The organism is Stenotrophomonas sp. YJH_SMC_6 (genome assembly GCF_059371335.1).
Window position 1 is genome coordinate 226,567 of the sequence record NZ_JCAFUM010000002.1, and the last position, 55,760, is coordinate 282,326.

A 55,760-nucleotide genomic window follows, 5' to 3' on the forward strand; every position below is an offset into this window, starting at 1 on the left:
GGCGTTGACCGAAAGTGGTTTCTCGATGACCTTGGACGCACGGCCGTCGCTTGCCGACTGCGATCCGGCACGCATCCGCCAGGCGGTGCTGGCACTGCTGGAGAATGCGCGGCGCCATGCCATCCCCTGCCCACTGCGGGTCCGTGTCACGCTGGCCGAAGGCCATTGCACCGTGACCGTTGAGGATGGTGGCCCCGGTGTGCCGGACGACCTTCGCGACAGCATTTTCGAAGCCTTCCAGCGCACCGATGTGTCGCGCTCGCGACAAAGTGGTGGTTCCGGGCTTGGCCTGGCGGTGGTGCGCGCGATTGCCGTGGCCCATCACGGAACGGCGCGATGCAGGGCGACCGAACGCGGTGGTAGCGCGTTCGAGATCCGCTGGCCGGTGCACGCGCGTCGTTGAGGGCCATTGTTGCCCTGGAATGCCCGAAATGCCGGAACTGCCTGGGTAGAGTCGACTGTCAGGCGACTTGCGCGCGCAAGCGCGGGTTCTTCCAGCAGTTCGCAAAGAGCAGTCGACCAACAGTCGACTCTACCCCCGACCCACCCAGGCATTCCATGAAACACCCCCACGATCCAGCGGCCGCCGCCGGCAGCATCGGCCAGCAGAATGCGGCCGCCACCCTGAAGGCCATCCTGCGCACCTACCCCTGGCAGCTCACCGGCACGTTCTCGCTGGTGGCACTGGAAAACGCGCTGCTGCTGGCCTATCCGCTGTTCGCCGGCTTCGCGGTGGATGCCATCATCCGCGGCAACATCGGCCATGCCATCTCCTACGCCGGCGTAGTGCTGCTGTTCTGGTTGGTCGGTGCCGCCCGCCGTGCGGTCGATACCCGGACGTTTACCCGCATCTATGCCGATCTGGCAGTGAACGTGGTGCAGGCGCAGCGCCGTTTGGGCCAGGCCACCTCCACTTCGGCGGCCCGCGTCGTTCTGGCCCGCGAGTTCGTCGACTTCTTCGAAAAGCACGTGCCGATCATCGCCACCGCACTGGTATCCATGTTTGGCGCTGCGGTCATGCTGCTCGCAATTGAACCGCTGGTCGGTGGAGCCGCTCTCCTCGCGCTGTTCGGTGCTCTCCTGCTGCTGCCGTCGTTCGCGCGTCGCAACGAGCAGTTGCATGGGCGCCTCAACAACCGCCTGGAACAGGAAATCCGACTGGTGGACCGGGTCAGTCCCTCGGTTTTGCGCCGTCACTACACCACGCTGTCACGCCTGCGCATCCTGCTCTCCGATCGCGAAGCCGGCGCCGTGCTGGCCGTCGGCGCGACGGCAGCGGCCCTGTTCGCACTGACCATCGGCCGCCTTGCCACCACCGATGGCGTTACCCCCGGTCACGTCTATGCGGTGATGACCTATCTGTGGACTTTCGCCGGCAGCCTGGACGATGCACCGTCGATGGTGGATCAGCTCGCGCGGCTGAAGGACATCGGCCGGCGAGTCAGCCCCGGCATGGACGATGCGGACCACAAGGACGCCGCTTGACCGGTAGATGCCCACCTTGGTGGGCACCGATGGAAGCCAGCGCCAACCAAGGTTGGCGACTACCGGGCGCGATGGCTACCCATGCGCCGCTCGGCGCTACAGGAACTCCGCCATGCGCTGCAGCTCGTCGTCCAGCGCGCCACGAAATACCTTGTCGCGGGCCAGCGACTTGCCGGCATAGCCCACGTTCGACACCAACTCACCTTCGCGCATGCTCAGGTTGGCCCAGCCCACCACCTGGTCGTGCCACAGTACCGGCAGTGCGTAGTAGCCGTATTGACGCTTCGGTGCGGGCGTGTAGGCCTCGAACTTGTACACCCAATCCCACAGCAGCTCGAAGCGACGGCGGTCCCACACCACCGGGTCGAACGGCGCCAGCAGGCGCACCTGTTCGTCCGGTGAATGGCGGCGCGAACGCGGATTCTCGTCCGCCGGCCAGTACCAGGTGGTGCCGTCCAGCGTGCAGCTGGCCAGGTGCTGCTTGGCCAACGCCAATGCCTTGCGGGTCTGCTCGGCCAGATGTGGGGCGCCATAGCCCAGCAGGCGCACGAGATAGGTCAGGCTGGCGGAAGGCAGCGGTGCGTACTTGCGCACCACCAGATCGATCAGGGCGGCAGCATGTTCGATCTGCGCCTGTTCGCTGGAATCGGGCTCGGCATGATCGGCCACCGCGTAGATGCGCGTACCGCTATCGCGCCGTTGCACGCGCAGCAGGCCGCGGTAGTGCATGCCGTCCAGCAGATGGGTACTGGCATTGCTGGTGCCGCCCCAGTAGTTGGTCACCCGCCCATGCGCGAACGCCTGGTCGACCTCGCGTGGGTGCACGCTGCCGCGCTCGCGCACGAAGGCCAGCACGTCGGCCGCACGGCGATGGGTCTCGGCATCCCACTCGCGTTTGGAGACCCGCGGGTGCATCAGTGCCAGATGCTCGCGCGGCAGGAACCCGTAGTTCACCAGGCAATCCTCTTCCACCGGCAGACGCGTGTAGCGCCGCTCAAGGTCGCCTGCGCGGTAATCCTTCACCCGGTGGCGCAGGGTCAGGTCCTGCGCGCGCGCCGGTGCGCGGATCGGGTCGGCCTGCACGAAGCCCAACCGCCGGATCGCGGCCAGCAGCGTGGTCGGCTTGAACAGGGTGCGCGCCACCGCGTAGCGGCGAAGATCATCGAGAGTGGGCGTGGCAGGCATGGCCGCATTGTAGATCCACGCCATCCGTAGATGGGGCCGTGGCGAACCGTGCAACGGCACCCACGCATGGCGTGGATCTACCGAAGCCGCGATACCTCCAGCGAACCGATCACCAACGCCCGCATGCCCTGCTTGAACTCGGTGATCACCTGCCCCTCCTCGTCGTCCGCAATCGCATAGATCGTGTCGGCGCCGGCGATGCAGTAGAACGCGATCGTGGCCAGCAGCCAGCGCGCCTTGTCCACCGGCAGGCCGAACACCTCGGCCACGTGCGCCTGGTGCGATGCGATCTTTTCCAGCATCGGCGCGGTCGCCACCGTTCGCCGAAGCAGGTAGGGCGGTAGCCCGGGATGCGCCTTCACCACTTCGCACAGCGACTCCACGAACCCCATCAGATAGGCCTCCAGCCCACCCGGTGCGTCGACCGACGCGCGCGGAATCTGCCAGCGCTGGAACACCGCCTCCGCCACCAGGCGCTTCAACGCCTCCAGGTTGGCCACGCGCTTGTACAGCGCCGCCTGGGTCACCGCCAGTTCGGCGGCCACGTTGGCCATGGTCAGGTTGGGCAGGCCCAGACGGATGCCGATGTCGGCCAGGCGCTCCGGGGTGATGGTGGGCGGGCGGCCACGGCTCGGCGCCGTTGGATCGGGGTGCGTGCTCATACGGTGCCTGCTCTTACGGTGCGCGTCCATACCCTGCTGAGGGTGCCAGTAAAGGGACCCTCTTGTCCGCTTCGATTGATTTAGTTTAACTTACTCAACTAATTCGGAAGGCGTCCAGCACGCTGCCCGTGATCGAGCCCATGGCTCACCTCCCGCCAGGTCCCCACCCAGCCAACAACCCTGCGCTGCGCCCTCTCCCCGTGCTTGCCGTCGGCAGCGCGCCAGGCGCGCTCGCGCCTGCGATTCACAGGACTCTGGCATGACCGTTTACAACTTCACTTCTGCACAGCATCGTGCTGCCGCATTCTCAGGCCTGATGCATCCGCCGGGCATGCACCTGCGTTATCGGGTGTCCGCCTTGGCGTTAGGGCTGCTGGCCTCGTTTGCCGCCCTGGCCGACACTGCACCGTCCACCCTGCCCTCGGTGCAGGTGCAGGAACAGCGCCGGGTCACTGCAGACTATGCGGGCGGGCAAGTGGCTGCCGGCAGCCGCGTCGGCCTGCTCGGCGACAAGGACTTCATGGACACGCCGTTCAGTACGGTCAGCTACACCGAGTCCTTCATCCGTGATCGCCAGGCCAAGGACCTGACCGACGTCATCGCCGCCACCGACCCTACGGTGTTCAGCAACGGCGTCACCGGTGCGTGGAGCGAGAACTACGCGATCCGAGGCTTTGCCTCCAACACCAGCGACACCACGTTCAATGGCCTCAGCGGCATGGCGCCCTACTACCGCACCTCGCCGGAAATGTTCGAGCGCATCGAGGTGCTGAAGGGACCGTCTGCGCTGCTCAACGGCATGCCGCCGGGCGGCTCGGTCGGTGGCAGCGTCAACCTGGTGCCCAAGCGCGCAAGCGAGCAACCGCTGCTGCGGGTCAGTGCCAACTTCGCCTCCGACGCGCAGTTCGGCACCCACGTGGATATGGGCCGTCGTCTGGGCGCCGACAAGCAGTTCGGCATCCGCTTCAACGGTGCCTACCGTGATGGTGACGGCGTAGTCGGCAAGCAGAGCAAGAAGGTACAGCTCGGTTCGCTGGCACTGGACTGGCGCGGCGAACGTGCGCGGGTGTCGGCGGATCTGTACAGCGCCGACGATCGCGTGGACGGCCCGGCACGTGGCGTCGGCCTCGCACCGGGCGTGGCCATTCCGCGGCCACCGCGTGGCGATACGCTGATCAACCCGGACTGGGCCTACGTGGACAGCCAGGACAAGGGCGCGATGCTGCGCGGCGAGCTGGATATCAACGATAGCCTGATGGCCTACCTCGCCTACGGCACCAGCAAGACCGACTACCGCTACAACGGTTCGATCAGCGCGCAGATCCTCAATCCGGCTGGCGACTTCACCACGGTGATCGGCCAGCTCGCCTTCGACATCAAGAAGCAGTCCGGAGATGCCGGCCTGCGCGGTTCCTTCCACACCGGCAGCGTCGGCCACCAGTGGGCCGCCAATGTGACCCATTACCAGCACACCCAGAACGACTACGGCCGGCGCAGCGTGCCCGGCTGGGACTGGACCACCAATCTGTACAACCCGGTGTGGGGCCCGGCCGCGCCGTTCATGGCACCGCACATCTCGCATACCGAGCTGACGCTGGACAGCCTCGGCTTCGCCAACACCCTGTCCTTCTCCGATGACCGCGTGCAGTTGACGCTGGGTGTGCGTCGCCAGCAGGTGGTCAGCGAGACCTTCAGCGTCGCTACCGGTGCGCGCACCTCGCGCTACGACAAGAGCGCGACCACCCCTGCGGCTGCATTGCTGGTGAAAGCCACCGACACGCTCTCCCTCTACACCAACTACATCGAAGGCCTCAGCCAGGGTGCTACCGCGCCGATGACCGCAGCCAACGCCGGCGATGTGTTCGCACCGTTCCGCACCAGGCAGAAGGAGCTGGGCCTGAAGCTGGACCTGGGCAGCTTCGCGCACACCTTCAGCGTGTACGAGATCAAGCGACCGAGCAGCTACACCGATCCGGTCACGAATATCTTCTCGCTTGGTGGCGAACAACGTAACCGCGGCGTGGAATGGGGCCTCTTCGGCGCACCGATGGGCGGCGTGCGCCTGCTCGGTGGCGTGGCCTATGTGCAGCCGAAGCTGACCCGCACGGCCGGCGGCGTGAATGAAGGACGCATCGCCACCGCCGTGGCGCAGCGGCAGGCCAAGCTGGGCGTGGAATGGGATGTGCCGACCTTGCAGGGCCTCACCCTGACCGGCAATGCCACGGCGATGTCGAAGCAGTACATCAGTGCCGACAATAGCCTGTCGGTGCCGGGGCGTACGTTGTTCGACGTGGGCGCGCGCTACAGCACCACCGTGGCGGGTCGACCGCTTGCGCTGCGGGCCAGCGTGAACAACGTGACCAACAAGGCGTACTGGGGCATGCCGTTGCTTTCAAGCCTGGCGCTGGGTGCGCCGAGGACGGTGTTGCTCTCTGCGACGATGGATTTCTGAGCCGGGCGACAAACTGTCAACGGGATCCACGCATGGCGTGGATCTGCCGGAAACTGTAGAGCCAGGCCATGCCTGGCTGCTTCCATGGTGATCCGCCAAACGCATCCACGCCTGGCGTGGATCTACCGACACAAGGCACGACCACGCACGCACTGATCACGAAAGCACGCGCGCCACCACCGCCAGCACCGCCAGATGCCCCACGTAGTACCCATAGAACACCCAGCGCCAGCGCGGCAGTCGCCACGGCACCCGCGTCGCCAGCACGACCACCGGAACAGCCAGCAGTGCCCAGCCGTTGTGGTTGACCCCGCACACCGCTGCAAGCCCAACCAGCAACAGCCACCACGCCCGATGCCGGAACGCGACCCAGGCCAGCAGCACGGCGCCAACACCGGCCCACTGGTAGTCCACGAACATCGGCAGCACGCCGGCAGCCAGCAACAGCAGCACAGGCCGATTGTTCGCAAACGCATGCACGGCCACCACTGCCAAGGTGAAGGTGAGCAGGATGTTGAGCGGCAGCCAGGAACCGAACGCCAATGCGTGCAATGGCTGCGCAATCAGCCCCCATAGTGCCAGCCGGCGGATCGATTTGCGCAGGTCGGCGCCCGGCTGGGCCAGGTTGCAGGCCATCACCAGCGCGAACAGCGGGAAGGCGATACGCCCCAGTTCGCTGACCACCGGCACGTAGCCCCCGAAGACCACCTTGGCCACGTGGTCGCCGGTCATGGCCAGCAGCGCGATCCACTTCAGCAGCTCGCGCGCGCCGCTGCCGAGGGTGAGGTTGAACGTGGACGTCCCGGTCGTGGTCGCTTGCATCGCGGAAGCTTATGCGCATCGGCCAGCGCATTTCCAGCGCCGCGCAGGAGGCCACCGCTGCAAGCCGCAGGTGGCGGCGCTATGCTGGCCACCCTGCTTGTGAGATGCCCGCCATGCGCACCCTGTACCCCGCCATCGAACCCTACCGCGAGTTCACCCTGAAGGTGAGCGATCTGCACACGCTACATGTAGAAGAGTGCGGCACGCCCGAGGGCATTCCGGTGGTGTACCTGCACGGCGGCCCGGGCGCCGGTATCTCGCCGACCCATCGCCGCTTTTTCGACCCGACGCGCTACCGCATCGTATTGATCGACCAGCGCGGCAGCGGCCGTTCCACGCCGTTCGGCGAGCTGCGCGACAACACTACGCAGGACCTGGTGGCCGATATCGAGAAGGTGCGTGAGCATCTGGGCATCGAACGCTGGCTGGTCTATGGCGGCTCCTGGGGTTCGACCCTGTCACTGGCCTACGCGCAGGCGCATCCCGAGCGCGCCACCGGCCTGATCGTGCGTGGCGTGTTCCTCGGCCGCGAAATGGAGAACCGCTGGTTCGCCGAGGCCGATGGGGGTGCGCGCTGGATCTTCCCGGAGCGCTGGGACCGCTATCAGGCCTATATTCCGCACGCCGAACGTGGCGACATGATTGCGGCCTACTGGACGCGCATGGATGGCCCCGACGAGGCAACCCGCATCGAAGCCGCGCAGGCCTGGCTGGGCTGGGAAGACAACGCCGCCACCCTGCAGCACGACGTGGATGCGCAATCCACCGATGATCCGCTGGACACGCTGGCCAAGGCCCGCATCGAAGCGCACTACTTCCGCAACGGCATCTTCCTGGAACCGGACCAGCTGCTGCGCAACATTGATCGCATCCGCCACCTGCCCGGCGTGATCGTGCAGGGACGCTACGACATCATCTGTCCGCCGCGCAGCGCGTGGGACCTGGCCAAGGCGTGGCCGGAAGCGCGCCTGGAGATGGTGACCTCCGGCCACAGCGCCAACGAGCCGGCCACGGTCGATGCGCTCGTGCGCGCGACAGATGCCTTTGCCGACCGCTTCTGAACAGGTGGGTAGTGTCGGCCGCTGGCCGGCATCCCACCGTGCGAGGGTAGTAGCGTCGACTGTGAGTCGACTGCAGTTGGCGACACTGCTTCGAGGCCCGCGCTGCGCGCGATAGTCGATTCACAGTCGACTCTACGGGGCCGGGTATCAGGTGCCAGTCACACCACCCGGCTATACCAAGGTATAGCCCAGCTAACCCACGAGCCTCTAGGCCAGCCCCATTCAGGGGCGGACAATAGCGGCACTGGCCAGGGCAATCCTGGCCGGCACCCTCCCCTCATGGAGACGCAGATGGACCCCGACCCTGCCGGGCGCACCGCGCCCCGGATGCCCGCAATCCGCCTGTTCCTGGCGCCTGCCCGCCGGTCCCTGCCTGCCTGAGTGACGGGGGACCGCCAGGTGCCGCCTGCCTGGAGATCACCCCCATGTCCTACAAGATCCTCTACATCACCCTGCGCCGCCTGATCGGCGAGCGCGATGTTGCCGCCCTGCGCAGCCAGCTGCTGCAACACAGCCCGGTCATGTTCGCCCGTTCGCTGTCGCTCGGTTCGCCGCGCGTGGTGGCCGATGCGCTGTCGCTGCTGCCAATCAGCGAGCGGATCACCGTGCTGCGCCATCTGCCCTACCCGCTGCGCGATGCCATGAAGCCGCTGTGCATCGGCGGCAGCCAGCGCCTGCACATGCAGCCGTGGTCGCCGGCGGTGCTGGCGATGCGCCACGCCTGACCTGTTCCAACCGTTCCGTTCGTGTTCCGGCCGCGGCCGGCTCTGACATTCGAGGAGAGTCCCATGAGCCTGCTCAACGCCTGGTTCAATGCCTTCCTGCGCAGCCGTCGCGCAGGCAACCTGTTCCGCCGCCGCGCGATGCCCGAATCCGGCTTCGGCCCGGGCAGCGCCGAGGCCGCGCCGTTCGCGCTCACCACCGGCCTGGTTACCCTCGCCCAGCAGGAGGAAGCCGAACTGCTGACCACACTGGAGTCGCATGCCGATGGCCTCAGCCCGCATGAGGCCGAGGAACGACTGGCCACGCTCGGCCCCAACGAGGTGGATCACGAAAAGCCGCTGCCGTGGTGGCGGCACCTGTGGCAGTGCTACCGCAATCCGTTCAACCTGCTGCTGACCGTGCTGGCGGCGGTGTCCTGGCTGACCGAGGACATCAAGGCCACCGTGGTGATCGGTGCGATGGTATTGCTGTCCACGCTGATCCGCTTCGTGCAGGAGGGGCGTTCGAACCGTGCGGCTGAGCGGCTGAAGGCACTGGTCGGCAACACCGCGCGCGTGCTGCGCCGCAATCCGGGCACCGAGGCCGCCGATGTGGCCGACCAGTACTTCGGCGCTCACCTGCAAAGCCGTCGCCCGGCTCGCCTGCTGGACCTGCCGATCCGTGAGCTGGTGCCCGGTGACCACATCGTGCTGTCGGCCGGTGACATGATTCCGGCCGATTGCCGCGTGCTGACCGCCAAGGACCTGTTCGTCGCCCAGGCCGCGATGACCGGCGAATCGCTGCCGGTAGAGAAGTTCGCGCACCCGGGCGACGGCCTGGCCGGCCTGCTGGAGCAGCACAACCTGCTGTTCATGGGCACCAATGTGGTGTCCGGCACGGCCACGGCTGTTGTGCTGGCCACCGGCAACCGCAGCTACTTCGGCACGCTGGCGCAGCGCAGCACCGCCACCGACCGTGCGCCGACCGCGTTCCAGGCCGGCGTCAACAGTGTCAGCTGGCTGCTGATCCGCTTCGCGCTGGTGATGGTCCCGTTCGTGCTGCTGATCAACGGCTGGACCAAGGGCGACTGGACCGAGGCGTTCCTGTTCGCATTGTCGGTGGCGGTGGGCCTGACCCCGGAGATGCTGCCGATGATCGTCACCTCCACCCTGGCCAAGGGCGCGGTGCTGCTGTCGCGGCGCAAGGTGATCGTCAAGCGCCTCGATGCGATCCAGAACTTCGGCGCCATGGAAGTGCTGTGCACCGACAAGACCGGCACCCTCACCCAGGATAGGATCGCACTGGAGCGTCACACCGATGTGTTCGGCCACGATTCGGAAGACGTGCTGAAGTTCGCTTACCTCAACAGCCACTTCCAGACCGGGCTGATCAACCTCCTGGATCGCGCGGTGCTGGAGCACGTGGAGCTGCAGAGTTCGCTGCGGCTGTCGCAGGACTACCACAAGGTGGATGAGATCCCGTTCGATTTCGAGCGCCGCCGCATGTCGGTGGTGGTGTCCGAGCGCGAGGACCACCATGAGCTGATCTGCAAGGGCGCGGTGGAAGAGATGCTGGCGGTGTGCAGCACCGTTCGCGAGAACGGCCAGGACATGCCACTGGACGAGCACCGCCTGGCCCGCGTGCGGCAGACCACCGAGGAACTGAACGAGCAGGGCCTGCGCGTGGTGGCGGTGGCGATGAAGGAGACCGCGGCCAGTCAGAGCGCCTACTCGCAAGCGGACGAGTGCGGGCTGACCCTGGTCGGCTACGTGGCCTTCCTGGACCCGCCGAAGGAGTCCGCTGCGCAGGCGCTGCAGGCGCTGACCGCACACGGTGTCGAGGTCAAGGTCTTCACTGGCGACAACGAACTGGTGACCGCCCGTGTCTGCGCACAGGTGGGGCTGGACGCGGACACCATCCTGACCGGCCCGCAGATCGAGCGCATGGACGACGGCGCGCTGTCGCGGGCGCTGCAGCACCATCGCGTGTTTGCCCGGCTGACGCCGCTGCACAAGGAGCGACTGGTGCGCGAGCTGCGCGCGCAGGGCAAGGTGGTCGGCTTCCTCGGTGACGGCATCAACGATGCGCCGGCGCTGCGCGCAGCCGATATCGGCATCAGCGTGGACAGTGCGGTGGACATCGCCAAGGAGGCCGCCGACATCATCCTGCTGGAAAAGAACCTGATGGTGCTGGAGGAAGGTGTCATCCAGGGCCGGCGCACGTTCAACAACATGCTGAAGTACATCCGCATGACCGCCAGCTCCAACTTCGGCAATGTGTTCTCGGTGCTGGTGGCCTCGGCCTTCCTGCCGTTCCTGCCGATGCTGCCGCTGCAGCTGCTGGTGCAGAATCTGCTGTACGACATCTCGCAGATCGCCATCCCGTTCGACAACGTAGACGAGGAGCTGGTGCGCAAGCCACTGAAATGGAACCCGGCCGACATCGGCCGCTTCATGGTGTTCTTCGGGCCGATCAGCTCGATCTTCGACCTGACCTGTTTCGCGCTGATGTGGTACGTGTTCGATGCACGCACGCCGGCCGACCAAGGCCTGTTCCAGTCCGGCTGGTTCGTGGTCGGACTGCTGACCCAGACCCTGATTGTGCACATGATCCGTACGCCGAAGGTGCCGTTCCTGCAGAGCATCGCCGCGCCGCCACTGCTGCTGATGACCGGCCTGATCATGGCCATCGGCGTGGCCCTGCCGATGAGCCCGCTGGCCGGCTACTTCAAGCTGCAGGCGCTGCCGGCCGGCTACTGGCCGTTCCTGGTGGCGATCCTGTTCGGCTATGCGGTGCTGACCACCGCGCTGAAGCGGTTCTACATCCGTCGTTACGGCTGGCAGTAAGCGCCCGCCGCTTTGTCCAGGAAGAAACACAATGGACATCAATCCGAACCTGCCGGCGTTCAACGCCGGCGCAACCCTGAGTTCGTTGATCAGCCTGTCGGTGGCGTTCGTGCTGGGTACGGCCATCGGCCTGGAACGGCAGCTGCGCCAACGCACCGCCGGCCTGCGCACCAACACGCTGGTGGCGGTGGGAGCGGCGGTGTTCGTCGATCTGGCGGTGCGCTTCCATGACCTGTACGGCGGCCCGCCGTCACCGCTGCATGTGGTTGCGTATGTGATCTCCGGCGTCGGCTTTCTCGGTGCTGGCGCGATCATGAAGGACGGCGCCCAGGTGTCCGGCCTGAACACCGCCGCCACCCTGTGGGGATCGGCGGCGGTGGGCGCCTGTGCCGGCATCAAGCTGCTGCCGGAGGCGGTGTTGGCAGCGGTGTTCGTGCTGGCCGCCAATACCCTGCTGCGGCCGGTGGTGAACCGCATCCAGCGGCAGCCGCTGCCGGAAGCGTTCAGCGAGGCGACCTATACGATCAACGTGGTCTGCCAGCGCGAGCAGCAGGCCGAGGTGCTGGACCAGCTGTTGCTGCTGCTTGAGCAGGCGCATTACCCGGTGCGCGCGGTGGACCAGCGCCCGTTCGGCGAGCGCGACGTGGAGATCGAAGCGGTGCTGTATGCCACCACCGTGGATGCCGGTGAGCTCGATGCCGTGCTGGCCACCCTGGCGACCACGCCCGGTGTGCTGCAGGGCTTCTGGAACGCCAGCCTGGAGGAGTAGTTCCGGCCGCTGGCCGGCAACCTGATGATCCCCGGACGCACCGTGCATCGCTTTGGTGGGTGCCGACCGTTGGTCGGCACAGAACCTTCAGAGACCGTGTCCATCCCTGCGGTAGTGCCGGCCGCTGGCCGGCAACCTCGTGATCTCCGAAGCACCGTGCAGTTGCCGGCCAGCGGCCGGCACTACCAGGCATCGTTCTGGTTTGTGCCGACCAACGGTCGGCACCCACCGCACGGGAGCACGCCGACCAAGGTCGGCATCCACCAATGCCGGCTTTGCTATCCTTTCCGCCCACGCCCGGGAGCTTCCCCGATGCCATCGCTGTCGCCCCGCCGCCCGCTGGTGCTGCTGGCCCTGATCGTCGTGATGGCGGCGATCTTCCTGATCGACACCGTCACCGATTACGCGGTTGCCGCTGCCTGCTTCTACGCAGCGGTCATCCTCGCGGCGTCGCGCGTGCTGAGCGCGCGCGGGCTCATCACCCTGGCCATCGCCTGCATCGCGCTGACCGGGTTGAGCTTCTTCCTGACCCGCTTCGGCACCTACCGCATCGGCCTGGTCAACTCGGTGATCGGCATGCTGGTGATCGGCATCACCACCTATCTCGCCCTGAACATGGAAGCGGCCAAGGCCGCCGTGCAGGAAGCACAGGGCCGCCTGTTGCGGGTGGCGCGCGCTTCCACCGTGGGCGAGCTCACCACTTCCATCGCGCATGAAGTGAATCAGCCGCTGGCGGCCATCGCCAGCAGCGCCGAAGCCTGCCAGCGCTGGCTGGCGCAGGACCCGCCGAACGTGGACAAGGCCCGGCAGACCGTGGCTCGCATCCTGGCCGACGCGCACCGCGCCGGTGACGTGATCGCCCGCATCCGCGGCCTGACCCAGGGCGCGGCACCGGAACGACGCGCCTTCGACCTGAACCAGGCGGTGGAGGAAATGCTGGCGCTGTCGCGCAGCGAGCTGGACCAGCACGGCGTGGCCGTGGCGCTACTGCTGGACGCCGACCTGCCGCCGGTATACGCCGACCGCGTGCAGGTGCAGCAGGTGATCGGCAACCTGATCCTCAATGCGGTGGACGCGATGGAGCCAGTCCCTGCCGCAGACCGGCGACTGTCCCTGCTGACCCGGCGTGACGGCCAGCAGGTCAGTCTCAGCGTGCGCGACCGGGGCGTGGGCCTGCCCACCGATCATCCCGAGCGCGTCTTCGATGCATTCTGGACCACCAAGTCACACGGGCTGGGACTGGGCCTCAGCCTGAGCCGTTCGATGATCGAAGCCAATGACGGCCAGATCCGCGCCGAACGACCGGCAGGCGGCGGTGCCTGCTTCGTGTTCGACCTGCCCATCGCCTCGGACGTTCAACATGCGTAAGCCCGCTGCCCCAGCCATCGACCCAGCGCCCATCGTCTACGTGGTCGACGACGACCCGTCGGTGCGCGCCGCACTGGAAGACCTGCTGGCCTCGATGGGCCTGCAGGTGCGGGCCTTCACCTCCACCCAGGCCTTCCTCGAACACGACCTGGAAGACGCGCCAGCGTGCCTGGTGCTGGACGTGCGCATGCCCGGCCAGAGTGGGCTGGAGTTCCATCGCACGATGGGCAGCCTCGGCCTGCAGCTGCCGGTGGTATTCATCACCGGCCACGGCGACATCGCGATGGGCGTCAACGCGATCAAGGACGGTGCCATCGAGTTCCTGACCAAGCCCTTCCGTGACCAGGAGCTGCTCGATGCCATCCACAAGGGCATCGAGATCGACCGCCAGCGCCGCCGCGACGGCGAGGCACTCGGCGCGCTGCAGCTGCGCTGGGACACCCTCAACGCCGGCGAGCGCGAGGTGGTTGATGGCGTGGTACGCGGCCGGCTCAACAAGCAGATCGCCGGCGACCTCGGCGTCAGCGAGATCACGGTGAAGGTGCGCCGCGCGCAGGTGATGCGCAAGATGGGCGCGCGCACCCTGGTCGATCTGGTGCGGATGTATGACCGCCTGCAGACGGGCACGGCATGAACGCGTACGTCGCGTTGCTGCGCGCGGTCAACGTCGGCGGCACCGGCAAGCTGCCGATGCGCGAACTGGTGGCAATGTGCAAGGACGCCGGCTTTTCCGACACCCGCACCTACATCGCCAGTGGCAACGCGGTATTCCGCAGCGGGCTTGATGAGGCCGCCGTGCGGGGGGCCCTCGCCCGACGGCTGCAGGCCTACGCCGGCAAGCCGGTAGGCGTGCTGGTGCGATCGGCCAGCGAGATCGCCGACGTGGTGGCGCGCAATCCGTTTCCGCAGGCCGCCGGTAACCGTGTGGTGGCATTGTTCCTCGATGCCAGCCTCCCCGCCGATCCGTTGGACGGCGTGACCGGCCGGCGTGATGAACAGCTTGCACTCGGCACGCGGGAGATCTTCGTTCATTACGGTGCTGGCATGGCCGACTCGCGCCTGCGGATGTCCTATGCCCAGCAAGGCACTGCCCGCAACATGAACACGGTGGGCAAGCTTGCAGCGATGGCCGCCGCGCTGGCCTAGCCTGCCAGCATTTCTTGTGCAGCGGTGCTGAAGTCGAGTGTCAATCGACTGCTCAGCGCTTGCGTTCGATGGCGGCTGGAGCGCTTTGCCGACGCAACGGATCACGCCCGCTGCAGGCGACGCTTCAACCGCGTATCCATCAACCCCACGGCCAGCAGCACCGCACTGGTCAGCCAGCCAGCGGCCAACAGATGGGTGTGCGGCAAGACCACGCCCAACACGACCAGCGCCACGGCACCGAACAGATGCGAATACGGGGCGCGCCGGTACACAACGCGCTTGTAGAGGGCGCTGCCAAGCAGGTAGATCAACGGCCCGGCGACCAGCACCGTTGCATATACCGGCGTCACCGCCGCTTCCGGGCGATCCATCACCAGGTCGTTGCCCACCGCGGTGGCGATGATGCCGGCGATCAGCAGCGCATGCACGTAGTGGAAATTGGCGCCCATCCGCCCGGGGTCCTCGGAATGGGTGATCGCCGCGGTGGCGTCGCGACTGGAGATGCCGAAGTACAGCCACCACATGGCGATCGTGCCGGCGAAGGTGGCAAGCACCGCCGACACCACCGCCCCGCTCCACTGCTCGACTTCACTGAGCACGCCACCGGTCGCCAGCAGCGTCTCGCCCAGTGCGACGATGACGAACAGCTGGCAGCGCTCGGCCAGGTGCCCGCCCTCGATGGTCCACTCGCGGGTGTGCGAACGGCCCAGCCCCGGGAACGCGAAGCCGAACATCGGTGAGACGTATTCGCACGCCACGGCCACCGCCCACAGCGCCAACCGCGTATTGCCCTCGGCTGCCGCACCTGCCAGCCAGAAGCAGGCCGACACGCTCACCCAGGCCAGCATGCGACGGAAGTTCGGTGCCAGTGGGTGCGTGCGACCGACCTCCAGCAACACGAAGGCGGTGCGCCCGACCTGCATGGTGGCGTAGGCCCCGGCAAACACCCAGGCGCGTTCAGCGAAGGCCTCGGGAATGGACGAGGACATCAACAGCGCCAGCAACATGGTGACGAACAGCAGGCTGCGGATGCGTGGCGCCTCGGGATCGAACCAGTTGCTGACCCAGCAGGCGTACTGCCAGCCCAGCCAGACCGCGAACCACAGCACCAGCGTCTGCATCACCCCGACCAGGTCCAGGTGATGCAGCAGATGGTGGCTGAGCTGGGTAACCGCAAAGACGTAGACCAGATCAAAGAACAGCTCTTCGTAGGTCACGCGGGCGTGGTGGCCATCGCGCTGGCGCAGGGCAGGCAGTCTCAGTCGTGTGCTCATGGCCGTCCTTCAGCGCGCCAGGCGCCAGTACAGCAGACCAGCCAGCAACGCCGGCACGGCAAACACCAGCAGCAGGATCGGCAGCTCCTCCCGCACGGCGTAACCGGCCTTGCTTACGCCCACCCACATGTTGGCCACCGTCACCAGCAGCTAGGTGGCGATGAACGCGATCAGGGCCGTGGGCAGCTGTGACTGGCCTACGCTCCACAGCCGCCCGAACAGCAGGAAAACGCCCAGCAGCACCACCCCACCCACCATCACCAGAAGCACGTGCATGGTCCATCTCCTTGAGCCTGCTGGCAGGCTAGCCGCGGCCGATTCTGCGCTCCAGACGATGATCGTGGTTTCACTTTCCAGTTCCGACGAACAATCCCCGACCCGCGCCCCACATGGCAAACGCGAACGGTTCCCATTAGTATTGCGTCATCGCGCAGGGATGCCCTTCCCCGCGCGCGCCCCTTGCCCTTGCTTCCGGTCCGGATGTCCCAGCTGCCTTCCCTACCCCCTCCCGCGCTGCCGCTGGTCTCCTCGCTGGTGCGCCATTACGAGGAACTGGTGGAGTATCTGCGCCGCCGTTTCCGCTCGCCAGGGTTGGCTCGTGAGGTGGTGCACGATGTCTGCGTGCGCCTGCTGGAACGCCCGGCCGCCTACGATGCACGGCAACCCATCGCGCTGCTGCGGCGGATCGCGCACGACACTGCGGTGGATCGCTGCCGCGCCGAGGATCTGCGCCGGCACTGGGTGGAGGCGCGTGCCGAGCTGCCCGATGACGCCTGCCCGCGCCCCGGGCCTGAGCAGCAGGCGCAGGGACAGCAGGCACTGCAACGACTGGGCGCCACCATCGAACGCATGCCCTGCCGCCGCCAGCAGGTCTTCATCCTGCACAAGATCCACGAACTGCCACAGGCTGAGGTTGCCCGCCGCATGGGTATCGGCCAGAAGGCGGTGGAGCGCCACCTGCGCCTGGGCATGGCCGATTGCCAACGGTCGGCTGGCCTGCGATGAGCCCACAACCGCCGCCGTCCACACCGCAACCGCCGGTCCAACCCGCAACCACCGACCAGGTGCTGGACCAGCATCGCGATGCTCTGAAGGAACGCTTCCCCATGCCCAGCGCGGATGCGCTGCAGCGTCGTCGCGGTGGACGTGCGGCGAAGATCGTCCTGCCGCTGCTGCTGATCACGGCCACGGGCGTGTTCATTGCCGACCCGGCATGGCAGGTGCACGACTATCGGAGCGCGGTGGGCGAACGCCGCGGCATCCGCCTGCCCGATGGCAGCCATCTGCTGCTCGACGCCGGTACCCATCTGCAGGTTCGCAGGCACATTCGCTCGCGGCAGGTGGTGCTGGTGCAGGGCCAGGCCCGTTTCCAGGTGCAGCACTCGACCTGGCGCCCGTTCGAGGTCGAGGCCGGGGCGGTGCATGTGCGCAACTATGGCACGGTGTTCGACGTTGACCGGCAGGGTAGCCTCAGCGAGGTAACCCTGTGGCGCGGCGAGGTGGGCGTGCGTGTGGATGGCGGGGGCGCAGAGCAGCGCCTGAAGCCGGGGCAGCGTGTGCTGGCCCAGCCAGGATCGTTGTCTCCGCCGGAAGCGGTGGACCCGGATCGAGCCGACTGGACCCGTGGGCGGTTGCAGTTCGACCGCATGCCGTTGGCCGAGGTGCTGCGCATCCTGCAGCGCTATCACGACCGTCCCATCGTGCTGGACGACCCGGTACTGGGGCCGCTGCAGGTGTCAGGCGTCTTCGATGCCGACCGCGCCGAAACCGTACTCGCGCTGCTGCCCGAGATCCTGCCGGTACAGGTGCACACCGCTTCCGATGGCAGCCTGCATCTGCGCGCCCGCGATTGAATGCCACACCGAGGGTGGGTTGCGCGTCGTCCCATCCGGCAAGTGCTTGAACCCTTCCGAAGGACCCCCGCATGACCCGCCCTGTTCCGCCTGCCGCCCTGCGCCGGCTGGCCCCTACCCTGCTCGCTGCCTGCCTGTGTGCGGCCCTGCCCGCCACGGCGCAGACCGCTGCATCCGCGCCCGTCGAGCTGCACCTGCCGGCCGGCCCGTTGCAGGCCTCGCTCACTGCGCTGGCGCGGCAGAGTGGCATCCAGCTGCTGTTCGCCGCCGACAGCGTGAGCGGCCGCAGCGCCCCGGCTGTTGATGGCCGCTACACCCCGCGTGAGGCCCTGCAGCGGCTGCTGGCAGGCCAAGGCCTGGCGATGCAGGAACGTTCGCCAGGGGTGTTCGTGGTGAGTGCCGCGCCAGCGCCGGCGAAGCCGCGCATCCCGGCCCGGGCCGCATCATCGGCGCCGTCATCCGCCTCGACGACGTCGCTGGCCCGCGTCACGGTCTCGGCCTCGACCGCGCGCATGCCGCAGGGCGAGACCGCCATGCCCAATACCATCACGGTGCTGACCCGCGAGGACATCACCCAGCAGCTGGCATTGGGCTCGGATGTGTCGCGGGTGCTGTCGTCGCAGATCCCGGCGTTTGCCCCGGCGCGCGAGAAGATGTCCAACTACGGCGAAACCATGCGCGGCCGCGGCATCCTGTACATGGTCGACGGCGTGCCGCAGTCCACGCCGCTGCGCGATGGCTCGCGTGATTCGCACACCATCGACCCGGCGATGATCGAACGCATCGAGGTCATCCACGGCGCCAACGCGCTGCAGGGCATCGGCGGTACCGGCGGCATCGTCAACATCATCACCCGCAGTGCGCCCAGTGAGCCGGGCGCGTTCCTGCTCGACACCAACGTCAGCTACAGCGCTGCCCTGCCCAGCCGACACGACGACAATGGCCAGCGCGGCTCGGCCCTGGTGGGCGTGCGCGGCGAGCAGTTCGACCTGGTCGCCGGCCTGGCCTATGAGAAGCAGGGCCTGTACCACGACGGCGAGGGCCGATCGATCGGCACCAACGCGCAGGGCGAGCTGATGGACTCGACCTCATCGAACGTATTCGCCAAGCTGGGCTGGAACATTGCCGACGGCCACCGCCTGCAGGTCATGGCCAACCGCTACGAACTGCGCGGGCTGGACAACTACCTGGCCATCAACGGTGACTACCGGACCGGTCGCCCGACCATTTCGGTCCCCGGCGATACGCCGCTCGATCCGCCGATGAACCGCTCGCGTTCGCTGACGGTGGACTACAGCGCCGCCGACCTGCTCGGCGGCCGTTTCCAGGCGCAGGCCTTCGCGGTCGATTTCGAAGGCCGCTACGGTGCCAGCCAATGGGATCCTTGGGGCAACACCGGCGCCAATGCCGCCTGGGACCAGACCCAGAACGAATCGGACAAGCGCGGCTTCAAGCTGACCCAGAGCTGGAGCCGCATCGCCGACACCACGCTGGACGTGACCCTGGGCCTGGACGGCCTGCGCGACCGCACCCACCAGGTGCTGCTGGCCAGTGGCATGAACTGGGTGCCGCAGACCACGTACCAGAGCCTGTCACCGCTGCTGCAGCTGCACTGGTGGCCGACCGATCACCTGATGCTGTCCGGCGGCCTGCGCTACGAAAAGGGCGAGCTGGAAGTAGGCGACTACACCACCCTGCCCCGTTACGGCGCACGCAAGGTGGCCGGTGGCAAGCCGACCATGAGCGAGACCCTGCCCAACTTCGGCGCGGTCTGGTACATCAACGATCGCCTCAACGCCTATGCCTCGTACTCGGAAGGCTACACCGTGGCCGACGTCGGCCGCGTGCTGCGCGCGATCAACCGCGACGGCCAGCGCGTGGACAGCCTCATCGACCTGTCACCGGTGGTGTCGGACAACCGCGAGATCGGACTGGAGTACGACGATGGCCGCTTCAGCGGTGACATTGCCTACTACACCTCCGAATCCAGGCTCGGCTCGGTACTGATCTACGATCCGGGCATCGATGCCTATGCGGTACAGCGCCAGGCCACCCGTGTGGAAGGCTTTGAAAGCAATCTGCGCCTGCGGCTGGGCGACAGCCGCCTCGGCCTTGGCTACGCACGCGCCAACGGCCGCTACGACGCCGACGTTGACGGTCGCCTCGACAGCGACCTGGCCGGCGTCAACGTCGCACCGAACCGGCTGACCGCGTTCTGGGAACAGAGCTGGACGCCGCAGCTGAGCACCCGACTGCAGGCCAGCCATGCCTTCGACCGCGACTTCGACCTGCATGGCGCGCGGGTGGCCGAGTTCAAGGGTTACACCACCGTGGATCTGGTCGCGCGCTATACGCTGGACAAGCACGCCTTCACGCTGGGCGTGCAGAACCTGGCGGACAGGCAGTACATCAGCTACTACTCGCAGACCACGCCGTCGAACCCGAGCTATTTCTCCGGCCGCGGCCGGGTGCTGACGCTGGGATGGCAGTACCGGTACTGATCCGTGGCGTCCTTATGGGAGCCATGAAAACTATGCGAGACGCGATGAAGGAGGCCCATGCTAGTTTCTGGGCCTCCTTCAAGCGGACGTGAATCATGCGTTTTACCCTGCTCGCCTTCGCCCTGGCCGTCGCGCTTCCGGCCGCCCACGCCAGCGCCGCCGAGGCACCGCTGCCACAACTGCGGGCCTATACCGTGGATGCGTCCTGGCTGCAGCCGATGGCGCCGCTGCAGGTTGCCGACCACACCTGGCAGATCGGCACCGAGGACCTGACCGCGCTGCTGGTGCAGACCGCCGAGGGCGCAGTACTGCTGGATGGCGGCATGCCACAGATGGCCGGTCACCTGCTGGACAACATGAAACTGCGCGGCGTGGCCCCGCAGGACCTGCGATTGATCCTGCTCAGCCATGCGCATGCCGACCACGCCGGCCCGGTCGCCGAGCTCAAGCGTCGCACCGGCGCGCATGTGGCGGCCAATGCAGAAACGGCGGTGCTGCTGGCGCGCGGCGGCAGCAACGACCTGCACTTTGGCGACGGCATCACCTATCCGCCGGCCAGCGCCGACCGCATCATCATGGATGGCGAAGTGGTCACGGTGGGCGGCATCGCATTCACCGCGCACTTCATGCCGGGGCACACCCCGGGCAGCACCGCCTGGACCTGGACCGACACCCGCGATGGGAAGCCGGTGCGCATCGCCTACGCCGACAGCCTGAGTGCACCGGGTTACCAGCTGAAGGGCAATCCCCGTTATCCGCGCCTGATCGAGGACTACAAGCGCAGCTTCGCAACGGTACGGGCGCTGCCCTGCGATCTGCTGCTCACCCCGCATCCGGGCGCCAGCAACTGGAACTATGCCGCCGGCAGCAAGGCCAGCGCCGAGGCACTGACCTGCAATGCCTACGCGGATGCGGCCGAGAAGAAGTTCGACGCGCAGTTGGCCAGGGAAACGGCCGGGACCCGCTGATTCCGTAGCGTCGAGCTTGCTCGACGGAGCCGCAGAGCAGTCGAGCACGGCTCGACTCTGCAAAGAGCAAGTCGGCCGCGAGGAAAGGTGCCGGTCAGACCGACCGGCACCACCACTGGCTGTCAGCCACCTTGCCCGTGCTGGGCAAACGGCTCGGTGCTGCCGTCGGTGCGCACCAGCTCGACGGTGTACGGCTGCACGTAGCCGTCCGGCATTTCCATGCCCGGCGAACCGGCCGGCATGCCGGGCAGCACCAGCCCACGCGCGGCCGGGCGTTCGGCCAGCAGGCGCTTGATGTCCTCGGCCGGGATGTGACCCTCGATCACGTAACCGCCGATCTCGGCGGTATGGCAGGACGCCTTGCCGACCGGCACGCCCAGGCGGACCTTGATCGGGTTCATGTCATCGGTGTCGCGCACATCGACCTGGAAGCCGGCGGCCTTCAGGTGGTCGACCCAGATGCCGCAGCAACCGCAGCTGGCGGTCTTGTGCACGATGGCGACCGGCAAGGCTGGATCGATCTTGGCCGGGCTGGCTTGGGCCGGTGCCGGTGCCTCGCTGGCGACGGGTGCCGCGGAGGATTCTTCAGCGGCACGAGCGCAGGCGGTCGTGGCCAGCACGGTGCCCAGCAGCAGGCCGAGGGAGAGAGTACGGTTCATTGAGTGATTCCTTTGCAGAGGCGGGCAACGTAGCCCGCCGCCCGCGCATCGAAGGCGCGGGCAGAGTCGAGAAAAAGTCGAGCAGCTACGGCAGGCGCGTGAGGCCTGCAGAAAATCACGCGATGGGGGGCCGCAACGGGTCGAGTCTCGGCGGCGGTGCGCGTTGCTGGGTATTGGCCGGAACAGGCGCCTCGCGCCAGGGCGAGGCCGGTGTTCCGTTCAATGTCGCCAGCATGCCAAGACAGGCCGGCGGGCATTCGCACTCACCGCTCTGGCAGGCCGCCGGGGCCGCATCATCGCAGCAGCCGGCCGCAGCCATCGCGGCTGAGTGCGGTGCAGCGCAATGCTCCTGGCTGGACGGGCCGCTGTACGGAGACGCAGCGAGCGCCAGCGCCGATGCATTCAGCACCAGGGCGACAAGCAACATCCATCGCAGCAGCAGGCCAGGCAGGTTCACCGGCCGATGATAGCCGATGCAGGCGCCCTGAACGTGGGGTGGCAACGACCCTGACAGCTTGACAACCACGCGGCCGACTTGCGCGATGCCCATTGCTATGGCGTGATGGCAATCGTGGCACCCTGCATTGCCACGCCCCTGCCCCTGTCCCCGACACGGAGTTTCCCTCATGAATGGATTCATGCGAACACTGCTTGTGGTGCTGCTGTTGTCGTGCGCGACCATCACCCACGCCGAAGAACCAAGCGAAGATGAAGCAAGCAAACGCGCTGAAGTCTCCCGGCAGGCACAGCAACTGCTGGAGAAGCAGGATTTCGCCAGACTGGAGCAACTCGCCAGTCGTTACCGGGATACGGATCGCTACTTCAGCAGTGGTGTCTGGAAGCTTTCGGCGTACTACGTAGGCATCGGCTATGTCTTCAGCATGAGGAACCGTGACCCGGCCTACTGGCAGGGTCGCGAGAAGCTCGTGCAGGCGTGGATCTCGCGCTACCCCAGGTCGCCGTCGGCGCGCCTGGCCATGGCTGAGATGCTCAGCCGCCAAGGCTGGAGCATCCGCGGCCCCGGCTATGCAAATACGGTGAAGGAAGAGGACTGGGCACCGTTCAAGGCGCTGCAGCAGCAGGCCGTTGACTACCTGCTGAAATACAAGGACATCGCCAGCACGGACCCGTACTGGTACGAGTCGATGGAACACCGGGCGATCGAACAGAGTTGGGATGCAGACCGCTTCTTCGCATTGCATGACGAAGGCATCGCGCGCTATCCGGGCTACTTCCCGCTCTACTTTGCTGCCGTGCGCTATTTCGCTCCGAAGTGGGGAGGCGATCCGGCTGGCCTGGAAGCCTATGCACGCAGGGTCATGGCTGCGGCCCCACCGCAGGACCAATACATGCTGTACGCCCGTATCTACTGGGTCGCCTCGCAGCGAGAGTACGAGGACCGTTTGTTCACCGCGTCGAAAGTGAACTGGCCGACCATGAAACGCGGCTTCGAAGACGTGCTGTCACGTTATCCCTCGCCATGGAACCTGCAATCATTCGCGTACTTCGCCTGCCAGGCCAATGATCCCGTCAAGGCCCGTGAACTGCTGGCGCAGATCCAGGAACCGATCGTTGGCGCTTGGCGGGATACGGCCAACTATTTCCGTTGTTCCTTTGCTCTGGATGAACCCAACCCACATGCCGAAGGCCCATAGGACTGGATTCATCCACTGCTAGGCGACCGCCGCCATCGCCCGCATCCGCACCGGGATCGACTTGGCCGCCGGCGTGCCGCTGAGGCGGTCGTAGTAGTCCAGCGGCAACAACGGGTTCAGTTCGGGGTAGTAGCCGGCCAGCGCGCCGCGCGGCATCGGGTAGTCCAGTACGGTCAGGCCCTCGATGCGCCGCTGCACGCCATCACCGCTGATCGTCTCCAGGCTGACCCGCGCCTCCTTGTCCAGCCCGCGCGCCAGCCGGTCCTCGATGTTCATGAACAGCACCATGCGATCGTTGTACACGCCGCGGTAGCGGTCGTTGTAGCTGTAGATGGTGGTGTTGTACTGATCGTGCGAGCGCACCGTGGCCAACCGCAGCATGTCCGGGTCATGTACGGGGTCGTCCACGTCCAGGCCGGGCATTACCAGGATGTTGGCCTTGCCATTCGGCGTGGGCCACACCCGGCGGCGCGGCGGAATGTCCAGATGGAAACCGTGTGGCTGCCGGATGCGCTCGTTGAAGCCGGTGTAGAGCTCCGGATACACCGCAGCGATCAGCTCGCGGATGGGTGCGTAGTCGTGCATGCAGCCGGCCCAGTCAACCCTGCTGTCGGGCAGTGTGGCCAGCGCCATGCGGCAGACAATCTCGACCTCGGGCAATACATCGGCGCTGACCGGTTCGAGCACGCCGCGCGAGGCGGTCACATTGGACATCGCGTCTTCGATGGTGACGAACTGCTCGCCGGCCGGCGTGACGATGCGCTCCGAGCGCGCCACCACCGGCAGGATCAGCGCATCGCGGCCATGAACCAGGTGCCCACGGTTGAGCTTGGTGGCGATGCCCACGGTCAGGTCCAGCCCACGCATTGCCTCGTACGCGCGCGGCGTATCGGGCACGGCATGAATGAAGTTGCCACCCAGGCCGATGAACACCCTGGCGCTGCCGTCCAGCATCGCCTCGATGGATTCGACCACATGGTGGCCATGCTCACGCGGCGGGTCGAAGCCGAACACCTGCTGCACGCGGTCGAGATAGGCCGGCTTGGGCTTCTCGTCGATGCCGACGGTGCGGTCGCCCTGCACATTGGAATGGCCCCGGATCGGCCCGATGCCAGCACCGGGCTTGCCGAAGTTGCCACGCAGCAACAGCAGGTTGGCGACCTGCTGCAGCAGGCGCGAGCCGTACTGGTGCTGAGTCAGCCCCATGCCGTAGCAGATCACGGTGGCATTGGAGCGGATGTAGATCTCCGCACAGCGACGGATCTGCGCCTGCGAAATGCCGGAAACCTGCACGATCTGGTCCCAGTCCTGCGCCATCACGTCTTCGCGCAGCGGCTCCAGGCCCACCGTGTGTTCGGCGAGGAAGGCATGGTCGAGCACACGCTCACCCTGCGCCTCGCGCTCGAACATTACCTTCATCATGCCCTTGATCAGGGCCAGGTCGCCGCCGATGCGGATGTGCACGAACTCGCTGGTGATCTCGGTCGAACCGAACGTGGCCATCTGCACCATGTCCTGCGGCTCGGCGAAGCGGATCAGCGCGCGCTCGGGCATCGGGTTGACCGCCACGATCGGAATGCCGCGTTTGCGCGCCTCGACCAGGTTGCTCATCATCCGCGGTGAATTGGTGCCGGTGTTCTGGCCGATCACGAAGATCGCCTCGGCGTGCTCGAAATCCTGCAGCACGATGGTGCCCTTGCCTACCCCAATGGCCGGCGGCAGGCCGCGGCTGGTCGGCTCGTGGCACATGTTCGAGCAGTCCGGAAAATTATTGGTGCCGAACTCGCGCACGAAGATCGAATACAGGAACGCCGCTTCGTTGGGCGTGCGTCCGGAGGTATAGAACTCGGCCTGGTGCGGGCTGTCCAGCGCCCGCAGATGGCGGCCGATCAGTGCGAAGGCATCGTCCCAGCTGCACGGCACGTAGTGATCGGTGGCCGCGTCGTAGCGCATCGGCTCGGTCAACCGGCCCTGCATCTCCAGCCAGTAGTCGGTCTGCGCCATCAGCTCGGTAACGGTATGCCGGGCGAACAGCTCACGACCGGCACGGAACTGGGTGGCTTCCCAGGCCAGTGCCTTCGCGCCGTTCTCGCAGAACTCCAGCTTCTTGCGTTCGTCGGCATCGGGGAACGCGCAGCTGGGGCACTTGAAGCCACCGGGCTGGTTCATCGCCAGCAACGCCTTCGACCCCTTGCCGATCACACTCTGCTGCAGCAGCACCTTGGCGGTGGCTCCGGCGGCACCCCAGCCACCGGCGGGCTGGTTGTAGGGCTTGTAACGCGGCGGCTTCTGCTCGGACATGTTCGGGAACCTGACGGGAGGAACGCGGCAACAATGGGCACAACGCGGTCCGGCGGCGCTTTCGGACGCACAGCCAGCCCCACAGTCAAACACGGCCTGCACGGCTTCGCCAGTGGGTGCGCGCTGTTTTCAGCGCAGCCTGCCATGACAACGGTTACACCTGCGTCAGCGCATGGCCACTGCGCTATTCTCGATGGCGTGGGTGGTCCACCACCTGCGTATCTCCCTTGTCCGGACGCGCTGCATGCCTGATTCGACCCCACCGCACACCCCGCCTGCCGGCACGGCCCAGCGCCCGTTGCAGCGCTGGCGCAGCGAGGGGCGACAGCCCCTGGTCGACGTGGTGGCCGAGGAAGTGCCGGTGGCGCTGCGTTACAACGACGCCGCCTTCGCGGTGATGATGGCCACGCCCTGCGACCTGGAGGACTTTGCGCTTGGGTTCTCGCTCAGCGAGGGACTGATTGCTACGCCCTCGCAGCTGCTGTCGATCGACATCCGCCCACAGCTGGAAGGCATCGAACTGCAGATGACCGTGGCCGAGGAGGCACCCGGTGCCGGCCTGGACCCCGCCAATGGGCGCCTGCTGCCCGGCCGTGGTGGCTGCGGCCTGTGCGGCACGCGCCAGCTGGAGGAAGTGCTGCGACCGCTGCCGCAGATCCGCGAACGCCGCAGCTATTCCGCCACCGCCCTGCAGCGGGCGGTGGCGACCTTGGCGCAGCACCAGCCGATGAATGCGGCAAGCGGTTCGATCCACGCCGCGGCCTGGGCCGACGCCAGTGGGCGCATCGGTTGGGTACGCGAGGACGTGGGTCGCCACAATGCACTGGACAAGCTGATCGGCGCCCTGCATCACAACGAGCACGCCATCGACGGTGGGTTGCTGGTGATTTCCAGCCGCGCCAGCTACGAAATGGTGAGCAAGGCAGCGCGTGCGGGAGCCAGCGTGCTGGCGGCGGTTTCGGCGCCGACCGCGCTGGCGATCGACCTGGCCCGCAGCGCCGGCCTGTGCCTGGTCGGGTTCGCGCGGGAGAGCGGGTTCAATGTGTATACCCATCCCGAGCGGCTGCAGGCAGACGACAAGTAGCATCGACTGGGTAGTCGTCGACTGGGTAGAGTCGACTGTCAGTCGACTGCTCTTCGTTCAGCCCCCCCCGAAAACCCCGCGCTGCGCGCGATAGTCGACTGACAGTCGACTCTACCCGGTCGGCTCCATTCAGACCGGCCCGGGCGACCACTGCCACCCGGGCCAGGCCAGATCTCAGCGCAGCGCGACCTTCGGGAGTCCACCGGCACGTCAAACGCTGCGTTGTAGAGTCGACTGTCAGTCGACTGCTCTTCGCTCAGACCCCCCGAAAACCCCGCGCTGCGCGCGATAGTCGACTGACAGTCGACTCTACCCGGTCGGCTCCATTCAGACCGGCCCGGGCGGCCACTGCCACCCCGGCCAGGCCAGATCTCAGCGCAGCGCCACCTTCGGGAAGTCCACCGGCACGTCAAACGCTGCGTTGTAGAGTCAACTGTCAGTCGACTACTCTTCGTTCAGCCCCCCGAAAACCCCGCGCTGCGCGCGATAGTCGACTGACAGTCGACTCTACCCGGTCGGCTCCATTCAGACCTGCCCGCGCGGCCCGCTGCCACCCGGGCCAGGCCAGATCTCAGCGCAGCGCCACCTTCGGGAAGTCCACCGGCACGTCGAACGCTGCGTTGTAGAGTCGACTGTCAGTCGACTGCTCTTCGTTCAGCCCCCGAAAACCCCGCGCTGCGCGCGATAGTCGACTGACAGTCGACTCTACCCGGTCGGCTCCATTCAGACCGGCCCGGGCGACCACTGCCACCCGGGCCAGGCCAGATCTCAGCGCAGCGCGACCTTCGGGAAGTCCACCGGCACGTCAAACGCTACGTTGACGTAGTTGGTGAACAGGTTGAGCGCGACGTGGGCGAGGATCTCAACGATCTGCTCATCATCGAAGCCAGCCGCACGCAACGCCTGCACATCGCCATCGGCAATCTGCGCACGCTGCTCGACCACCTTCAGCGCGAAGTCCAATGCCGCCGAGGTGGCCGGATCGCTGGACTGGCCGATCTGCGCGGCGGCCATCTGCTCGCTGCTGGCACCGGCCTTGCGGCCCAGCGCGGTGTGCGCGGCGAGGCAGTACTCGCAGGCATTGCGGTTGGCGATGGCCACGGCGATCTGCTCGCCCAGCAGCGGTGACAGGCGACCGCCGCCCAGCGCGCCGAACGAACCCCACATGCTCTGCAGGGCGGCCGGCGAGTTGGCTACGGCACGGAACATGGCCGGGGTGGCGCCGAAGGCGGCGTGGACCTGGCCCAGCAGGGCCTGACGGTCGGCGGTGGTGTTGGCGGCATCGATCAGGGGGACACGGGACATGGTGGATCTCCTTGGGAAAGCGCCCGGAATTGGACGACCCGCTCATCCTAGGTAGACTCCCCGGACGAATCAGGCGCAATAAACCACACATGTTGTCCATTCATCCATGAACGTGTCCGTCGACACTTCCTCACCCGACCGCCTCTCCTCCCTGCTGGAACGCTTCCGGGTGCAGGCCGCGCTGTTCCACAGTGGTCCGCTGTGCGGGCGCCACGTCTTCGAGCCGCAACCCGGTCGTGCCTTCCTGCACATCCTGCGCCAGGGTGAAATGGAGGTCCGTCATCCCGGGGGCGATATCGCGCTGCCCCGGTTGAAGATCGACACACCCAGCCTGCTGCTGTATCCGCAGCCGCTGCACCATGTGTTCTTCAACGCACCGCTGGATGGCCCGAATTTCACCTGCGCCACGCTGGACTTCGATGGCGGCGCGCGCAATCCGATCGTGCAGTCGCTGCCACCGGTGATGGTGGTGCCACTGGCGGCGATCGGCGAACTGGATGACACCCTGCACCTGCTGTTCGCCGAGGCCGATCGCCAGCGCTGCGGCTCACGGCTGCTGACCAACCGCCTGTTCGAGGTGGCGCTGATCCAGATCCTGCGCTGGGTGGTGGACCACCCGGATGCGGCGGGCGTCAGCCATGGGCTGATGCGCGGGCTGTCCGATGCGCGGCTGGCCCGTACGCTGGTGGCGATGCACCAGGCGCCGCAGGACGAATGGACGCTGCCGCGCATGGCTGCGACTGCCGGCATGTCGCGCAGCGCGTTCGCGGCCGTGTTCAAGGAGGTGATGCAGGCGACGCCGGCCGCTTATCTGCTGGACTGGCGGCTGAGCCTGGCCTGCGCGCAGCTGCGGGCAGGCGTGGCAGTCAAGCAGGTGGCGATCGAGGTGGGGTTTGCCGATACCGCCTCGCTGTCGAAGGCGTTCCGCAAGCGGCTGGGGGTATCGCCGAGGGCGTGGCTGGCCGCGGGCGCCGCGCAGGCTGGGCAGACGCGCGAGGGGTAGAGTCGATTGTCAGTCGACTGTCGCGCGAAGCGCGGGGTTTTCGTTGTCTGACCGAAGAGCAGTCGACTGACAGTCGACTCTACCGAAGCGCATTTTCGTGGCCTGACCGAAGGGCAGCCGACCAGCGGTCGGCTCTACCACGGGCGATGTCTGCGCGCCGGTTGGCCGCTCAACTGGACGTTCCGTCAGACTTCGCCAACAACCCGGCGATGCGCTCGGCAACACGGGCGCGCACGCCTTCGTCCAGCTGGCCTTCGTACATTGCCTCGTAGATCCACAGGCCATCGGCGGCCAGGCGCGCCACGAAATTGTCGAGCGTCGTTGGATCGACATTCCCAGCCTCCGGCGCGGATGGTGCCCAGCGCCGTACCGCCGGTCCCCACGGACGCTCGCCCGCCTCCGGGTCGGCCGATTCCAGCATGAACATCAGTTCGGCACGGGTGGCACTCTGCGCCGAGACACGCACGAAGGTCTGGTAGCGCTCCAGTGCCGTCGCTTCATCCGCGCGCTTGCCCAGCAGCTTTTCCATCGACGTTTCCCAGGCCTGCACCAGGTGCTCGTCGATGCCGCGCAGCAGCGCCTCGCGCGAAGGGAAGTGGTACAGCAGGCCGCCGCGGGTCAGGTTGGCCTCGGCCGCCACCGACTCGAAGGTCACCGCTCGCACGCCATCACGATTGATCACGTTGACGGCGGCGTCGAGGATGCGGTCGCGCTTGCTGGTTCTCATTGCCTCATTTTACGCGATCGGCCGCGCCCTCGCGGCTGCCGACGCGGCCGCGCAGCAGGCGCGCGATGATCGCCGCGCCCACGGCCAGCACCGTCGCGATCACCAGCAGCACGATCTGGTAGCCACGGTCATACGCGGCCGCAGCCAGTGCGAACCACTCGCCCTGCCCACTTTCGCGTGCCACGTGCAGCGCCTGGGTGAAACCCTCGCGGGCAAGCGCGGGCATGTCTGCCGAGACTGGCAAGAAGGCGCTGTACATCGCTGCGCTCAGGCTGCCCAGCATCGCCACCGCCAGCAGGCCACCGAACTCATAGGACACTTCTTCCACCGACGAGGCCATGCCTGCGCGGTGTGCCGGCACATTGTTGAGGATGGCGGTGGATGCCACCGAGATGGCCGAACCCATGCCGAAGCCGGTGATGGCCATACCAGCCACCACCCAGCCAAGGCCGTGCGGGAAGCCGAACGCGACCACGCCGACGCCCAGCGCACCTGCGGCCAGGCCACCACAGATCAGCGGGCGCAGGCCCACCCGGTGCAGGATGCTGCCGCCCAGCAGCGCGCTGGGCAGGCTGCCCAGTGCCGCCACCGAGACCAGCAGGCCCGCCTGCAGCGGCGTGAAACCTGCCACCAGCTGGAAGCGCTGGGTGGTGACCAGCTGCAGTCCGGCCATCGCGAACAGAGTGAACACCGCCGACAGCGTGCCGGCCAGGAACGCCGGATTGCGGAAGATCGCGAAGTCCAGCAGCGGGTACGGCAGCTGCTGCTGGCGGCGCGCGAACGCCGCACCGCTGATGACGGCCAACAGCAGTGCGCCTGCGCCCAGCGCATACGACGGCGGCGTTGCGATCAGCGACTTGATCGCCAGCACCAGGCCGGACAGTGCAGCCAATGCCAGAACTGAGGACACCAGGTCCCACGGCCGCGAGGTGTCGCGCTGGCCTTCCGGCGCCAGCAGCAGCGTGGCCACGAATGCGACCACCACCACCGGCACGTTGATCAGGAACACCGAGCCCCACCAGAAGTGCTGCAGCAACCAGCCGCCGATGATCGGGCCAAGCGCCGCACCGACGATGGCCACCGAGCCCCAGATCGCAATGGCGATGTTGCGCTCGCGCTCCTCATGGAAGCTCAGGCCGATCAGCGCCAGCGTGGCCGGCATCATTGCTGCCGCACCGACCGCGAGGAACGCGCGCGCGGCAATCAACTGCGCTGCAGTTCCAGCGAAGGCCGCCGCCAGCGAGGCAATGCCGAACACCACAAGGCCGATCAGGAACATGCGGCGGTGGCCGATGCGGTCGCCCAGCGTGCCGGCACCCAGCAGCAGGCCGGCCATCACCAGCGGATAGGCATTGATGATCCACAGCGCCTGCCCGGCACTGGCCGAGAGTTCCTCGGTCAGCGTGGGCAGTGCGGTGTAGAGCACGGAGTTGTCCAGCGTGACCAGCAACAGGCCGGCAGCGACGGTGAACAACAGTGCCCAGCGACGGGCACGCGACAGGGCCGGAGCACCGGCCAAGGGCTGGGACAGAGCCATGGGAGAACCTGGTGGGGTGGAGTACGGCTATAACTATACCGGACATCCTGTATAGTTATGTGCGTTCGGAGCCTGCCGATTCAGCTGTTGTAGAGCGTCGCGCCTGCTCTGATGCGCCGCCCGCCAGGCATGGCCTGGCTCTACTGGGACGGGTCAGGCGTGGCCTGGCTTTACGGGTGAACGCTTACCGGCAGTCTTCCGGCAGCGCGGCGATCGCCGAGACCACCGCGCCCTGCATGCCCTGCCCCACGGCCATGTCCAGTTCGCCGCCGATGCCACCGTGCTGGCGCCGCAGCTCGTCCTCGCACAGCCCGCGCACCCGCGCACGGGCCTGTGCGCGCAGGCTGCTGCACCGCCAATCGGTGCCGCCCAAAGGCAACACCGAGTACACCACGCTGTTGCAGGCGTTGCCGGCGCGCTGCTGCAACGACAGCCCGCCGAAATCCCGTGGCTCGCTGCTGCGCTGCGGGTCGAAGTAGCTGTCCGGGAAGGTGCGTGCGTACTGTTCGATGTCCACGGCCATGCTGCGGCCGCCAGCCAGCGGCATCTGCAGCGGCTGGCCGCATGGTGTCGCATCGGCGCGGTGCTGGATGTACTGGTAGATCGGCCGGTCCAGCGATGGATCCTGCTCGGTCACCGCGCTGACTGCCGCCAGCACCGGCAGCGATGCACGATTGGCCATGCGCGCCAGCAGTCCCGCCTGCGCGGGCTGGCAGCGGTCGCGCAATGTTGCCGCGAGCAGGAACAATACGTCGTTGCGGAACGCGTGATCGTCACCCAGGCGCTGTTCGATGCGCTGGCTGGCATCGGACGCCGGTGCTGGAAACGCAACTGCCGGCGGCGCGGTGGGTGCGCGCTGCCGCTGCCACCACACCAGCAGCACCACCGCGACCAGCAGCACCCCGGCAACCATGAGCCATCGCCGGCGCATCAGTTGCGGATCGCCGTCAGCGTGGCCGCCGCGGCATCGTAGGACGCGCTGGCGATGTCCGCGTCGAAACGCTTCACCTGCAGGCGGCCGGCAAGCCGGTACGGATCCCACAGGTCGCCCAGCGCGATCGGCGTGCCTAGGGTCACGTGGATGATCTGGTTCGGCGGCGGTGGCGGCACGTGGATGCACGCGCCGTAGAACGGCACGAACAGCAGTTCATCCACCAATCCTGCATCGTTGGTGCCGAGCGGTACCACGTAGCCATCCAGATCCACCGTGCGACCATCGACAGCATCGACCACCCGCGAAGAGCCGAACTGCTTGGCGCGATCCGGGCTGGAATGGTCGATCTCCAGCCCCGGTGGCGTGCCCGAGCCGGTGTCGTCGATCAGGCCACCCACGCCGTCCATGCCATTGCGTGACAGGCCGATCTGCGGGGGTGGGCGCTGGTAGGTGACCTCGTCGGGTCGCAACGCGTCCCAACGGTCGATGGGGGCTTCGGCCGTGGCGGAGGGCGCCGGTTTGTCCTGCGGCGTGACCCCCACCGCATCGCCGCCAGGCGCCGTACAGCCCACCAACCACAGGCATCCCAACGCCAGCAACAGGTGACTACGGTTCATACGGCCTCAGCTGTGCGTCACGCATGGTGTAGGCCGAACCGGCCAGATCGTCGTCCAAGCGTTCGGCATGCAAGGTGCCGGCCAGGAAGAACGGCGAATACATGTCAGGCATGTCGATCGGGCGCGGCAGCACCACGTGCACGATCTGGTTCGGCGGCGGTGGTGGCACGTGGATGCAGGCGCCGTAGTACGGCACGAACAGGAATTCGGTCAGCCGCCCGTCCTGCGCGTTGGCCAGCGGCACTATGTAGCCCGGCAGGCGCACCGGTCGCTGCAGCACCGTGTCCACGGTGCGGAAGGTACCGAACTGCGGCATGCGCCGGTTGCCGTTGTGTTCGACTTCCGGGCCCTCGCCGCGTTCCAGCGCGGCCAGCTCGTCCTTGGGCATCATCTGCAGCCAGTCCAGCTCCTGCTCTGCCGCATCCGCAGCGTCAGCGTCAGCGCGGTCGACAACCGGCGCGGGTGGCAGGGCCTGCACACCGGTATCCACCGGCCGCTCGCAGGCAACCAGGGCCAGTACCATCGGCAGCGACAGCATCCAGCGCATGCTCAGCCTCCCGGTGAAAGGCCATCGGCCAAGGTGCGCCGGTAAGCGAGCAACGCCGGGACCAGCCCAGCCACCGCACTGATCGCCAGCACGCCTGCCACCCAGGCCAGCTCGCGGCCGTCCGGCCAGACATGGGTGATCGACAGACCGAAGGTGGCCAGGGCCCAGCCGCGCCCGGCAACGCTGGCGGCCACCAGAAGCACCAGCGCCAGCACGCAGGCCGCCGCGCTGGTCGCCACCGCCTCCAACACCAGCAGGCCGGCGATGTAACCCGGCCGTGCCCCGGTGGCACGCAGGATCGCCATCTCGCGCCGCCGCTCCTGCAGGGTCGAGACCAGCAGCGCCACCAGCGAGACCATGCCGAGTGCCACCACCATCGCGCTGATCAGCTGCAGTGCGCGCTCGGCGGTGCCCAGCGACTGCCACAGCTGCTGCAGGGTCACGCCGGGCAGGATCGCCAGCATCGCCTCGTCCGGATACTCGTTGATCCTGCGCTGTACCGAAAACGTGGCAATGCGCGAGTTCAGGCCGAGCATGAAGGCGGTGATGCTGGTCGGGGTCAGGTCCAGATGACGCGCCTGCTCGGCGCTGACGCGCTGGCTGCGCAGCTGCACGCCTGATCGCCAGTCGACATGGATCGCCTCGATGGCCGGCAGCGAAACCAGCAGCGACGAATCCACCGGCGTGCCGGTGCGCCGCAGGATGCCGGCAACACGGAATGGCTTGTCGGCATGCGTGGCCAGCGTGACCGCGCCCGTGCCGTGCGCCAGCACGATCTCATCGCCGAGGCCGACCTTCTGCGCGCGCGCCACCTCCGCGCCGATTACCGCGTCGTACAGATCATCAAAGGGCCGCCCCTGTGCAAAGGCCAGCTCGTGGCCGGAACCATAGCGATAGTGTTCAAAGTAGCCGCCAGTGGTACCCACTACACGGTAGCCGCGCCAGGAATCGCCCAGCGACAGTGGCACCGACCACTTCACCTGCGGCAATGCAGACAGCTCCTGGTAGGACTGCCAGGACACGTTGTTGGTCGGGTCGCCGATATGGAACACCGAGTACAGCAGCAGGTTCACCGGTCCCGAACGCGCACCGACGATCAGGTCGGTGCCCGATACGGTGCTGGCGAACCCCTCGTGCGCCTGCGTGCGTACACGCTCGACGCCCAGCAGCAGCACCACGCTGAGGGTGATGACCAGCACGGTCAGGCCGACACTCAAGGCGCGGCTGCGCAGGCTGGCCCAGGCAAGCTCAAGCATGGCCGGCACCTGCCTGGTTGATCTCGGACAGTGAAATGGTGCGGTCGAACAAGGGCTGCAGGCTGTCGTCATGGCTGACCACCAGCACCGTGGTGCCGGCCGCCTCGCACTGCGCCGACATCAGCTTCAGGAACGCGGTCGCCGCGTCGCGGTCGAGCGCCGAGGTCGGCTCATCGGCCAGCAGCAACGCCGGGCGGCCGATCAGGGCGCGTGCCGCCGCCACGCGTTGCTGCTGGCCAACACTGAGAGTGCCTGCGCGCCGCTGCATCAGCGCCGGATCCAGCTGCAGGGCATGCAGCAGACGGGCTATCTCGGCATTCAGTGGCCCACTGATGCGCGCACTTCGCAGGCGCGAGAAGCGCAGGCCCAGTGCGATGTTGTCGCGCACGCTGAGGAACGGCAGCAGATTGAACTGCTGGAAGATCACGCCCAGCTGATCGGCACGGAAACGATCGCGCGCCGCACCTCCCATGTCCTGCAGCGCCTGGCCGGCCACCTCGACACGGCCCTTGCCGGGCAGCAGCACGCCTGCCAGCAGGCCCAGCAGGGTGCTTTTGCCGCCACCGCTGATTCCGCGCAGCAACACGCTGCTGCCCTGCTCGACCCATAGCCGCGGGATGTCCAGCACCCGCTGCATGCCGTAGCCGAACTGCACGTCTTCCAGCGAGATCACCGGTGCTGCGCTCACGGTGCCAGCACCACGCGCAGGTTGTCGGGCGTCAGCACGCTGCGGTTCTGGCCATTGGCGGTTGCGCTGTTGACGATGACTTCGTGCAGGCCCGGGAACAGTACGGGCAGGCGCACGACGATGGCGCGCAGCGCGGCAGGTTTGGCACAGTGGTACTGCAGCGTTGCGCTGAACCCTGCGTGCCGGTGCTGTCCCGGCGGCGGCGCGGCGGCCGTCGCGTCGAAGCCCTCTGCATCGGCTTTACCGGTGGCCAGACGGCAGCCCGCAGCGGTGGGCAAGGTGACCCAGCTGCCGCCCTTCAGCACTGTCGTAGCCCGTGCCAGCGCGGCCTGCTCGGCTGCATTGGCCGGCGGTCGCTCGTAATCGAGGATGCCGATGCCGGGGGCCTGCAGGGCGAATTCCAGCGTCTGCTGGTCAAGCGCAACATCGACGGTGGCCTGGCCGTGCACGTGCGGTGCGTGCTGGCGGATGTCATGGGCCTGCGCGGCACTGGCAGCCAGCAGCAGGAAAAGAGCAGCAGAACGCTTCATGGGGGAGGCTCCAATTGTTACTATGTAACATTATGGACCACATCCCCACGACGCCCGCAAGGGCCTTGGCCCAGCCGCCAACTTCGGCACGCTGGCACCCCCGCTTCGATCTTGCCGGTGCTTGGCTGTCCATGGCCTGCGCCGCCCATTGCATCGCCCTGCCCCTGCTGCTGGCCTTCGTGCCGGCCGCGATGATGGCGCTGCGCTCGTTCCAGCATCCCGGCCATGGCGCGATGACATTGCTGTTGATGATGTCGCGCTGGGAATGGCTGTTCGCGCTGCTGGCCTCGTCGCTGGCCTTGGCGAGTACCTCGGCCGGGGTGCACCGGCACGGGCGCTGGCGCCCGGTGCGGCTGGCCTGCGCCGGCGCCATCCTGCTGCTGTCGGCCTCGCTGTATCTGCCGCTGAAGGAATCGCTGCTCTGGCATGGCGTGGCGACAGCCAGTGGTGGCGTGCTACTGGCCGCGGCGCACATCGGCAACCGGCGCGCGCTGCGCACCCGCTGACACCGGCCGCGGGTTGGCAGCCCCGGGGCCCCGGCAGCCGGCCAGCGGCCGGCTCTACCCATCCATGCATGGGCCACGCAACAGGTGATACGCATTTGGTAGTGCCGGCCGCTGGCCGGCAGCCCCAAGGACCCGGCAGCCGGCCAGCGGCCGGCTCTACCCATCCGTACATGGGCCACGCATCAGGTGATACGCATTTGGTAGTGCCGGCCGCTGGCCGGCAGCCCCAAGGACCCGGCAGCCGGCCAGCGGCCGGCTCTACCGATCTCTATTCGTCAAACGGACGCTGGCCGAGCGTCTGCGTCACGTGGTCGACGAAACAGGTGATGCGTGCAGCCAGCGCGGTGTTGCGGTAGTACACCGCGTTGATCGGCTGCCGCACTTCCTGCGTCTGCCTGGCGAACAGCTGCACCAGGCGGCCATCACGCCGGTCCTGGCGGGTCAGGAAGTCGGACAGGCAGGCAATGCCCAGCCCGGCCACCGCCATCTGCCGCAGTGTTTCGCCACTGGATGAAGCGATCGCGGGCTCGATCACGAAAGGCCCGCCATCGGCATCCTGCAGCGGCCATTCGTTCAACGAACTGGGCTGGGTGAAGCCCAGCAGGTCGTGCTCGCGCAGCTGCTCCACGCGCGTGGGCGTGCCGTGGCGGCGCAGGTATTCGGGGCTGGCCACCACCCGGATGCGGCTGTGGCCGATCGGCCGCGCATGCAGGGTCGAATCGCGCAGCACGCCAATGCGGAATGCTACGTCGGTGCGCTTCTCGATCAGGTCGGTGATGCCTTCATTGGAATTCAGCTCCAGCTCCACCTGCGGGTAGCGCTCACGGAACCCCTCAAGCAGCGGCACGATCACGTGCAGCATGAACGGCGTGGCGGCGTCCACGCGCAGGCGCCCGACCGGCTGCAGCCGCCGCGCGGCCATCTGTTCCTCGGCCTCGTCCACCGTGGCCAAGATCGTGCGCGCGTACTCCAGGAACGCCGCGCCTTCCTCGGTCAGTTCGAGCCGTCGCGTGGTCCGTCGCAGCAGCGTGGTCTGCAGCTTGTCCTCCAGCCGCGCCAGTGTGCGGCTGGTGGCGGAGATGGTCAGTTCCAGCGCCTCGGCCGCCGCCGTGATCGAACCACTGTCGACCACGGCCACGAAGGCCTTCAGCTCATCCAGGGTGGTTTTCATTTTTTACCTCGACGCAAAAGCGTTTCCCGTATACACGGCTTAATCAACAAATGTAAAGCGCCCACACTTCGCCCTGTCCCGAGCCCACCGGCTCTCAACGAAGTCCCTGGAGTCCATCATGAGCGTTCCTTCCTTTGGCGTCGGCACCTTCCGCCTGACCGGCCAGACCGTCATCGACTCGGTGCGCAACGCCCTCGAGGTTGGCTACCGTGCGGTCGATACCGCGCAGATCTATGGCAACGAAGCCGAAGTCGGCCAGGCCATCGCCGAATCCGGCGTTCCGCGCGACCAGCTGTTCCTGACCACCAAGATCTGGGTGGACAACTACGCTGCCGACAAGCTGATCCCGAGCCTGCGCGACAGCCTGGCGAAGCTGCGCACCGACTACGTCGACCTGCTGCTGATCCACTGGCCGGCGCCGGGCAATGGCGTTGAACTGCGCGAGTACATGACCGCGCTGGCCGAAGCCAAGACGCTGGGCCTGACCCGCCAGATCGGTGTGTCCAACTTCAACATCGAGCTGACCCGGCAGGCCATCGAGGTGGTCGGTGCCGGCGAGATCGCCACCAACCAGATCGAACTGAGCCCCTACCTGCAGAACCCGGCACTGACCGCCTTCCTGCAGGACCAGGGCATCACCGTGACCTCCTACATGACCCTGGCCTACGGCAAGGTACTGAAGGATCCGGTGCTGGCCGCCATCGCCGACAAGCACCAGGCCACCGTGGCCCAGGTCGCGCTGGCGTGGGCGCTGCAGCGGGGTTACTCGGTCATTCCGTCCTCGACCAAGCGCGAGAACCTGGCCAGCAACCTGCTCGCCCAAGACCTGCACCTGGATGCCGATGACATGGCCGCGATCGCTGCACTTGACCGCAACGGCCGCGAAGTCGATCCGCCGGGCCTGGCCCCGGCCTGGGACTGAGGAGCCTGGCCATGGGCAGTGCGTTGGCGCGGCTGCAGGCCGGTGGCTTTAGCATCGGCATCGAAGCACCGCTGGACAATGACTGGACGCCGCTGGGCGAACAGGCACGACGCGCCGCACAACGCCTGCCCGGTGAACCGGACCTGCAGCGCCATGCGGAACTGGCACGGTTGGCCGACCGCCTCGGCTTCCGTGCGCTGTGGGTGCGCGACGTGCCGGTGTACGACCCGGCCTTCGGCGATGCGGCGCAGGTGTTCGAAGTGTTCAGTTACCTCGGCTACCCGGCCGGCATCACCAATGACATCTTGCTGGGCACCGGTGCGGTGGTGCTGCCGATCCGTGAGCCGTTGCTGACCCTGAAGTCGGCGCGCAGCGTGCAGCGGCTCAGCGGCGACCGCCTGTTGCTGGGCGTGGCCAGTGGCGACCGCCCGGTGGAGTACCCGCTGTTTGGCCGCGACTTCGACAGCCGTGGCAGCCGTTTCCGCGAGCAGATCGCGCTGCTGCGCGAAGGCGCCACCGCGCACCTGCCGCAGGGCCTGGACGTGCTGCCCGCCGATGGCCCGGCCCTGCCGTTGTTCGTGGCCGGCCTGGCCCAACAGCAACCAGCATGGATCGGCCAGCACATGGACGGTTGCCTGGCCTACCCGGGCACGCCGCAGGACCATGTACAACGCGTGGCGGCGTGGCGCGCCGTGGCCGGCAACAAGCCCTATGCCAGCTTCATCCACCTGGACCTGGTGGCCGATGCCGATGCCCCCCTGCAGCGCTGGCGCTTCGGCCTGCGTGGCGGCCGCAACGCCCTGCTGGCCGAGCTGCACGCCATGCAGGCGGCCGGTGTCGACCACATCGGCCTGCAGTTCCGCCGCAACGAACGGCCGTTGGCCGAAACCTTCCACGAAATCGCCGAGTACGTGCTCCCGCACTTCCCGGCCCATGCCGGCGCCGCCGCGACGGCCTGACAGTTACCGGAGCTTTGCCATGAAGATGAAGACCCTGGCCGCGCTTGCGCTGGCCACCCTGCCGCTGTCCTTCCAGGCCACCGCCGAGGAGTGGTATCCCTCTGCCTACGGCGCCAACGACGAGATCGGCGCGGCCAACCTGCTCACCGCTGACGTGGTCAAGCACGCGGTCTCGCTGGTCAGGACCGGCAAGACCTATCCGCTGGCGGTGCCGGTGGACAAGAACCTGCCCGCGTTCCGCCACCGCAGCTTCCGCCTGTACAACGTGCAGGTCGGCCAGCAGGCCGGCAAGTCGCTGGGCCCCAACAAGTTCACCTTCAACGATGAACTGGTGAACGCCTGGACCGGCGTTGGCACCCAGCTCAACGGCATCGGCCATATCGGCATCGACAACGTCTACTACAACGGCAACAAGGCTGCTGACTTCGTCACCGTGGACGGCGTGCGCAAGCTCGGCGTCGAGAAGGTGCCGCCGATGGTCACCCGCGGCGTCGTGCTGGACATGACCGCGTACTACGGCAAGGCGATCGTGCCCGGCGGCACCGAGTTCACCGTGGCCGACATCCAGGCCGTGCTGAAGAAGCAGGGACTGAGCCTGCGCAAGGGCGATGTGGTGCTGTTCAACACCGGTTGGCTGGAACTGATCGGCAAGGACAACACGCAGTTCCTGGAAGTGGAGCCGGGTATCGGCATGGAGGCCGCGAAGTGGCTGGCCGACCAGGGCATCGTCGCCTTCGGTGGCGACACCTGGGCCTCGGAGGTCTACCCGAACCCGAACGGTGCCGAGGAGTTCCCGATCAACCAGTACATGCTGGCCAAGCGCGGCATCTACAACCTGGAGCTGATCGACAGCCGTGCCCTGGTGCGCGACAAGGCCTGGGAATTCCTGTTCGTGCTCGGCCAGCCGCTCTACGTCGGCTCGACCCAGGTCAACATCAACCCGGTGGCGATACGATGAACACTGCCCCCGCCTTGCCGTTGTTCGCCGGCCGCCGCTTCCGCGTCAGCTATGACGGGCTGGCCGCCGACAATGTCTACAGCGCCGATGGCCGCCACGTGCAGTACGCCATCGTCTCCGGCGCCTATGCCGGTGCGCAGGGCGAAGCCGCCTGCGAGTGGCAGCAGATCAGCGAAGGGGTCTATGCCATTTCGTGGCAGGAAGCCGATGGCGCAACGGTCGTGCATGTCGATGACTTCGTCGGCGGGCGTTCACTGGCCTGGTTCACCGCCACCGATGGCAGTTTCCATCGCATGCAGGGGCCGTTGGCAGCACTGTGATGCCGGCCAGCGGCCGGCGCTACCCCCTGCGGCCGGACAGCTTCGCGTGCCGCTCCGGTAGTGCCGGCCGCTGGCCGGCAACCCCGGTCTGCTCGAACACCCCGGCCACCCAGTCGATGAACACCCGCAAGCGTGGCGACGGCGTGCGGTTGCGCGGGTAGACCAGGCTCAACGGGCTTGGCGTCGGCGGCGTCTCAGGCAACAGCTCGACCAGCTGCCCGCGCGCGATATACGGGTCCATCCGGTAGCGCGGCGCCTGGATGATGCCGAGGCCCGCCAGCGCGGCCCCAAGAAACGCATCCGCGCCGGAAACACGCACCCGCGCCTGCAGCGGCACGTAGCGCACCTGTCCCGCCTGTTGGAACTCCAGAGGGATCAGCTGGCCAGTGGCGCTGGATCGGTAGCCGACCATCTGATGGCCTTGCTCCAGCGATTCAATGGTATCGGGCAGACCGTGCGCCTGCACATAGCCCGGCGCGGCCACCGTGACCTCGCGCAGCATCGTCAACCGGCGCGCCGCCAGATCGCTGTCGGCCAGCGTCCCCACCCGCAACGCCGCATCCACGCCTTCGCGCAGCAGGTCGACATAGCGGTCGCCTTCACTGACGTCCAGCTCGATCTCCGGGTAGCGCTGCAGGAACTCCGGCAGGTGCGGAAACAGCAGGTGCCGGCCCAGCGTGCCATGCACTTCAATGCGCAACGGGCCACGTGGCGGGGCATCACGGAACGCTGCCTCGGCATCGTCCATGTCGGCGATCAGGCGCAGGCAACGGCCATAGAAGGCCTCGCCCTCCAGCGTCGGCACCACCAGCCGGGTGGTCCGGTGCAGCAGGCGCACGCCCAGCCGCTGTTCCAGCGCCTTGATCGCGTCGGTCACCGTGGCCCGCGACAGGCCCAGGTCCTCGGAGGCCCGGGTGAAGCTGCGGCGCTCGACGATACGGACGAAGGCGCGCATGGCCGTGAAACGATCCATTGTTCGGCTGTCCGAATGATGTTGACGGATTATGCAGGATTATCCGAAAAGGCAATGTCGCGAAGATGGCCCTGCGCCACTCCGGCGCGCCCGCTGGAACCGACCATGACGCTCTCCCCCGCCCGCTCTGTCGCCCTGGTCACCGGCGGCTCCCGTGGCATCGGCGCCGCCATCTCCCGCCGCCTGGCCGCCGATGGCCACGCGCTCGCGATCAACTATGCGGGCCGCCGCGACGACGCCGAAGCATTGGCGGCCGAACTCAACGCGGCCGGCGCGCAGGCCATCGCGCTGCAGGCCGATGTCGCCGATCCGCAGGCGGTGCGGCAGCTGTTCGATGCCATCGAGGCGCGCTTCGGCGGTATCGACGTAGTGGTGAACAGTGCCGGCGTGCTGCAGTTGGCGCCGCTGGCCGATACCGACGACGCCCTGTTCGAGCGGGTGATCGGCATCAACCTCAAGGGCGCCTTCAACGTGCTGCGCGAGAGCGCGCGACGGGTGCGCGACGGTGGCCTGCTGATCACCCTGTCCACCAGCGTGGTCGGCATCAGACTGGAGAACTACAGCGTGTATGCCGCCAGCAAGGCGGCGGTGGAGACGATGGGCGCGATCCTCAGCAAGGAGCTGCGCGGGCGCAACATCAGCGTGAATGCAGTGGCGCCCGGCCCGACCGCCACCGACCTGTTCCTGGACGGAAAGTCGCCGGAACTGATCGAGCGGCTGGCGAAGATGAACCCTCTGGAGCGGCTGGGTACGCCAGAGGACATCGCCGGTGCGGTGGCGTTCCTGGCCGGTGCCGATGGCGGGTGGATCAACGGTCAGGTCCTGCGCGCCAATGGCGGAATGGTGTAGGCCGCGGCCATCGCACACCGGTAGTCGCCCACCTTGGTGGGCGCTTCGCCGCGTGCCAACCAAGGTCGGCATCTACCGGGCGGAGAACCGGATATCGTCGTCAGCCCGTGCGTACCTCGCGGCGGCGATGCACCCAGTAGTAAAGCGTCGGCAGTACCAGCAGGGTCAGCAGCATCGCCGACAGCAGGCCACCGATCACCACCACCGCCAGCGGCTTCTGGGTCTCCGCGCCAATGGCATGCGAGGTCGCCATCGGCAGCAGGCCGAACATCGCCAGCAGTGCGGTCATCAGCACCGTGCGCAGGCGTTGCAGCGAGCCCTGCACCACCGACTGCAGCAGGTCCATGCCCTGCTCGCGCAGCTGGGCAAATCGACTGAGCATCACCACCCCGTTCAAGACCGCCTGCCCGAACAATGCAATGAAACCGATCGCCGCAGACACCGACAGGGGGATGCCGGTCAACCACAGGGCGAGGATGCCGCCAATCATCGCCAGTGGCACGTTGGCCAGGATCAGCGCCGCACTGCTGATGTCCTTGAAGGCATCGAACAGCAGCACGAAGATGATCAGCACCGACAGCGGGATCACCCAGCCCAGCCGCTTCATCGCACGCTGCTGGTTCTCGAACTCCCCGGACCATTCCAGCCGGTAGCCTTCCGGCAACTGCACGCTGGCGTCCACGCGCTTGCGCATGTCGGCCACCACGCTGCCCATGTCACGCCCGGCGATGAAGATGCTCACCGCCTTGACCCGCTGTGCATTCTCGCGCGAGATGTTGATCGCACCGCTGGCCATGCGGAAGTCGGCCACGTCGGACAGTGTCACCGTGTGCCCATCGCCGATGCCGACCGGCACCGTGCGCAGCCGTTGCAGGTCGCGGTCGGCATCGTCCAGGCGCAGCGTGATCGGAAACCTGCGGTCACCTTCCCACAACTCGCCGACCTGGCGCCCGCCCAGTGCGGTCTCGATCACCTCGTCGATGTCGCGCACGTTCAAGCCATAGCGCGCAGCACGGTCGCGGTCGATTTCGATCTGCAGCTGCGGCAGTGAGCCGTCACGGTCGATGAAGGCACTCTCCACGCCCTCCACGCTACGCACCTGGCCCAGGATCGCCTGCGCCTGCTGGTTGAGTACATCCAGATCCGAGCCGCTGACCTTGATCACCACCTGGCCCTTGATCTGCGAGATGCTCTCCAGGATGTTGTCGCGCACCGGCTGCGAGATCGAGAACTCCGGCCCCGGAATGCGCTGCTCCAGCGTGCGCTGCAGGTCGCGGACCAACTGCCGCTTGTCCACCCCCTTCGGCCACTCCTTCTCCGGCTTCAACGCCACCAGCGCCTCGATCTGGTTGGCGCCCTTGGCATCGGAGCCGTCTTCCGGCCGCCCCAGCTTGGCCACCACCGTCGATACCTGCGGGAAGGTGCCGACCAGCTCACGGATGCGCCGCGACTGCTGCTGCGCCTCGGCCAGGCTGGTGCTGGGGTCTAGCGTGGCGGTCAGCCAGATCGAGCCCTCGTCCAGCTCCGGCAGGAACTCCGAACCCAGCCGCGTGCCCAGCGCCAGCGTGCCGACCAGCAGCGCAACCGCGGTCAGTACCACCGCACGCGGGCGAGCCAGAGCGCGCTCCAGGATCGGCCGGTACCAGCCGGTCAGGCGGTCCATCAGCGGATTGCCGTCGCGCATGCGGTCGCGCCGCAGCCACCAGTAGCAGAACAACGGCACCACGGTCAGCGCCAGGATCAACGCACCGATCAGGGCCGAGGTCACCGAGTACGCCATCGGCGCGAACATGCGGCCTTCCTGGCGCTGCAGGGTGAAGATCGGGATGTGTGCGGCGATGATGATCAACATCGAGAAAAACGTCGGCCGCCCCACTTCCGATGCGGCTGAAAGAATGGTCGAGAACCGTGTCTTCCGGTCGGCCGCAGGGGGCAGCTTCGACAATCGCGAGACGATGTGCTCGGTCACGATCACCGCACCGTCGATGATGATGCCGAAGTCCATCGCACCCAACGACAGCAGGTTGGCCGGCACGCCCCACAGGTGCAGGCCGAGGAAGGTCGACAGCAGCGCAAGCGGCATCATCGCCGCCACGATCAGTGCGGCGCGGGCGTTGTACAGGAACAGCCACAGCACCAAGAACACCAGCACCGCGCCTTCCAGCAGGTTGCTGAAGACGGTTTTCAGCGTGGTCGAGACCAGCCACGAGCGGTCGTAGAACGGCTCGATGCTGACCCCGTGCGGCAGCTGGTTGGCCTCGATCTCGGCGATGCGCGCATGCAGGGCGTCGAGCACGTCGGACGGATTCTCGCCCTTGCGCATCAGCACCATGCCGAACACCGCATCGTCATTGCCGTCCTGGCCGACCAGACCCTGCCGGGGCAGGCCGGTGTCGGCGATGCCGGCCAGGTCACGCACCAGGATTGGCGTGCCCCCGCGCTGCGCCACCACCACGTTGCCGATGTCGGCCGGCGAACGCATCAGGCCCACACCGCGGATCAGGAACTGCTGCTGGCCACGCTCGACGTAGCCGCCGCCCGCATTCGAGCTGCCCTTTTCCAGGGCCTCGGCGAACTCACCCAGGCTGATGCCGCGGTCGCGGAGCTTGTCCAGGTCCGGCTTGACCTGGAACGTGCGCGCGAAGCCGCCGAAGCTGATCACATCGGCCACCCCGGGTACGGTGCGCAGACTGCGCTCCATCGTCCATTCCTGCACGGTGCGCAGCTGGGTTGGCGTCATGTGCGGGCCTTTCAGCACGTACCGGTAGATCTCACCCACCGCCGAACTCATCGCTTCCAGTTCCGGTGTCACCCCTTCCGGCAGCTCCACCCCCTGCAGACGCTCCAGCACCTGCTGGCGCGCGAAGTAGTCATCGGCCTTGTCGTCGAAGGTCAGGATGATCATCGACAGGCCGAACTGCGTATGCGAGAACACCCGCACCGAATGCGGAATACCGGACAGCGCCACTTCCAGCGGCATCGTCACCTCGCGCTCCACCTCTTCGGCCGCGCGCCCAGGGTGCAGCGATACCACTGTCACCTGGGTATCGGACACATCCGGAAAGGCCTCCACAGGCAGCACGCGGAACGCAGCAATGCCAGCGCCGATGAACAACAGCAGCGCCAGCATCACCATCAGCGGCTGACGCAGGCAATAGGCAATCAGGCGATCGATCATGGCGCGGCGTGCCCCGTGCCGGTGCTGACGGTTGCCGGTGCGTTGTCCACCAGCTGTTGCAGCAGCAGGCCGCCCTCGACCACCACCCTGCTGCCCGCAGCCAGCCCCTCACGCACCCACAGGCGGCCATCGCCCAGTTCCTCGGCATGCACGGCGTGGCGCACGAAGCGGCCCTTGCCCTCCTCCACGAACACCACCTGCTTGCCGTCGATCAGCAGCACCGCGGCATCCGGCAGCGAGACACCGCCCTCGGCCGGCAATGCCACCTGCGCACGCACGTACTGGCCCGCTTTGAAACCCCGTGCACGGTTGTCCAGCTCGGCACGCGCCTGCACCACCCGGCGCTCGCTGTCGACGAAGTCATCCACGTGCTGCAGCGTCGCCTGCAGCGGCTGTCCATCGGCGCCGGGCACGCTCACCTGCATGCCCGCCTTCAAGCGTCCGGCCAGGCTCTCGGGAACATCCAGCAGCAACCACAGGCGGTCCGGATCGCCAATCACCGCCAGCGGCTGTTCGCTGTCGGGGCTGACCGCCATGCCCGGGCTCATCCGCCGCTCCACCAGCACGCCATCGATCGGCGTGCGCAGCGGCAGGCGCTGGTCAACGTGCTGGCCATTGCCATACGCCTTGGCGAAGGCGGTCGCACGCGCGTGATCGGCCTGGCTGCCGGCGAAGTTGGCCTCGGCCTCGTCCAGTTCACGGCCCGACGCCACACCCGCCGCATGCAGTTCGCGGGTGCGGTCCAGTTCCCTGCGGGCTTGCTGCAGTTCGGCGCGGCCACGCACGCCGTCGGCCTGAGCCTGGCCGAACTCGGGCGAGGTGATCCAGGCAATCACCTGGCCCGCCTTCACCTTCTGCCCCGGCTGCGCCTCGATGCGCGCCACCTGCCCCGCCAGCGGCGTGCGCAGCGCACTGGAGCGGGTCTCGTCCCAGACCACCCGGCCCGGCAGCTTCAGGCTGGCACTGGCACCGGCCGTCACCGCCTCGCTGCGCAGTACATCCAGCTGACGGCTGCTGGCGGGAAACTGGACCTGGCCCGCACTGATCTGCGGCGCGTCCTTGGTATACGACGCCGGCTCGCGGCCGCAACCACCCAGGAGGGCCAGCGCCAGCAGGGCCGGCAGCACGGCGTGTCGCGCCCGCGGGCGATGGGCGACGGTGGACTTCATCGGGACTCTCCTTCAGCAACGGATGTGGCCGCTTCCCAGCGCGCCAGGGCAATGGCATGGTCGGCACGCGCTTCGATCAGCGCGGCCTCGAAATCGCGCCAGCTACGGCGCGCATCCAACAGATCGGTCAGGCTTGCGGCGCCGCGGCGGTAAGCCAGTTCGATGCCCTGCACCGCCCTGCGTGCGGCGTCGGACTGCAGCCCTTCGTAGTCGTTGCGACGCTGCGCAGCGGACTGCGCGCTCGCCTGCAGCTGGTCCAGCTCGGCGCGCGCTTCGCGCTGCAGCACCTGCAGCTCCAGCGCGGCACTGTCACGGTCGGCCTCGGCACGCTGGATCGCGCCGCGTGCACGTGATGGGCCACCGAGCGGAATGGTCAGCGACACGCCCCAGGTGACACCGCTGATGTCAGTCGGCTCGCGCTCGGCTTCCACACCCAGCTGAATGTCGCGATGGCGCTCGCTGCGTGCCAGCGCCACGCCGGTATCCGCAGCTGCCAGGCGCGAGCGTGCCACCCGCAGGTCGGCGCGTTGTTGCGGATCGAAGGCGCGCGCACCGATCCCGCCGGCGGGGTCCGGCCAGGGATCATCGGCGCTGAGGTCACCGCTGTCGTCACGGCCGAGCAGCAGGCCCAGTGCATGCCGCGCATCGCGCAGGTCCAGCGCTGCCTCGCGCGCCATATCGGCCACCGCGAGATCGTCCACCGCCAGTCGCGCACGGTCCACCGGCGCCATCGCCCCGGTGGCGACCTGTTTGTCGGCCGCCGCCATCTGTTCGGCCGAACTCTGGCGGTTGGCCTCGGCAATCTGCACCCGCTCCTGCGCGCTCTTCAAGCCAAAGTAGGCCTCATGCAGCGCCACCTGCTGGCGGCGCCGTGTATCGAGCATCTCCAGCCCGGCCACTTCCAGCAATGCATCGGCCTGGCGGATGCGCAATGCGCGTTTGCCACCGCGCTCCCAGGTCCAGCCCAGGCCCAACGTGCTGTCCATCCGCTTGTCCTGCCAGCGGCCAGGGCCGATGCCATGCTTGGGGCTGATCTTGCTGGTGCCGATCGACAGTTCGGTGGCCGGGCGCAACGCCGCTGTCTGCGCATCGCCCTGCACCCCGCGCAGCTCCAGCGCCGCCGCGCGGAGGTCCGGGTTGTGTGCTTCCATTGCGCGCTGCGCATCCTGCAGGGACAGTGCCGATGCGGCCGGCGCGCACAGGAGGGCGGCCAACACGGCCGCAAGACGAGGGGAGAAATTCATGCGGGTCACGGTAAGGTGACGCACTTGCGCCAAACTTGCCCCAACCTTGCACGAAGCTTGCAATGCGAATCCTGCTGATCGAAGACGACGCCGCCCTGGCCGATGGACTGATCCGCGCCCTGCAGGGTGCCGGCCATCTGTGCGACCACCTTTCGCGCGGGCTGCATGCACCGGCGGCACTGGCCAGCGCGCCATATGACGTGATGGTGCTCGATCTTTCATTGCCCGACGTCGATGGCCTCGACCTGCTCTCGCGCCTGCGCAACGACGGCGTCACCCTGCCGGTGCTGATCCTGACCGCACGCGATGGCGTGGAGGACCGCATCCTCGGCCTTGACCGGGGTGGCGATGATTACCTGGCCAAGCCATTCGCACTGGGTGAGCTGGAAGCCCGCCTGCGTGCATTGTCACGCCGCCGAAGCGATGCACCGGCGCAGAAGCGATTGGGCCGGTTGTGCTTCGACAGCATCCGCAATGAAGTGCAGGTGGACGGCCAGCGCATCGAGCTGACTGCGCGTGAGCTGTCGCTGGTCGATGCACTGATGCAGCATCCCGGCCGCACCGTTACCAAGCAGCGCCTGTTCGACGCGCTGTACAGCTGGGACCACGACGCCAACCTGTCGGTGATCGAGGTCCACGTCAGCCGCCTGCGCCGCAAGCTGGAACAGGCGCGCGCCGGCGTCGGCATCCGCATGCTGCGTGGGCTTGGATACCGGCTGGAGGCCGTGGGTGACTGAGCGCGTGCACAGCCTGCGTGGCCTGCTGCTCAGGCGCCTTTGGCTACCGCTGCTGGTACTGCTGCTGTGCAGCGCAGTGGGTTCATTTGCGCTGGCCCGGTTCTATGCCGGCCAGGTCTACGACCGCTGGCTGCTGGATTCGGCGATGTCGTTGTCCGAGCTGGTGACGGTGCAGGATGGTCGCGCTTCGATCGAGATCACCCCGGCCGTCTCGCGCATGTTCAGCTGGGACACCGCCGACGAAGTGCATGGCGAGGTAGTCGATGCCGAGGGTGGGCGTCTGTATGGCGACCTGCCCGAAGCCCTGCCCCGCCCCGCAATCGCAGCGGGAAATGATGACGACGCCATCTACTACGATGCACGTGTGCGTGGTCAACCGGTGCGCATGGTCGAAGTGGTGGTCAGCGCCGGACCGGGCCATGACATCCGGCTGCGCGTGGCTGAGACGCTTCGCAAACGCCACCGGCTGGAGCGCAAGCTGCTGCTGACCAGCGTTCCCTTCCAGGCCGCGATCCTGGCATTGGCGGCGTGGCTGGCGTGGTCCGGTACAGGCGCTGCCGCTCGCCATGCCAACCTGGTTGCGCGGAAGCTGGCCAGCCCGCGGCCGGATCCGTTGGCACCGTTGGACCCTGCGCAGGAGGCACCGCGCGAACTGTGGCCGGCGGTGGAGGCCTACAACGCGCTGCTGCAGCGTCTGGACGCGATGCAGGATGCGCAGCGGCGCTTTGTCAGTAATGCCGCGCACCAGCTGCGCACGCCCTTGGCGGCGATGCAGGTGGAACTGGAGAGTTCATTGCGCCAGCACGACCCGCAGGCCCAGCAGCTGGCGCTGTCCGGCACGCTGGCCGGACTGGCCCGCTTGCAGCATCTGGTCAACCAGCTGCTGATGCTCAGCCGCTCGGAAGATCCGCATGGCAGCGCACTGCCACTGCAACCGGTGGACCTGGCTGCGTTGGCACGCGGGGTGGTGGAGCGCTACGCCGACCGTGCGTTGGCGGCGGGCGTTGACCTGGGCTACGAGGGGCCAGACGACGGCGTGCAGGTGCAGGGCGATCCGCAGCTGCTGCGCGAAGCGTTGGGCAACCTGCTGGACAACGCGCTGCGCTACGGTGCCGTGCCCGGCGTAATCACCCTCGGCGTTCGGCAGGAGGCCGAAGGCGTGCAGGCATGGGTTGACGATGACGGCGCCGGCATTGCCGAAGCCGAACGCACGCGCGTCACGGAACGCTTCTACCGGGCCAGCAGCGAAGGCGATGGCTGCGGGCTGGGGTTGGCGATTGTGGCCGAGATCGCGCAGCGACATGGCGCGATCCTGATGATTGATACCGCCCCGATCGGTGGCGCGCGGGTGGGGTTGCGGTTCCGTTTCCGCTGACCTCCCGCGTGCCAACCAAGGTTGGCACCTACCAGGTGCGGGGCAATGGCGGCGGCAGGACGGCGCCGCCCCGCATCACCGGCTCATCGAGTACGGCGCCTGCGCGCCCTGCCCCGGCCAGTCCTTGTTCGGCTCGGCCTGCATGCTGAAGCGCAGCTCGCCACCGGCCAGGATCTCGTCGTGGCGCAGGAAGGTGCGCTGCAGCGGCTTGCCGTTGAGGCTCACGCTGCCCACATAGGTGTGCCTGTCATCCAGGCCATCGGCCACGATGGTGAACGTCTTGCCGTTGGGCAGGCGCATCGCGGTCTTCGGCAGGAACGGGCGACCCAGGATGTACTCGCCCGAGCCCGGTGCCACCGGGTAGAAGCCCAGCGCGGTGAACACATACCACGCCGACATCTGGCCGACGTCATCGTTGCCGGCCAAGCCATCCGGACGGTCGGCGTACTGGGTGTCCATGATCTGCTTCAGGCGCGCCTGGGTGCGCCACGGCTGGCCAGCGTACGAGTACAGGTAGGCCACATGGTGGCTGGGTTCGTTGCCATGTGCGTACCAGCCGATCAGCCCGGTGATGTCTTCCATGTGCTCGAAGATGGACGGATCCACCTTGGCGTTGAACACCTCGTCCAAGCGCGCGAGCAGCTTGTCGCTGCCACCGTGCGCTGCCGCCAGCCCGGCCACGTCCTGCGGCACATACCAGGAATACTGCCAAGCGTTGCCCTCGGTGTAGTCGGTTCCGTAGCCGCTGGCGCTGGGGTCGAACGGGGTGCGGAAACTGCCGTCGCGCTTGCGTGCGCGCATGAAGCCGGTGTCCTTGTCGAACGCATTGCGCCAGTTGGCCGCGCGCTTGTCGAAGGTCGCCGCGATATCGCCCTTGCCCATCGCCTGCGCCATGCGTGCGATGGTCCAGTCATCGAAGGCGTATTCCAGCGTCTTGCTGGCCGCTTCACCTTCCTCGTCGATCGGTACGTAGCCCAGCTCGCGGTACTGTGCGATACCGTCATAGGGGCCGTAATTGGCGGTCTCGACCATCGCCTTCAGCGCCTTGTCGGCGTCGAAGCCACGAATGCCCTTCACGTAGGCGTCGGCGATCACCGGCACGGCGTGGTAGCCGATCATGCACCAGTCTTCCAGGCCATGGAACGACCACACCGGCAGCATGCCGTAGGGGCTGTGCTCATGGTGGGCCAGCATCGAATTGACGAAGTCGCTGTTGCGCTTCTCCGGCTGCACCAGGGTCAGCAACGGGTGCAACGCACGGTAGGTATCCCACAGCGAGAACGTCGAATAATTCGTGAAACCATCGGCCTTGTGCACGGCATTGTCCGAACCGCGATACTGGCCATCGGCATCCATGAACAGCGTCGGCCCCAACAGTGTGTGGTACAGCGCGGTATAGGCGCTGCGGCGAGCGTGCTCGGGTGCATCGATGTCGAGCACCGACAGCGCCTGCGTCCATTCCTGTTTCGCCTGCGCACGCACGCGGTCGAAATCGAAGTCGGCCACTTCCGCGTCGAGGTTGGCAATGGCGCCGGCCTCGCTGACCGGCGAGATGGCAACCTTGACCACCAGCGGTGCGTCCAGCTTGCCGAATGCGAAGGTACCGACCAGCTGACGGCCCTCGATCTGTGCGCGCTGGGACGGATCCTTCTCGCCCGGCGGCGGGAAGCCCTTGTAGACGATGTCCTGCTCGGTGTTGTGCAGCTCATGCCCGGCCAGCGGGCGCGAGAAGCGCATCGCGAAATACAGCTGGCGGCCCGGCGCCCAGCCGCGCGTCTCGCGGAAGCCGGTCACCGTGCCGTCGGCACGCACCCGCACCCGCGACCACAGCACCTTGCCCGGGTAGTCGTACATGCTGGTGCGCATGTCCAGCAGCACCTTGGCGTCGGTGCCCTTGGGGAACGCATAGCGATGCACGCCCACGCGGGTACTGGTGGTCAGCTCGGCACGCACCTTGTAATCGTCCAACGTGACCGCGTAGTAGCCCGGCTCCGCTTTCTCGTCATCATGGCGGAAGCGGGAGGCATAGCCGCTGCGCGGCTTCTCGGGATCGCCACGCTCCAGGCCGGGACTGCCGGTGAACGGCATCAGCAGGATGTCGCCCAGATCGGAATGGCCAGTGCCGGAAAAATGGGTGTGCGAGAAGCCGACGATGCTGCTGTCGTCGTAGCGGTAGCCGGCCGCCCAACCGTAGGCCTTCTCGCGCGGCTGCATACGCGTATCCGGGCTGAGCTGGACCATGCCGAACGGTACCGTCGCACCCGGATAGGTGTGACCTTCCCCACCGGTGCCGATGAACGGGTCCACCCATGCATAGGCCTTGTCGGCGGCGGTTCTGGCAGGCGCGGCCGAAGCCAGGCCGGAAGCGAGCATCGCCGTGACGGCGACAGCGATCAGGAGACGACGGTCCAGCGTGGGCATCGGCATTTGGATCGATTCAGGTGATAGCCGGATGCTAGCACCGGGCCTGTCACGCCGCATGCTGCAGTGCGACTGCCCCGAGTGCCACGCCCGGTTCACTCCTCAATCGGGAAGCGCGCCCTGCAACGACATGAGGTCCGCGCTGTCCAGCGGCCTCACTACCCGCGCGACCTCGTCTCCATCGTGCAGCAGCACCACCGTCGGCCACAGCTTCACTTTGAACGCTCGGCCCAGAGGCCTGCCCTTGCCATCCTCGATCTTCCAGTGCGGCAGATCGTTCGCTTCGACAAAGGCCTGCAACGCGGGCTGCGCGGCCTGGCAGTGGCCACACCAGGGCGCGCCAAACTCGAGAAGCAGCCAGCCGACCTGCGCCTCCACATCGAAGCGGTCGGGCTCCGCCGACAGGTGATCGCGCATGAATGGCATCCGCGCTACGCCGCCAGCGCCTTCTGGATATCCGCCAACGGTGCGTTGGTCAGGTCCTTGGCGATGTCGCCTAGCAGGCGGGCCTGGGTTTCCTTGTGCAGCAGCGGACGGATGCGTCCCAGCGTGGTCGGATCAGCGATCAACACCAGGTGTGCATAGCGGTTCTTCAACGCATCCTCATTGAGCTGTTCCGCCACCTGCTTGGCGAACGTCGCCTCGTTGAGCTGGGATACCGACATGTCCTTCGGCACTGCACCCGCAGGCCCCTGCCCGGATACACCCTGCTCGCTGATGTCCTGCAGGCGCAGTTCGCCTTCCTGCTTCAAGGCCAGCTGGTGATCGCTGCCGACATTGGTGAATACACGGGCCGAACCGCCATCGGCGACAACCACAAGCGTACCTTCGGGAATGCGACGGGTCATGCGATGCTCCTTCTCTGTTGCGTTCGCCCACAACGTAGAGGGCGGCATGTGAGCAGCACGACCAGATTCCGTTCAACGCACGTCATCATTGCTTTGCAGATGAACAGGCATGATGGAACACAGCGTGCAGACAACTGCGCTTCGCTGCACGCTCACGCGCGTGCCGTTATGATGAACGGATGATCGACACGACCCACTACGTGACGGGCGCACCTGTTACGTGGAAAGCACTGCCGACCGGCGCTCCGCTTGCCACGCATGTTCCTGCTCCGCCCATCCATCGCCTCGCGCTGGATCCTGGCGGATGACGCCCGCAGGCACTTCGCCTGCATCCCCCGCATCGCTGTGATTCCCGGCCGCTGACCGCGCGGCCGTCGTGATCCCGTTGCCGTGCTTCCGCCGACACGGCGGTGCCACGCCGTGCGCGTGCATCCACGCATGCCGCCGTTTTCTCCATTTCAAACCTCCCAGGGAGCCCCCATGCAGGACACACCCGAGGCACATGCCCATTTCGGCTGGTTCAAGCGCCGCCGTCACCTGAAGGTCGATGAGATCACCGTTGTCGACACGCCCATGCTCAAGCGCGCCGTCGGTGCCGCCGCGCTGGGCAATGCCATGGAGTGGTTCGACTTCGGTGTCTACGGCTACCTGGCCGTCACCATCGGCCAGGTGTTCTTCCCGTCCAGCAACCCCACCGCACAGGTGATCGCCGCCTTCGCCACCTTTACCGTGGCGTTCCTGGTGCGTCCGCTCGGCGGCCTTGTGTTCGGCCCGCTCGGCGACCGTTATGGGCGCCAGAAAGTGCTGGCGTTCACCATGATCCTGATGGCGCTGGGCACGTTTGCGATCGGCCTGATTCCTTCCTACGAGCGCATCGGCATCTGGGCGCCGGTGCTGTTGCTGCTGGCGCGCGTGGTGCAGGGCTTCTCCACCGGTGGCGAGTACGGCGGTGCGGCCACCTTCATCGCCGAGTATTCCACCGACCGCAACCGTGGGTTGATGGGCAGCTGGCTGGAGTTCGGCACGCTGGGCGGCTACATCGCAGGCGCCGGTACCGTCACTGCGCTGCACATGCTGCTGAGCAGCGAGCAGATGCTGGACTGGGGCTGGCGCATTCCATTCCTGGTGGCCGGCCCGTTGGGCCTGCTCGGCCTGTACATGCGCATGAAGCTGGAGGAAACCCCGGCGTTCCGCGCGTTCGCCGAAGAAGCCGAGAAGCGCGAGCACGACCGGCCGGGGCTGGGCGCACTGTTCCAGGTGCATGGTCGCCAACTGCTGGTGTGCATGGGCCTGGTGCTGGTGTTCAACGTCACCGACTACATGCTGCTGACCTACATGCCCAGCTACCTCAGCGTCACCATGGGCTATGCCGAGAGCAAGGGCCTGCTGCTGATCATCATCGTGATGCTGGTGATGATGCCGCTGAACATCGTCGGCGGGTTGTTCAGTGACAGGCTGGGCCGCCGACCGATGATCATTGGTGCCTGCATCGCGCTGCTGGTGCTGGCGATTCCGTGCCTGCTGCTGGTCGGCAGCGGCAACGACGGGCTGATCTTCCTTGGCCTGATGCTGCTGGGCCTGGCACTGGTGTGCTTCACCAGTTCGATGCCGTCCACGCTGCCGGCGCTGTTCTATACGCCGGTGCGCTACAGCGCGCTGTCGATCGCATTCAACGTGTCGGTGTCGCTGTTCGGTGGCACCACGCCACTGGTGACCGCGTGGCTGGTGGAACGTACCGGCGACCCGCTGGTGCCGGCCTATTACCTGATGGGCGCGGCGGTGATCGGGCTGGTGACCATGCTGTTCGTGAAGGAGACCGCCGGCCTGCCGCTGCGTGGCTCACCGCCGGCAGTGGGCAGCGACAGGGAAGCCGCTGCGTTGTTGAAGAGCGATGTACCGGTAACGGTGGACCCGACCTTGCCACCACTGCCGGAGGCTGCGGAGCCTGAGCAGGTGAAGCCGGCCTGAGGCCGGCCGCAGAACGCGGTCCCCGCTTGGCGTGGACCTACGGGGCCAGTGGCGCCGGGCGAATACGCCCGGCACTCCCTGGCGCTATTTCCTGATGTGAGTCAGCTTCCCCGGCGTCCAACGCAGCGTCCATGTGTAGTTTCCGTCCGGCGGACAGACGTGGCGGTTCGGGCTCTTCCATTCGCAGACCGTCGCGCCGGCACTGACAGTGAAATCGACAACGAT

The 55,760-nt window shown here is 67.1% G+C and carries 51 protein-coding genes and 1 pseudogene (2 of these 52 only partly in view); 26 read left to right on the forward strand and 26 right to left on the reverse strand.

Annotation, left to right across the window (positions count from 1 at the left end; translation table 11 throughout):
* Positions 1-403: the end of an ATP-binding protein gene (locus AC5P9N_RS02810; RefSeq protein ID WP_062607160.1), read on the forward strand. The gene continues 674 nt to the left of window position 1, outside the view; only the last 403 of its 1,077 coding nucleotides appear in the window; its start codon lies beyond the left edge, outside the window; it ends in the stop codon at positions 401-403.
* Between the two features lie 155 nt (positions 404-558).
* Positions 559-1,485, forward strand: coding sequence for an ABC transporter six-transmembrane domain-containing protein (locus AC5P9N_RS02815; RefSeq protein WP_012480374.1), 927 nt, complete (start codon positions 559-561; stop codon positions 1,483-1,485).
* A 96-nt stretch (positions 1,486-1,581) separates the two neighbouring features.
* Here the strand turns inward: AC5P9N_RS02815 and AC5P9N_RS02820 are convergent, their stop codons facing one another.
* Positions 1,582-2,670 carry a DNA glycosylase AlkZ-like family protein gene (locus tag AC5P9N_RS02820; protein ID WP_099484679.1) on the reverse strand — a complete coding sequence of 363 codons (1,089 nt, stop codon included), beginning with the start codon at positions 2,668-2,670 and terminating at the stop codon, positions 1,582-1,584.
* 77 nt (positions 2,671-2,747) lie between these two features.
* The gene (locus AC5P9N_RS02825; protein ID WP_043033369.1) at positions 2,748-3,332 is read right to left on the reverse strand and encodes a TetR/AcrR family transcriptional regulator; all 585 of its coding nucleotides are present in this window, start codon (positions 3,330-3,332) and stop codon (positions 2,748-2,750) included.
* Positions 3,333-3,591: 259 nt separating this feature from the next.
* On the opposite strand from AC5P9N_RS02825, the gene AC5P9N_RS02830 reads away from it, so the two are divergent.
* A complete protein-coding gene (locus AC5P9N_RS02830) occupies positions 3,592-5,784 on the forward strand; it encodes a TonB-dependent receptor (protein ID WP_099484654.1) in 2,193 nt (730 codons plus the stop codon).
* A 156-nt stretch (positions 5,785-5,940) separates the two neighbouring features.
* On the opposite strand, the gene AC5P9N_RS02835 is transcribed toward AC5P9N_RS02830, so the two are convergent.
* Positions 5,941-6,606 (reverse strand): TraX family protein, encoded by a 666-nt coding sequence (locus AC5P9N_RS02835; protein ID WP_062607165.1) that lies wholly within the window; start codon positions 6,604-6,606, stop codon positions 5,941-5,943.
* A gap of 113 nt (positions 6,607-6,719) precedes the next feature.
* Here AC5P9N_RS02835 and pip point away from each other — a divergent pair, with 113 nt between their 5' ends.
* The 7 genes from pip to AC5P9N_RS02870 all read left to right on the forward strand — a co-directional run bounded on the left by pip (position 6,720) and on the right by AC5P9N_RS02870 (position 14,498).
* Entirely contained in the window at positions 6,720-7,667 is a 948-nt protein-coding gene (gene pip, locus AC5P9N_RS02840) for a prolyl aminopeptidase (RefSeq protein WP_005409806.1), read from the forward strand.
* 425 nt (positions 7,668-8,092) lie between these two features.
* Positions 8,093-8,392: a hypothetical protein gene (locus tag AC5P9N_RS02845; RefSeq protein WP_099484655.1), complete on the forward strand. Its 300-nt coding sequence runs from the start codon at positions 8,093-8,095 to the stop codon at positions 8,390-8,392.
* 63 nt (positions 8,393-8,455) lie between these two features.
* On the forward strand, positions 8,456-11,215 hold the full coding sequence (gene mgtA / locus AC5P9N_RS02850) for a magnesium-translocating P-type ATPase (protein ID WP_148239626.1): 2,760 nt from the start codon (positions 8,456-8,458) through the stop codon (positions 11,213-11,215).
* A 31-nt stretch (positions 11,216-11,246) separates the two neighbouring features.
* A complete protein-coding gene (locus tag AC5P9N_RS02855; RefSeq protein WP_099484657.1) occupies positions 11,247-11,984 on the forward strand; it encodes an MgtC/SapB family protein in 738 nt (245 codons plus the stop codon).
* A 312-nt stretch (positions 11,985-12,296) separates the two neighbouring features.
* A complete protein-coding gene (locus AC5P9N_RS02860; protein WP_049460152.1) occupies positions 12,297-13,352 on the forward strand; it encodes a sensor histidine kinase in 1,056 nt (351 codons plus the stop codon).
* The gene (locus AC5P9N_RS02865) at positions 13,345-13,986 is read left to right on the forward strand and encodes a response regulator transcription factor (RefSeq protein ID WP_049460153.1); all 642 of its coding nucleotides are present in this window, start codon (positions 13,345-13,347) and stop codon (positions 13,984-13,986) included. Before AC5P9N_RS02860 ends, AC5P9N_RS02865 begins: the two co-directional genes overlap by 8 nt.
* On the forward strand, positions 13,983-14,498 hold the full coding sequence (locus AC5P9N_RS02870; protein ID WP_049460154.1) for a DUF1697 domain-containing protein: 516 nt from the start codon (positions 13,983-13,985) through the stop codon (positions 14,496-14,498). Before AC5P9N_RS02865 ends, AC5P9N_RS02870 begins: the two co-directional genes overlap by 4 nt.
* 101 nt (positions 14,499-14,599) lie before the next feature.
* Here the strand turns inward: AC5P9N_RS02870 and AC5P9N_RS02875 are convergent, their stop codons facing one another.
* Both AC5P9N_RS02875 and AC5P9N_RS02880 read right to left on the reverse strand, forming a co-directional pair.
* Complete coding sequence (locus AC5P9N_RS02875; protein WP_049460155.1) at positions 14,600-15,772, reverse strand: low temperature requirement protein A; 1,173 nt, start codon at positions 15,770-15,772, stop codon at positions 14,600-14,602.
* A 9-nt stretch (positions 15,773-15,781) separates the two neighbouring features.
* A pseudogene (locus AC5P9N_RS02880) lies at positions 15,782-16,048 on the reverse strand (hypothetical protein).
* Positions 16,049-16,252: 204 nt separating this feature from the next.
* Between AC5P9N_RS02880 and AC5P9N_RS02885 the strand changes: the two are divergent.
* The 4 genes from AC5P9N_RS02885 (at position 16,253) to blaL1 (ending at position 21,094) form a co-directional block, all read left to right on the forward strand.
* Positions 16,253-16,777: an RNA polymerase sigma factor gene (locus AC5P9N_RS02885; RefSeq protein ID WP_049460156.1), complete on the forward strand. Its 525-nt coding sequence runs from the start codon at positions 16,253-16,255 to the stop codon at positions 16,775-16,777.
* Positions 16,774-17,625, forward strand: a complete 852-nt coding sequence (locus AC5P9N_RS02890) for a FecR family protein (RefSeq protein WP_049460157.1) — start codon at positions 16,774-16,776, stop codon at positions 17,623-17,625. Before AC5P9N_RS02885 ends, AC5P9N_RS02890 begins: the two co-directional genes overlap by 4 nt.
* Positions 17,626-17,696: 71 nt before the next feature.
* The gene (locus AC5P9N_RS02895; RefSeq protein ID WP_049460158.1) at positions 17,697-20,126 is read left to right on the forward strand and encodes a TonB-dependent receptor; all 2,430 of its coding nucleotides are present in this window, start codon (positions 17,697-17,699) and stop codon (positions 20,124-20,126) included.
* A gap of 95 nt (positions 20,127-20,221) precedes the next feature.
* Complete coding sequence (blaL1, locus tag AC5P9N_RS02900) at positions 20,222-21,094, forward strand: L1 family subclass B3 metallo-beta-lactamase (RefSeq protein ID WP_032966056.1); 873 nt, start codon at positions 20,222-20,224, stop codon at positions 21,092-21,094.
* A 122-nt stretch (positions 21,095-21,216) separates the two neighbouring features.
* Here the strand turns inward: blaL1 and AC5P9N_RS02905 are convergent, their stop codons facing one another.
* Both AC5P9N_RS02905 and AC5P9N_RS02910 read right to left on the reverse strand, forming a co-directional pair.
* Complete coding sequence (locus tag AC5P9N_RS02905) at positions 21,217-21,753, reverse strand: DUF411 domain-containing protein (protein WP_495223806.1); 537 nt, start codon at positions 21,751-21,753, stop codon at positions 21,217-21,219.
* Positions 21,754-21,868: 115 nt separating this feature from the next.
* On the reverse strand, positions 21,869-22,303 hold the full coding sequence (locus AC5P9N_RS02910) for a hypothetical protein (RefSeq protein ID WP_223846414.1): 435 nt from the start codon (positions 22,301-22,303) through the stop codon (positions 21,869-21,871).
* A gap of 103 nt (positions 22,304-22,406) precedes the next feature.
* On the opposite strand from AC5P9N_RS02910, the gene AC5P9N_RS02915 reads away from it, so the two are divergent.
* A complete protein-coding gene (locus AC5P9N_RS02915; protein ID WP_495223807.1) occupies positions 22,407-23,408 on the forward strand; it encodes a DUF4034 domain-containing protein in 1,002 nt (333 codons plus the stop codon).
* Between the two features lie 18 nt (positions 23,409-23,426).
* Here the strand turns inward: AC5P9N_RS02915 and AC5P9N_RS02920 are convergent, their stop codons facing one another.
* Positions 23,427-25,709, reverse strand: coding sequence for an FdhF/YdeP family oxidoreductase (locus tag AC5P9N_RS02920; protein ID WP_099484659.1), 2,283 nt, complete (start codon positions 25,707-25,709; stop codon positions 23,427-23,429).
* A gap of 244 nt (positions 25,710-25,953) precedes the next feature.
* Between AC5P9N_RS02920 and fdhD the strand changes: the two genes are divergently transcribed.
* Complete coding sequence (fdhD, locus tag AC5P9N_RS02925; protein WP_099484660.1) at positions 25,954-26,793, forward strand: formate dehydrogenase accessory sulfurtransferase FdhD; 840 nt, start codon at positions 25,954-25,956, stop codon at positions 26,791-26,793.
* Positions 26,794-27,561: 768 nt separating this feature from the next.
* Here the strand turns inward: fdhD and AC5P9N_RS02930 are convergent.
* The gene (locus tag AC5P9N_RS02930) at positions 27,562-28,098 is read right to left on the reverse strand and encodes a carboxymuconolactone decarboxylase family protein (RefSeq protein WP_049396107.1); all 537 of its coding nucleotides are present in this window, start codon (positions 28,096-28,098) and stop codon (positions 27,562-27,564) included.
* 106 nt (positions 28,099-28,204) lie between these two features.
* Between AC5P9N_RS02930 and AC5P9N_RS02935 the strand changes: the two genes are divergently transcribed.
* Positions 28,205-29,101: an AraC family transcriptional regulator gene (locus AC5P9N_RS02935; RefSeq protein WP_099484661.1), complete on the forward strand. Its 897-nt coding sequence runs from the start codon at positions 28,205-28,207 to the stop codon at positions 29,099-29,101.
* A gap of 169 nt (positions 29,102-29,270) precedes the next feature.
* Here the strand turns inward: AC5P9N_RS02935 and AC5P9N_RS02940 are convergent, their stop codons facing one another.
* The 8 genes from AC5P9N_RS02940 to AC5P9N_RS02975 form a co-directional block, all read right to left on the reverse strand.
* Entirely contained in the window at positions 29,271-29,828 is a 558-nt protein-coding gene (locus tag AC5P9N_RS02940; RefSeq protein WP_099474075.1) for a TetR/AcrR family transcriptional regulator, read from the reverse strand.
* A gap of 4 nt (positions 29,829-29,832) precedes the next feature.
* A complete protein-coding gene (locus AC5P9N_RS02945; RefSeq protein WP_099484662.1) occupies positions 29,833-31,365 on the reverse strand; it encodes an MFS transporter in 1,533 nt (510 codons plus the stop codon).
* A 184-nt stretch (positions 31,366-31,549) separates the two neighbouring features.
* Positions 31,550-32,296, reverse strand: a complete 747-nt coding sequence (locus AC5P9N_RS02950; RefSeq protein ID WP_099474078.1) for a hypothetical protein — start codon at positions 32,294-32,296, stop codon at positions 31,550-31,552.
* Positions 32,296-32,916 (reverse strand): DUF3299 domain-containing protein, encoded by a 621-nt coding sequence (locus tag AC5P9N_RS02955; RefSeq protein WP_099474081.1) that lies wholly within the window; start codon positions 32,914-32,916, stop codon positions 32,296-32,298. The genes AC5P9N_RS02950 and AC5P9N_RS02955 overlap by 1 nt, the downstream gene beginning before the upstream one ends.
* Positions 32,906-33,463 (reverse strand): DUF3299 domain-containing protein, encoded by a 558-nt coding sequence (locus AC5P9N_RS02960; RefSeq protein ID WP_099474083.1) that lies wholly within the window; start codon positions 33,461-33,463, stop codon positions 32,906-32,908. Before AC5P9N_RS02960 ends, AC5P9N_RS02955 begins: the two co-directional genes overlap by 11 nt.
* Before the next feature lie 2 nt (positions 33,464-33,465).
* The gene (locus AC5P9N_RS02965) at positions 33,466-34,719 is read right to left on the reverse strand and encodes an ABC transporter permease (protein WP_099474085.1); all 1,254 of its coding nucleotides are present in this window, start codon (positions 34,717-34,719) and stop codon (positions 33,466-33,468) included.
* Complete coding sequence (locus tag AC5P9N_RS02970) at positions 34,712-35,407, reverse strand: ATP-binding cassette domain-containing protein (RefSeq protein WP_164212646.1); 696 nt, start codon at positions 35,405-35,407, stop codon at positions 34,712-34,714. Before AC5P9N_RS02970 ends, AC5P9N_RS02965 begins: the two co-directional genes overlap by 8 nt.
* Positions 35,404-35,937 (reverse strand): ZrgA family zinc uptake protein, encoded by a 534-nt coding sequence (locus tag AC5P9N_RS02975; RefSeq protein ID WP_049475370.1) that lies wholly within the window; start codon positions 35,935-35,937, stop codon positions 35,404-35,406. The genes AC5P9N_RS02970 and AC5P9N_RS02975 overlap by 4 nt, the downstream gene beginning before the upstream one ends.
* Positions 35,938-35,969: 32 nt before the next feature.
* Between AC5P9N_RS02975 and AC5P9N_RS02980 the strand changes: the two genes are divergently transcribed.
* Complete coding sequence (locus AC5P9N_RS02980) at positions 35,970-36,443, forward strand: MerC domain-containing protein (RefSeq protein WP_062607179.1); 474 nt, start codon at positions 35,970-35,972, stop codon at positions 36,441-36,443.
* 268 nt (positions 36,444-36,711) lie between these two features.
* Here AC5P9N_RS02980 and AC5P9N_RS02985 read toward each other — a convergent pair whose 3' ends face one another.
* Complete coding sequence (locus tag AC5P9N_RS02985) at positions 36,712-37,614, reverse strand: LysR family transcriptional regulator (protein WP_005409836.1); 903 nt, start codon at positions 37,612-37,614, stop codon at positions 36,712-36,714.
* A gap of 118 nt (positions 37,615-37,732) precedes the next feature.
* Here AC5P9N_RS02985 and dkgB point away from each other — a divergent pair, with 118 nt between their 5' ends.
* The 4 genes from dkgB to AC5P9N_RS03005 are packed head-to-tail and all read left to right on the forward strand — an operon-like array spanning position 37,733 to position 40,773.
* Complete coding sequence (gene dkgB / locus AC5P9N_RS02990) at positions 37,733-38,536, forward strand: 2,5-didehydrogluconate reductase DkgB (RefSeq protein ID WP_012480407.1); 804 nt, start codon at positions 37,733-37,735, stop codon at positions 38,534-38,536.
* A gap of 11 nt (positions 38,537-38,547) precedes the next feature.
* Entirely contained in the window at positions 38,548-39,495 is a 948-nt protein-coding gene (locus tag AC5P9N_RS02995; protein ID WP_208180433.1) for a TIGR03571 family LLM class oxidoreductase, read from the forward strand.
* A 19-nt stretch (positions 39,496-39,514) separates the two neighbouring features.
* Positions 39,515-40,453, forward strand: coding sequence for a cyclase family protein (locus AC5P9N_RS03000; protein WP_005413604.1), 939 nt, complete (start codon positions 39,515-39,517; stop codon positions 40,451-40,453).
* Positions 40,450-40,773, forward strand: a complete 324-nt coding sequence (locus AC5P9N_RS03005) for a MoaF-related domain-containing protein (protein WP_049471694.1) — start codon at positions 40,450-40,452, stop codon at positions 40,771-40,773. The genes AC5P9N_RS03000 and AC5P9N_RS03005 overlap by 4 nt, the downstream gene beginning before the upstream one ends.
* A gap of 19 nt (positions 40,774-40,792) precedes the next feature.
* Here AC5P9N_RS03005 and AC5P9N_RS03010 read toward each other — a convergent pair whose 3' ends face one another.
* Entirely contained in the window at positions 40,793-41,746 is a 954-nt protein-coding gene (locus AC5P9N_RS03010; RefSeq protein ID WP_099484664.1) for a LysR family transcriptional regulator, read from the reverse strand.
* Positions 41,747-41,851: 105 nt separating this feature from the next.
* On the opposite strand from AC5P9N_RS03010, the gene AC5P9N_RS03015 reads away from it, so the two are divergent.
* Positions 41,852-42,595, forward strand: coding sequence for an SDR family oxidoreductase (locus tag AC5P9N_RS03015; protein ID WP_495223808.1), 744 nt, complete (start codon positions 41,852-41,854; stop codon positions 42,593-42,595).
* Between the two features lie 100 nt (positions 42,596-42,695).
* Here AC5P9N_RS03015 and AC5P9N_RS03020 read toward each other — a convergent pair whose 3' ends face one another.
* Genes AC5P9N_RS03020 through AC5P9N_RS03030 form a run of 3 tightly spaced genes read right to left on the reverse strand, consistent with a single transcriptional unit; the run spans position 42,696 to position 48,186 of the window.
* Positions 42,696-45,773, reverse strand: coding sequence for an efflux RND transporter permease subunit (locus AC5P9N_RS03020; protein WP_099484666.1), 3,078 nt, complete (start codon positions 45,771-45,773; stop codon positions 42,696-42,698).
* On the reverse strand, positions 45,770-46,942 hold the full coding sequence (locus tag AC5P9N_RS03025; protein ID WP_099484667.1) for an efflux RND transporter periplasmic adaptor subunit: 1,173 nt from the start codon (positions 46,940-46,942) through the stop codon (positions 45,770-45,772). Before AC5P9N_RS03025 ends, AC5P9N_RS03020 begins: the two co-directional genes overlap by 4 nt.
* Positions 46,939-48,186: a TolC family protein gene (locus tag AC5P9N_RS03030; protein WP_164212645.1), complete on the reverse strand. Its 1,248-nt coding sequence runs from the start codon at positions 48,184-48,186 to the stop codon at positions 46,939-46,941. The genes AC5P9N_RS03025 and AC5P9N_RS03030 overlap by 4 nt, the downstream gene beginning before the upstream one ends.
* Positions 48,187-48,248: 62 nt before the next feature.
* Between AC5P9N_RS03030 and AC5P9N_RS03035 the strand changes: the two genes are divergently transcribed.
* On the forward strand, positions 48,249-48,923 hold the full coding sequence (locus AC5P9N_RS03035) for a response regulator (RefSeq protein ID WP_099484669.1): 675 nt from the start codon (positions 48,249-48,251) through the stop codon (positions 48,921-48,923).
* Positions 48,916-50,298 carry a sensor histidine kinase gene (locus tag AC5P9N_RS03040; protein ID WP_043033336.1) on the forward strand — a complete coding sequence of 461 codons (1,383 nt, stop codon included), beginning with the start codon at positions 48,916-48,918 and terminating at the stop codon, positions 50,296-50,298. The genes AC5P9N_RS03035 and AC5P9N_RS03040 overlap by 8 nt, the downstream gene beginning before the upstream one ends.
* A 75-nt stretch (positions 50,299-50,373) precedes the next feature.
* Here AC5P9N_RS03040 and AC5P9N_RS03045 read toward each other — a convergent pair whose 3' ends face one another.
* The 3 genes from AC5P9N_RS03045 to AC5P9N_RS03055 all read right to left on the reverse strand — a co-directional run bounded on the left by AC5P9N_RS03045 (position 50,374) and on the right by AC5P9N_RS03055 (position 53,567).
* Positions 50,374-52,725, reverse strand: coding sequence for a GH92 family glycosyl hydrolase (locus tag AC5P9N_RS03045; RefSeq protein ID WP_099484670.1), 2,352 nt, complete (start codon positions 52,723-52,725; stop codon positions 50,374-50,376).
* Between the two features lie 96 nt (positions 52,726-52,821).
* Positions 52,822-53,145 carry a thioredoxin family protein gene (locus AC5P9N_RS03050; protein ID WP_099484671.1) on the reverse strand — a complete coding sequence of 108 codons (324 nt, stop codon included), beginning with the start codon at positions 53,143-53,145 and terminating at the stop codon, positions 52,822-52,824.
* Positions 53,146-53,150: 5 nt separating this feature from the next.
* Positions 53,151-53,567: a host attachment family protein gene (locus AC5P9N_RS03055; RefSeq protein WP_005409854.1), complete on the reverse strand. Its 417-nt coding sequence runs from the start codon at positions 53,565-53,567 to the stop codon at positions 53,151-53,153.
* A gap of 480 nt (positions 53,568-54,047) precedes the next feature.
* Here AC5P9N_RS03055 and proP point away from each other — a divergent pair, with 480 nt between their 5' ends.
* Entirely contained in the window at positions 54,048-55,535 is a 1,488-nt protein-coding gene (gene proP / locus AC5P9N_RS03060; protein ID WP_043033332.1) for a glycine betaine/L-proline transporter ProP, read from the forward strand.
* 84 nt (positions 55,536-55,619) lie between these two features.
* Here the strand turns inward: proP and AC5P9N_RS03065 are convergent, their stop codons facing one another.
* Positions 55,620-55,760 carry the end of a hypothetical protein gene (locus AC5P9N_RS03065; RefSeq protein ID WP_005409856.1) on the reverse strand. 474 nt of this gene lie beyond the right edge of the window, so only the last 141 of its 615 coding nucleotides appear in the window; its start codon lies beyond the right edge, outside the window; the stop codon is at positions 55,620-55,622.

Bases quoted from the DNA above. Each gene is read 5' to 3' on its own strand.
- AC5P9N_RS02980 (WP_062607179.1), top strand. From the start codon at position 35,970: ATGGACCACATCCCCACGACGCCCGCAAGGGCCTTGGCCCAGCCGCCA.
- AC5P9N_RS02845 (WP_099484655.1), top strand. From the start codon at position 8,093: ATGTCCTACAAGATCCTCTACATCACCCTGCGCCGCCTGATCGGCGAG.
- AC5P9N_RS03055 (WP_005409854.1), bottom strand. From the start codon at position 53,567: ATGACCCGTCGCATTCCCGAAGGTACGCTTGTGGTTGTCGCCGATGGC.
- AC5P9N_RS02875 (WP_049460155.1), bottom strand. From the start codon at position 15,772: ATGAGCACACGACTGAGACTGCCTGCCCTGCGCCAGCGCGATGGCCAC.
- AC5P9N_RS03015 (WP_495223808.1), top strand. From the start codon at position 41,852: ATGACGCTCTCCCCCGCCCGCTCTGTCGCCCTGGTCACCGGCGGCTCC.
- AC5P9N_RS02960 (WP_099474083.1), bottom strand. From the start codon at position 33,463: ATGCGCTGGATGCTGTCGCTGCCGATGGTACTGGCCCTGGTTGCCTGC.
- AC5P9N_RS02870 (WP_049460154.1), top strand. From the start codon at position 13,983: ATGAACGCGTACGTCGCGTTGCTGCGCGCGGTCAACGTCGGCGGCACC.
- AC5P9N_RS02985 (WP_005409836.1), bottom strand. From the start codon at position 37,614: ATGAAAACCACCCTGGATGAGCTGAAGGCCTTCGTGGCCGTGGTCGAC.
- AC5P9N_RS02950 (WP_099474078.1), bottom strand. From the start codon at position 32,296: ATGCGCCGGCGATGGCTCATGGTTGCCGGGGTGCTGCTGGTCGCGGTG.
- AC5P9N_RS02825 (WP_043033369.1), bottom strand. From the start codon at position 3,332: ATGAGCACGCACCCCGATCCAACGGCGCCGAGCCGTGGCCGCCCGCCC.
- AC5P9N_RS03050 (WP_099484671.1), bottom strand. From the start codon at position 53,145: ATGCCATTCATGCGCGATCACCTGTCGGCGGAGCCCGACCGCTTCGAT.
- AC5P9N_RS02945 (WP_099484662.1), bottom strand. From the start codon at position 31,365: ATGGCTCTGTCCCAGCCCTTGGCCGGTGCTCCGGCCCTGTCGCGTGCC.
- AC5P9N_RS02955 (WP_099474081.1), bottom strand. From the start codon at position 32,916: ATGAACCGTAGTCACCTGTTGCTGGCGTTGGGATGCCTGTGGTTGGTG.
- pip (WP_005409806.1), top strand. From the start codon at position 6,720: ATGCGCACCCTGTACCCCGCCATCGAACCCTACCGCGAGTTCACCCTG.
- AC5P9N_RS02835 (WP_062607165.1), bottom strand. From the start codon at position 6,606: ATGCAAGCGACCACGACCGGGACGTCCACGTTCAACCTCACCCTCGGC.
- AC5P9N_RS03005 (WP_049471694.1), top strand. From the start codon at position 40,450: ATGAACACTGCCCCCGCCTTGCCGTTGTTCGCCGGCCGCCGCTTCCGC.
- AC5P9N_RS02965 (WP_099474085.1), bottom strand. From the start codon at position 34,719: ATGCTTGAGCTTGCCTGGGCCAGCCTGCGCAGCCGCGCCTTGAGTGTC.
- AC5P9N_RS03025 (WP_099484667.1), bottom strand. From the start codon at position 46,942: ATGAAGTCCACCGTCGCCCATCGCCCGCGGGCGCGACACGCCGTGCTG.
- AC5P9N_RS03010 (WP_099484664.1), bottom strand. From the start codon at position 41,746: ATGGATCGTTTCACGGCCATGCGCGCCTTCGTCCGTATCGTCGAGCGC.
- AC5P9N_RS02855 (WP_099484657.1), top strand. From the start codon at position 11,247: ATGGACATCAATCCGAACCTGCCGGCGTTCAACGCCGGCGCAACCCTG.
- dkgB (WP_012480407.1), top strand. From the start codon at position 37,733: ATGAGCGTTCCTTCCTTTGGCGTCGGCACCTTCCGCCTGACCGGCCAG.
- AC5P9N_RS03020 (WP_099484666.1), bottom strand. From the start codon at position 45,773: ATGATCGATCGCCTGATTGCCTATTGCCTGCGTCAGCCGCTGATGGTG.
- AC5P9N_RS02895 (WP_049460158.1), top strand. From the start codon at position 17,697: ATGACCCGCCCTGTTCCGCCTGCCGCCCTGCGCCGGCTGGCCCCTACC.
- AC5P9N_RS02860 (WP_049460152.1), top strand. From the start codon at position 12,297: ATGCCATCGCTGTCGCCCCGCCGCCCGCTGGTGCTGCTGGCCCTGATC.
- AC5P9N_RS02920 (WP_099484659.1), bottom strand. From the start codon at position 25,709: ATGTCCGAGCAGAAGCCGCCGCGTTACAAGCCCTACAACCAGCCCGCC.
- AC5P9N_RS03045 (WP_099484670.1), bottom strand. From the start codon at position 52,725: ATGCCGATGCCCACGCTGGACCGTCGTCTCCTGATCGCTGTCGCCGTC.
- mgtA (WP_148239626.1), top strand. From the start codon at position 8,456: ATGAGCCTGCTCAACGCCTGGTTCAATGCCTTCCTGCGCAGCCGTCGC.
- AC5P9N_RS02995 (WP_208180433.1), top strand. From the start codon at position 38,548: ATGGGCAGTGCGTTGGCGCGGCTGCAGGCCGGTGGCTTTAGCATCGGC.
- AC5P9N_RS02905 (WP_495223806.1), bottom strand. From the start codon at position 21,753: ATGAACCGTACTCTCTCCCTCGGCCTGCTGCTGGGCACCGTGCTGGCC.
- AC5P9N_RS02930 (WP_049396107.1), bottom strand. From the start codon at position 28,098: ATGTCCCGTGTCCCCCTGATCGATGCCGCCAACACCACCGCCGACCGT.
- AC5P9N_RS02910 (WP_223846414.1), bottom strand. From the start codon at position 22,303: ATGGGCATCGCGCAAGTCGGCCGCGTGGTTGTCAAGCTGTCAGGGTCG.
- AC5P9N_RS02940 (WP_099474075.1), bottom strand. From the start codon at position 29,828: ATGAGAACCAGCAAGCGCGACCGCATCCTCGACGCCGCCGTCAACGTG.
- AC5P9N_RS02885 (WP_049460156.1), top strand. From the start codon at position 16,253: ATGTCCCAGCTGCCTTCCCTACCCCCTCCCGCGCTGCCGCTGGTCTCC.
- AC5P9N_RS02865 (WP_049460153.1), top strand. From the start codon at position 13,345: ATGCGTAAGCCCGCTGCCCCAGCCATCGACCCAGCGCCCATCGTCTAC.
- AC5P9N_RS03000 (WP_005413604.1), top strand. From the start codon at position 39,515: ATGAAGATGAAGACCCTGGCCGCGCTTGCGCTGGCCACCCTGCCGCTG.
- AC5P9N_RS03035 (WP_099484669.1), top strand. From the start codon at position 48,249: ATGCGAATCCTGCTGATCGAAGACGACGCCGCCCTGGCCGATGGACTG.
- blaL1 (WP_032966056.1), top strand. From the start codon at position 20,222: ATGCGTTTTACCCTGCTCGCCTTCGCCCTGGCCGTCGCGCTTCCGGCC.
- fdhD (WP_099484660.1), top strand. From the start codon at position 25,954: ATGCCTGATTCGACCCCACCGCACACCCCGCCTGCCGGCACGGCCCAG.
- AC5P9N_RS02935 (WP_099484661.1), top strand. From the start codon at position 28,205: ATGAACGTGTCCGTCGACACTTCCTCACCCGACCGCCTCTCCTCCCTG.
- AC5P9N_RS02830 (WP_099484654.1), top strand. From the start codon at position 3,592: ATGACCGTTTACAACTTCACTTCTGCACAGCATCGTGCTGCCGCATTC.
- AC5P9N_RS03030 (WP_164212645.1), bottom strand. From the start codon at position 48,186: ATGAATTTCTCCCCTCGTCTTGCGGCCGTGTTGGCCGCCCTCCTGTGC.
- AC5P9N_RS02975 (WP_049475370.1), bottom strand. From the start codon at position 35,937: ATGAAGCGTTCTGCTGCTCTTTTCCTGCTGCTGGCTGCCAGTGCCGCG.
- proP (WP_043033332.1), top strand. From the start codon at position 54,048: ATGCAGGACACACCCGAGGCACATGCCCATTTCGGCTGGTTCAAGCGC.
- AC5P9N_RS02815 (WP_012480374.1), top strand. From the start codon at position 559: ATGAAACACCCCCACGATCCAGCGGCCGCCGCCGGCAGCATCGGCCAG.
- AC5P9N_RS02820 (WP_099484679.1), bottom strand. From the start codon at position 2,670: ATGCCTGCCACGCCCACTCTCGATGATCTTCGCCGCTACGCGGTGGCG.
- AC5P9N_RS02890 (WP_049460157.1), top strand. From the start codon at position 16,774: ATGAGCCCACAACCGCCGCCGTCCACACCGCAACCGCCGGTCCAACCC.